56 protein-coding genes and 3 tRNA genes (2 of these 59 only partly in view) are annotated in these 55,328 nt (G+C 65.7%); 29 read left to right on the plus strand and 30 right to left on the minus strand.

Annotation, left to right across the window (positions count from 1 at the left end; translation table 11 throughout):
• Window positions 1-11, minus strand: the beginning of a protein-coding gene (locus WBG56_RS15050; protein ID WP_424269768.1) for an ABC transporter substrate-binding protein. Its footprint begins 1,039 nt before the window's first position; the window shows 11 of its 1,050 coding nt (coding positions 1-11); the start codon lies at window positions 9-11; its stop codon lies off the left edge, out of view.
• 565 nt (window positions 12-576) lie between these two features.
• On the opposite strand from WBG56_RS15050, the gene folE reads away from it, so the two are divergent.
• A complete protein-coding gene (gene folE / locus WBG56_RS15055) occupies window positions 577-1,146 on the plus strand; it encodes a GTP cyclohydrolase I FolE (protein WP_424269770.1) in 570 nt (189 codons plus the stop codon).
• A 23-nt stretch (window positions 1,147-1,169) separates the two neighbouring features.
• Here the strand turns inward: folE and WBG56_RS15060 are convergent, their stop codons facing one another.
• From WBG56_RS15060 to WBG56_RS15070, 3 genes are read right to left on the minus strand one after another with little or no spacing between them, the layout of a single operon-like run.
• Window positions 1,170-1,613, minus strand: coding sequence for an RrF2 family transcriptional regulator (locus tag WBG56_RS15060; protein WP_424269772.1), 444 nt, complete (start codon window positions 1,611-1,613; stop codon window positions 1,170-1,172).
• A 19-nt stretch (window positions 1,614-1,632) separates the two neighbouring features.
• Window positions 1,633-2,955: an NnrS family protein gene (locus WBG56_RS15065; protein ID WP_424269774.1), complete on the minus strand. Its 1,323-nt coding sequence runs from the start codon at window positions 2,953-2,955 to the stop codon at window positions 1,633-1,635.
• Window positions 2,933-3,355 (minus strand): group III truncated hemoglobin, encoded by a 423-nt coding sequence (locus WBG56_RS15070; protein WP_424269776.1) that lies wholly within the window; start codon window positions 3,353-3,355, stop codon window positions 2,933-2,935. The genes WBG56_RS15065 and WBG56_RS15070 overlap by 23 nt, the downstream gene beginning before the upstream one ends.
• Window positions 3,356-3,551: 196 nt before the next feature.
• Here WBG56_RS15070 and WBG56_RS15075 point away from each other — a divergent pair, with 196 nt between their 5' ends.
• Together WBG56_RS15075 and WBG56_RS15080 are read left to right on the plus strand one after the other, a co-directional pair.
• Entirely contained in the window at window positions 3,552-4,613 is a 1,062-nt protein-coding gene (locus WBG56_RS15075) for a glycosyltransferase family 2 protein (RefSeq protein ID WP_424269778.1), read from the plus strand.
• Window positions 4,610-6,265, plus strand: coding sequence for an ArnT family glycosyltransferase (locus WBG56_RS15080; RefSeq protein WP_424269780.1), 1,656 nt, complete (start codon window positions 4,610-4,612; stop codon window positions 6,263-6,265). The genes WBG56_RS15075 and WBG56_RS15080 overlap by 4 nt, the downstream gene beginning before the upstream one ends.
• Here the strand turns inward: WBG56_RS15080 and WBG56_RS15085 are convergent.
• The gene (locus WBG56_RS15085) at window positions 6,225-6,617 is read right to left on the minus strand and encodes a GtrA family protein (protein WP_298018871.1); all 393 of its coding nucleotides are present in this window, start codon (window positions 6,615-6,617) and stop codon (window positions 6,225-6,227) included. The two genes, WBG56_RS15080 and WBG56_RS15085, sit on opposite strands and share 41 nt — an antisense overlap.
• Between WBG56_RS15085 and WBG56_RS15090 the strand changes: the two genes are divergently transcribed.
• From WBG56_RS15090 to mobA, 5 genes are all read left to right on the plus strand, one after another.
• Window positions 6,616-7,467, plus strand: a complete 852-nt coding sequence (locus WBG56_RS15090; protein ID WP_424269783.1) for a ChbG/HpnK family deacetylase — start codon at window positions 6,616-6,618, stop codon at window positions 7,465-7,467. The genes WBG56_RS15085 and WBG56_RS15090 overlap by 2 nt on opposite strands.
• Window positions 7,464-7,826, plus strand: coding sequence for a TIGR01244 family sulfur transferase (locus WBG56_RS15095; protein WP_424269785.1), 363 nt, complete (start codon window positions 7,464-7,466; stop codon window positions 7,824-7,826). The genes WBG56_RS15090 and WBG56_RS15095 overlap by 4 nt, the downstream gene beginning before the upstream one ends.
• Window positions 7,827-7,896: 70 nt before the next feature.
• Complete coding sequence (locus WBG56_RS15100) at window positions 7,897-8,358, plus strand: universal stress protein (RefSeq protein WP_424269787.1); 462 nt, start codon at window positions 7,897-7,899, stop codon at window positions 8,356-8,358.
• A 13-nt stretch (window positions 8,359-8,371) separates the two neighbouring features.
• Window positions 8,372-9,454, plus strand: a complete 1,083-nt coding sequence (gene moaA, locus WBG56_RS15105; RefSeq protein WP_424269789.1) for a GTP 3',8-cyclase MoaA — start codon at window positions 8,372-8,374, stop codon at window positions 9,452-9,454.
• A 2-nt stretch (window positions 9,455-9,456) separates the two neighbouring features.
• Complete coding sequence (gene mobA / locus WBG56_RS15110; protein WP_424269791.1) at window positions 9,457-10,179, plus strand: molybdenum cofactor guanylyltransferase; 723 nt, start codon at window positions 9,457-9,459, stop codon at window positions 10,177-10,179.
• On the opposite strand, the gene glp is transcribed toward mobA, so the two are convergent.
• The 5 genes from glp to moaC are packed head-to-tail and all read right to left on the minus strand — an operon-like array spanning window position 10,145 to window position 13,108.
• Window positions 10,145-11,353, minus strand: a complete 1,209-nt coding sequence (gene glp, locus WBG56_RS15115) for a gephyrin-like molybdotransferase Glp (RefSeq protein ID WP_424269793.1) — start codon at window positions 11,351-11,353, stop codon at window positions 10,145-10,147. The genes mobA and glp overlap by 35 nt on opposite strands.
• A 2-nt stretch (window positions 11,354-11,355) precedes the next feature.
• Complete coding sequence (gene moaB, locus WBG56_RS15120; protein ID WP_424269795.1) at window positions 11,356-11,904, minus strand: molybdenum cofactor biosynthesis protein B; 549 nt, start codon at window positions 11,902-11,904, stop codon at window positions 11,356-11,358.
• Window positions 11,880-12,356: a molybdenum cofactor biosynthesis protein MoaE gene (locus WBG56_RS15125; protein WP_424269797.1), complete on the minus strand. Its 477-nt coding sequence runs from the start codon at window positions 12,354-12,356 to the stop codon at window positions 11,880-11,882. The genes moaB and WBG56_RS15125 overlap by 25 nt, the downstream gene beginning before the upstream one ends.
• Before the next feature lie 25 nt (window positions 12,357-12,381).
• Window positions 12,382-12,633, minus strand: coding sequence for a MoaD/ThiS family protein (locus WBG56_RS15130; protein ID WP_424269799.1), 252 nt, complete (start codon window positions 12,631-12,633; stop codon window positions 12,382-12,384).
• A complete protein-coding gene (gene moaC, locus WBG56_RS15135; protein ID WP_424269801.1) occupies window positions 12,614-13,108 on the minus strand; it encodes a cyclic pyranopterin monophosphate synthase MoaC in 495 nt (164 codons plus the stop codon). The genes WBG56_RS15130 and moaC overlap by 20 nt, the downstream gene beginning before the upstream one ends.
• Before the next feature lie 70 nt (window positions 13,109-13,178).
• Between moaC and WBG56_RS15140 the strand changes: the two genes are divergently transcribed.
• Window positions 13,179-14,570: an MFS transporter gene (locus tag WBG56_RS15140; RefSeq protein ID WP_424269803.1), complete on the plus strand. Its 1,392-nt coding sequence runs from the start codon at window positions 13,179-13,181 to the stop codon at window positions 14,568-14,570.
• Here WBG56_RS15140 and WBG56_RS15145 read toward each other — a convergent pair.
• The 5 genes from WBG56_RS15145 to bioF all read right to left on the minus strand — a co-directional run bounded on the left by WBG56_RS15145 (window position 14,502) and on the right by bioF (window position 19,351).
• Window positions 14,502-15,425: an EamA/RhaT family transporter gene (locus tag WBG56_RS15145; protein WP_424269805.1), complete on the minus strand. Its 924-nt coding sequence runs from the start codon at window positions 15,423-15,425 to the stop codon at window positions 14,502-14,504. The two genes, WBG56_RS15140 and WBG56_RS15145, sit on opposite strands and share 69 nt — an antisense overlap.
• A gap of 6 nt (window positions 15,426-15,431) precedes the next feature.
• Window positions 15,432-16,421, minus strand: a complete 990-nt coding sequence (gene bioB / locus WBG56_RS15150) for a biotin synthase BioB (protein WP_424269807.1) — start codon at window positions 16,419-16,421, stop codon at window positions 15,432-15,434.
• A gap of 214 nt (window positions 16,422-16,635) precedes the next feature.
• Window positions 16,636-17,262: a dethiobiotin synthase gene (bioD, locus tag WBG56_RS15155; protein ID WP_424269808.1), complete on the minus strand. Its 627-nt coding sequence runs from the start codon at window positions 17,260-17,262 to the stop codon at window positions 16,636-16,638.
• 41 nt (window positions 17,263-17,303) lie between these two features.
• The gene (locus WBG56_RS15160; RefSeq protein WP_424269810.1) at window positions 17,304-18,143 is read right to left on the minus strand and encodes a methyltransferase domain-containing protein; all 840 of its coding nucleotides are present in this window, start codon (window positions 18,141-18,143) and stop codon (window positions 17,304-17,306) included.
• Between the two features lie 2 nt (window positions 18,144-18,145).
• On the minus strand, window positions 18,146-19,351 hold the full coding sequence (gene bioF / locus WBG56_RS15165) for an 8-amino-7-oxononanoate synthase (RefSeq protein ID WP_424269812.1): 1,206 nt from the start codon (window positions 19,349-19,351) through the stop codon (window positions 18,146-18,148).
• A 166-nt stretch (window positions 19,352-19,517) separates the two neighbouring features.
• On the opposite strand from bioF, the gene WBG56_RS15170 reads away from it, so the two are divergent.
• From WBG56_RS15170 to WBG56_RS15185, 4 genes are all read left to right on the plus strand, one after another.
• Window positions 19,518-20,789, plus strand: coding sequence for an adenosylmethionine--8-amino-7-oxononanoate transaminase (locus WBG56_RS15170; protein ID WP_424269814.1), 1,272 nt, complete (start codon window positions 19,518-19,520; stop codon window positions 20,787-20,789).
• Window positions 20,790-20,891: 102 nt separating this feature from the next.
• Window positions 20,892-20,967 (plus strand) — tRNA-Ala (locus WBG56_RS15175).
• A 21-nt stretch (window positions 20,968-20,988) separates the two neighbouring features.
• Window positions 20,989-21,064, plus strand: a tRNA-Glu gene (locus tag WBG56_RS15180).
• Window positions 21,065-21,083: 19 nt separating this feature from the next.
• A tRNA-Asp gene (locus WBG56_RS15185) sits at window positions 21,084-21,160 on the plus strand.
• Window positions 21,161-21,334: 174 nt separating this feature from the next.
• Here WBG56_RS15185 and WBG56_RS15190 read toward each other — a convergent pair.
• Complete coding sequence (locus tag WBG56_RS15190) at window positions 21,335-21,955, minus strand: NADPH-dependent F420 reductase (protein WP_424269816.1); 621 nt, start codon at window positions 21,953-21,955, stop codon at window positions 21,335-21,337.
• Between the two features lie 154 nt (window positions 21,956-22,109).
• Here WBG56_RS15190 and WBG56_RS15195 point away from each other — a divergent pair, with 154 nt between their 5' ends.
• Complete coding sequence (locus WBG56_RS15195) at window positions 22,110-22,562, plus strand: winged helix-turn-helix transcriptional regulator (RefSeq protein WP_424269818.1); 453 nt, start codon at window positions 22,110-22,112, stop codon at window positions 22,560-22,562.
• A gap of 244 nt (window positions 22,563-22,806) precedes the next feature.
• Window positions 22,807-25,710 (plus strand): EAL domain-containing protein, encoded by a 2,904-nt coding sequence (locus WBG56_RS15200; RefSeq protein ID WP_424269820.1) that lies wholly within the window; start codon window positions 22,807-22,809, stop codon window positions 25,708-25,710.
• A gap of 41 nt (window positions 25,711-25,751) precedes the next feature.
• Here WBG56_RS15200 and lnt read toward each other — a convergent pair whose 3' ends face one another.
• The 7 genes from lnt to WBG56_RS15235 all read right to left on the minus strand — a co-directional run bounded on the left by lnt (window position 25,752) and on the right by WBG56_RS15235 (window position 33,162).
• Window positions 25,752-27,410 (minus strand): apolipoprotein N-acyltransferase, encoded by a 1,659-nt coding sequence (gene lnt, locus WBG56_RS15205; protein WP_424269822.1) that lies wholly within the window; start codon window positions 27,408-27,410, stop codon window positions 25,752-25,754.
• Window positions 27,411-27,432: 22 nt separating this feature from the next.
• Window positions 27,433-28,320, minus strand: coding sequence for an HlyC/CorC family transporter (locus tag WBG56_RS15210; RefSeq protein WP_424269824.1), 888 nt, complete (start codon window positions 28,318-28,320; stop codon window positions 27,433-27,435).
• A gap of 53 nt (window positions 28,321-28,373) precedes the next feature.
• Window positions 28,374-28,859, minus strand: coding sequence for an rRNA maturation RNase YbeY (gene ybeY, locus WBG56_RS15215; protein WP_424269826.1), 486 nt, complete (start codon window positions 28,857-28,859; stop codon window positions 28,374-28,376).
• Window positions 28,849-29,883 carry a PhoH family protein gene (locus WBG56_RS15220; RefSeq protein WP_424269828.1) on the minus strand — a complete coding sequence of 345 codons (1,035 nt, stop codon included), beginning with the start codon at window positions 29,881-29,883 and terminating at the stop codon, window positions 28,849-28,851. Before WBG56_RS15220 ends, ybeY begins: the two co-directional genes overlap by 11 nt.
• Complete coding sequence (gene miaB / locus WBG56_RS15225) at window positions 29,880-31,244, minus strand: tRNA (N6-isopentenyl adenosine(37)-C2)-methylthiotransferase MiaB (RefSeq protein ID WP_424269903.1); 1,365 nt, start codon at window positions 31,242-31,244, stop codon at window positions 29,880-29,882. The genes WBG56_RS15220 and miaB overlap by 4 nt, the downstream gene beginning before the upstream one ends.
• A 327-nt stretch (window positions 31,245-31,571) precedes the next feature.
• Window positions 31,572-31,925 carry a c-type cytochrome gene (locus WBG56_RS15230; RefSeq protein ID WP_424269830.1) on the minus strand — a complete coding sequence of 118 codons (354 nt, stop codon included), beginning with the start codon at window positions 31,923-31,925 and terminating at the stop codon, window positions 31,572-31,574.
• A 1-nt stretch (window position 31,926) separates the two neighbouring features.
• On the minus strand, window positions 31,927-33,162 hold the full coding sequence (locus WBG56_RS15235) for a sulfite oxidase (RefSeq protein WP_424269832.1): 1,236 nt from the start codon (window positions 33,160-33,162) through the stop codon (window positions 31,927-31,929).
• A 201-nt stretch (window positions 33,163-33,363) separates the two neighbouring features.
• Here WBG56_RS15235 and WBG56_RS15240 point away from each other — a divergent pair, with 201 nt between their 5' ends.
• Entirely contained in the window at window positions 33,364-34,002 is a 639-nt protein-coding gene (locus tag WBG56_RS15240; protein WP_424269834.1) for a copper resistance CopC family protein, read from the plus strand.
• A 288-nt stretch (window positions 34,003-34,290) separates the two neighbouring features.
• Here WBG56_RS15240 and secF read toward each other — a convergent pair whose 3' ends face one another.
• From secF to queA, 5 genes are all read right to left on the minus strand, one after another.
• Window positions 34,291-35,226, minus strand: coding sequence for a protein translocase subunit SecF (gene secF / locus WBG56_RS15245; protein ID WP_424269836.1), 936 nt, complete (start codon window positions 35,224-35,226; stop codon window positions 34,291-34,293).
• Window positions 35,227-35,238: 12 nt separating this feature from the next.
• Entirely contained in the window at window positions 35,239-37,110 is a 1,872-nt protein-coding gene (secD, locus tag WBG56_RS15250) for a protein translocase subunit SecD (RefSeq protein ID WP_424269838.1), read from the minus strand.
• A gap of 64 nt (window positions 37,111-37,174) precedes the next feature.
• A complete protein-coding gene (yajC, locus tag WBG56_RS15255; protein WP_424269840.1) occupies window positions 37,175-37,519 on the minus strand; it encodes a preprotein translocase subunit YajC in 345 nt (114 codons plus the stop codon).
• 92 nt (window positions 37,520-37,611) lie between these two features.
• Complete coding sequence (gene tgt, locus WBG56_RS15260) at window positions 37,612-38,748, minus strand: tRNA guanosine(34) transglycosylase Tgt (protein WP_424269842.1); 1,137 nt, start codon at window positions 38,746-38,748, stop codon at window positions 37,612-37,614.
• Window positions 38,745-39,803 carry a tRNA preQ1(34) S-adenosylmethionine ribosyltransferase-isomerase QueA gene (queA, locus tag WBG56_RS15265; protein WP_424269844.1) on the minus strand — a complete coding sequence of 353 codons (1,059 nt, stop codon included), beginning with the start codon at window positions 39,801-39,803 and terminating at the stop codon, window positions 38,745-38,747. Before queA ends, tgt begins: the two co-directional genes overlap by 4 nt.
• 99 nt (window positions 39,804-39,902) lie before the next feature.
• Here queA and dacB point away from each other — a divergent pair, with 99 nt between their 5' ends.
• The 12 genes from dacB (at window position 39,903) to WBG56_RS15325 (ending at window position 51,509) form a co-directional block, all read left to right on the plus strand.
• Window positions 39,903-41,390, plus strand: coding sequence for a D-alanyl-D-alanine carboxypeptidase/D-alanyl-D-alanine endopeptidase (gene dacB / locus WBG56_RS15270; RefSeq protein ID WP_424269846.1), 1,488 nt, complete (start codon window positions 39,903-39,905; stop codon window positions 41,388-41,390).
• 283 nt (window positions 41,391-41,673) lie between these two features.
• A complete protein-coding gene (locus WBG56_RS15275; RefSeq protein WP_424269848.1) occupies window positions 41,674-44,031 on the plus strand; it encodes a bifunctional salicylyl-CoA 5-hydroxylase/oxidoreductase in 2,358 nt (785 codons plus the stop codon).
• Window positions 44,028-44,789 carry an SDR family NAD(P)-dependent oxidoreductase gene (locus WBG56_RS15280; protein WP_424269850.1) on the plus strand — a complete coding sequence of 254 codons (762 nt, stop codon included), beginning with the start codon at window positions 44,028-44,030 and terminating at the stop codon, window positions 44,787-44,789. The genes WBG56_RS15275 and WBG56_RS15280 overlap by 4 nt, the downstream gene beginning before the upstream one ends.
• Before the next feature lie 13 nt (window positions 44,790-44,802).
• A complete protein-coding gene (locus WBG56_RS15285; RefSeq protein ID WP_424269852.1) occupies window positions 44,803-45,393 on the plus strand; it encodes a MarR family winged helix-turn-helix transcriptional regulator in 591 nt (196 codons plus the stop codon).
• Window positions 45,386-46,240, plus strand: coding sequence for an enoyl-CoA hydratase family protein (locus WBG56_RS15290; RefSeq protein ID WP_424269854.1), 855 nt, complete (start codon window positions 45,386-45,388; stop codon window positions 46,238-46,240). The genes WBG56_RS15285 and WBG56_RS15290 overlap by 8 nt, the downstream gene beginning before the upstream one ends.
• Window positions 46,241-46,242: 2 nt before the next feature.
• Entirely contained in the window at window positions 46,243-47,418 is a 1,176-nt protein-coding gene (locus tag WBG56_RS15295) for an acyl-CoA dehydrogenase family protein (protein ID WP_424269856.1), read from the plus strand.
• A gap of 81 nt (window positions 47,419-47,499) precedes the next feature.
• Window positions 47,500-49,110, plus strand: a complete 1,611-nt coding sequence (locus tag WBG56_RS15300; RefSeq protein ID WP_424269858.1) for a benzoate-CoA ligase family protein — start codon at window positions 47,500-47,502, stop codon at window positions 49,108-49,110.
• 66 nt (window positions 49,111-49,176) lie between these two features.
• Window positions 49,177-49,569: a RidA family protein gene (locus tag WBG56_RS15305; protein ID WP_424269860.1), complete on the plus strand. Its 393-nt coding sequence runs from the start codon at window positions 49,177-49,179 to the stop codon at window positions 49,567-49,569.
• Window positions 49,570-49,642: 73 nt separating this feature from the next.
• The gene (gene upp, locus WBG56_RS15310; RefSeq protein ID WP_424269862.1) at window positions 49,643-50,281 is read left to right on the plus strand and encodes a uracil phosphoribosyltransferase; all 639 of its coding nucleotides are present in this window, start codon (window positions 49,643-49,645) and stop codon (window positions 50,279-50,281) included.
• 117 nt (window positions 50,282-50,398) lie between these two features.
• Entirely contained in the window at window positions 50,399-50,722 is a 324-nt protein-coding gene (locus tag WBG56_RS15315) for a DUF883 family protein (RefSeq protein WP_424269864.1), read from the plus strand.
• Window positions 50,723-50,727: 5 nt separating this feature from the next.
• On the plus strand, window positions 50,728-51,159 hold the full coding sequence (locus WBG56_RS15320; RefSeq protein WP_424269866.1) for a phage holin family protein: 432 nt from the start codon (window positions 50,728-50,730) through the stop codon (window positions 51,157-51,159).
• Window positions 51,156-51,509 (plus strand): hypothetical protein, encoded by a 354-nt coding sequence (locus WBG56_RS15325; RefSeq protein ID WP_424269868.1) that lies wholly within the window; start codon window positions 51,156-51,158, stop codon window positions 51,507-51,509. The genes WBG56_RS15320 and WBG56_RS15325 overlap by 4 nt, the downstream gene beginning before the upstream one ends.
• Before the next feature lie 100 nt (window positions 51,510-51,609).
• Here WBG56_RS15325 and WBG56_RS15330 read toward each other — a convergent pair whose 3' ends face one another.
• A complete protein-coding gene (locus tag WBG56_RS15330) occupies window positions 51,610-53,157 on the minus strand; it encodes a UbiD family decarboxylase (protein ID WP_424269870.1) in 1,548 nt (515 codons plus the stop codon).
• A gap of 80 nt (window positions 53,158-53,237) precedes the next feature.
• Here WBG56_RS15330 and WBG56_RS15335 point away from each other — a divergent pair, with 80 nt between their 5' ends.
• A complete protein-coding gene (locus WBG56_RS15335) occupies window positions 53,238-54,125 on the plus strand; it encodes a lytic transglycosylase domain-containing protein (protein WP_424269872.1) in 888 nt (295 codons plus the stop codon).
• 46 nt (window positions 54,126-54,171) lie between these two features.
• Here WBG56_RS15335 and WBG56_RS15340 read toward each other — a convergent pair whose 3' ends face one another.
• Window positions 54,172-55,328 carry the 3' portion of a pyridoxal phosphate-dependent aminotransferase gene (locus WBG56_RS15340; RefSeq protein ID WP_424269874.1) on the minus strand. Its footprint extends 43 nt past the window's final position, so the window shows 1,157 of its 1,200 coding nt (coding positions 44-1,200); the start codon falls outside the window, past its right edge; the stop codon is at window positions 54,172-54,174.

Consider the following 55,328-nt stretch of genomic DNA (forward strand, 5'->3'; position numbering starts at 1 on the left):
TCAATTCTCACGATGTCTCCTTGATGTTTTAATAATCAATTGACCTGCACGGCAGGTCGATATCGTCTGAGGGGCGCCGCTGCTCGCATGTGCCTTGCCGGATGCCCTGGCGGCCGGGGAGACTCCGTCGTGCGGAGCCCCGCCCTGCGCGTGTTACGGCCCAGGCGGACTCGATGCGATGATATCCAAGGCGCGCGATCATAGGCTATCGTGTCGATTGAAATCCTTCAATTGCATAATTTTCAACAAAATAATGCATAAGATGCATGATTGCATGGTGTTCAGGCATGCTTCCGGCCCCTGGTTTCGATCTGTCTGACCCCCTGTTTTCTTAATGTTCATGCGGTTGTGCGCGATTTTTCGCCGCTTGGCCCGGCGACGGATTGCGGTTCGAGGCAGGCCGGAATGATGCGAACGCTCCATGAATGGCCTGTGTTGCAAGCAGTCCTCCAGGGGCATAATGATGCCCGTGCGCCGAGGCGGAGTTTCGTTCTTCCTGACGGAACCCCTCAAGGTGGATATTGGACTGGCCGCCGGCGTTTCCAGCGGCGGTTCGCGATCTGGGAAGGTCTCTCAATGGATGAACAGCAGTTTGGCGTGGAAGATTGGCGTCGTTTTCTCGGTAGCCTTGGCGAGGACCCCGAACGCAGTGGCCTGCTCGAGACGCCTCAGCGCCTGGTGGGGGCATGGCAGTACTGGACTTCGGGCTATTCCCAGGATCCGGCCGAAGTGCTCAAGGTCTTCGAGGATGGGGCTGAACAGTACAGCGAACTGATCGTCGTGCGGGGCATTCCCGTTTACAGCCATTGCGAGCACCATCTGACGCCGTTCTTCGGGACGGCGACGATTGGCTACGTTCCCAATGGCCGTATCGTCGGCTTGTCCAAATTGACAAGGCTGGTCGACTGCTTTTCCAAACGTTTGCAGGTTCAGGAACGTTTGACGATTCAGGTGGCCAATGCGCTGATGACCCACATGCAGCCCCTGTCGGTCGGAGTGGTGGTTCATTGCCGCCACCTCTGCATGGAAAGCCGCGGCATCCGCACTCCGGGCGAAGAGACGGTGACTTCCGCCATGCTGGGTGGCATGCAGAACAGTCTGGCGCTGCGTACCGAGTTTTTGGCTCTTGCGCGCGGGCCGGGCTGAATCCGGCTTGTCCTTTCCCGGCGTCAGGCCCGTTTGCGCTGCGGCGCGATGCGGGCCGCTTCGGGCGGGAATGGCGGCAGCACGTCGGCCAGGGTGCGGGCGTCCAGGTAGTCCATGAACGCCTGCAGCGCCCCGGCGATCACGGGTTTCAGGCCGCAATGGCCGGTCAGGATGCAGTGGTTGCCGGGCCCCATGCATTCGACCAGGGCCAGGTCGTTTTCCATATCGCGGATCAGGGCGCCCAGGGAAATGTCGCAGGGCTCGTGGGCCAGCTCCATGCCGCCGTTCTTGCCGCGCACCGTGCGGATCCAGCCATGCTGGGCCAGCCGGTGCGTGATCTTCATCAGGTGCGGTTCGGAGATCCCGTAGAACCGGGCGATTTCGGCGATCGTGCACAGCCGGTCGCGGTGGTTGCTGAGATACATCAGCAGCCGTACCGCATAGTCGCTCATGTTGGTCAGTCGCATGGTGTCGGGCGTCCGGTGTCTAGCGGGCTTGGGCGGGCTGGATCGCCGCCGTCTTTTTGGATGCGGCGATCGGGCTGGGCTTGTCCGGACGCGGACGGATCAGCATGGGTACGAAACGCCACAGGTAAAGCCCCAGGGACAGGATCCAGGCCAGCGCGGCCAGGTGCAGCAGATGGAGGCTGGCGGCCGAAGGCCACAGCGCGGCCAGGCGCAGGAGGGCGGCCAGCACCATCAGCCAATGGCCTGCCAGCATGCTGCGGTCCAGCGCCAGGGGGCGCCCCAGATGGCCCAGGGCGGTGCGCGTCAGCATGCCGATGATCAGGATGCAGAAGCCCGCCAGGCCGATCAGGTGCACGTGGGTGGCGCTGCGGATCAGCACGCCGTTGAGGATGGCCGGGTCGAACAGGTTGCTGAATTGCCAGGCGGCGGCCAGCAGGCCGATGCCGATGAAGGCGTAGCCCAGGTACAGGATCCACAGCATGGGCTTGCGCAGCACCGCCTGCGGCTTCCAGCAGGCCAGTTGCCCCAGGCTGATCAGTCCGGTGACGGCCAGGCTCGCAGCCATGACCAGGGGCAGGGCGTGGGGGCCGCTGCCCGGCGTCATGGGGGTGCCCGTGATCTGCACCAGCACCCCCGCCGCCAGGGCCAGGACGCTGAAGGCCATCTGCGCGTGCCCGGATCGGACCAGCATGGGGATCTGCAGGCCCTGCACCATGCGCATGGCGAAAAACGGGATGACGCGGCGGGCGATCAGCAGGGCGACGACCGCCATGCCGATCAGGCCCAGGTCGAAGCGTTCCATGAGCACCGGATAGTTGCCTTGCAGGGCGGCCAGCAGGTACAGCAGATCCGCCGCGCCCAAGGTCAGGACCAGGACGGGCAGGCCGTAGTTGCGCCGGCTGCGGCCCTTGAACATGACGCGGCCCAGGGCGATGGCCGCCCCCAGGAAGAACAGCAGTTCGGCCGCGGTGGCGATCCAGAAGCCGGTCAGGCCGCCCACCAGGAAGCCGATGCGGGCGATGCACCACAGGACGCACAGGGCCGCCAGGGGCCGGCCGTGCAGCGGGTTGAATCCGGTCCAGGTGGCGCTGGCCGTCAACAGAAACCCGATGGCGATGGTGATGATGAAGCCCCAGAGCATTTCGTGCGCGTGCCAGGCCACCAGGGTCAGGGGCGCGCCCAGCAGCTGCGGCGTGAAAATCCACAAGGCGATGGAAATCACCGCCCAGCCGGCGCCGGCGATGTACAGGGGGCGGAAGCCCAGCGCCAGGAAGGCCGCCATGGAGGGGCTGGCCGGCGCGGTCCGGGCGGAGGCTTCTTCAATGTTCAGCAGACGGGACATGATCGTCGAACTCTGTCATGGGTTGGTCGGGATGATGGCTGATCTGATAGCCGTACCACAGGCTGCGGGCGATGCGATGGGCGAAATCCTGCGCCTGGGCGACAAAGGCCGGATTATCGAATTCGCTCAGGGTTTCGCGAAACAGGTCCAGCCAGCGGATGAACATGGGGCCTTCCAGGCCGGGCAGCGCCACGTGGCGCGGCATGGGCGTGCCGCTGTAGGTGCCGGTGCGGCGCAACAGCGACGACCAGAACCGCACCATGCGTTCCAGGTGTTCGTCCCAGTCGTCGATGTGCGCGTCGAAAATCGGCCCCAGCACCTCGTCCTGGCGCACGCGCCGGTAGAAATGGTGGACGAGGGTGACGATGTCGTCTTCCGTGCAGACAAAGGGGTCGTCCATGCAGGTCTCGCAGTCTTGATGGATTTTAAAGATGCTTATTATATGAATCTTTATGATCGCGCGTAAAGGGCGAAAGACAGGGGGCGGGCGCCGGGAAATCCGCTTGCCGATGACCGGCCGGTCCGACCTTCAGTTATCATCGAGATCTCGTCGGGATGTCTCCCGGAATCCGCCTTTGCCCGCTCTTCTGGAATCCATGTCCAAGCCTGTGTTTCTGTCGTGTGTCGTCCCGTGCCTGAACGAACAGGCCAACCTGGGCATTTTGCTGCCGGAACTGCTGGCGACCCTGGAATCCCGGGTGGATGCTCTGGAAATCATCGTCGTCGATGACGGCAGCACGGACGGCACGCCCGATCTGCTGCGGCACTGGTGCAGCCTGCATCCCCAGGTCGTCTATCTGCGCCTGTCGCGCAATTTCGGCAAAGAAGCCGCCCTGACGGCGGGCCTGGAGGCCGCCCGGGGCACGGTCGTGGTCTGCCTGGACGCCGACATGCAACATCCGCCGCAGATGATCCCGGCCATGCTGGAGCGCTGGCGCGACGGCGTGCAGATGGTCTATGCCGTGCGCGCCACGCGCCAGGACGAAAGCCCTTTCAAGCGCGTGGGCTCGCGCTTGTTCTATGCCCTGATGCGCACGTCCGATGGCCGCACCGTGCCGCCCAATGCCGGGGATTTCCGCCTGATGGACCGCATCGTGGTCGATGCGCTGCTCAGCCTGCCGGAACGCGATCGCTTCATGAAGGGGCTGTTCGCGTGGGTGGGGTTCGACGCCGAAGCCATGCCCTATACGCCGCCGCAGCGCCGGCATGGGGTCAGCCGCTTCCATCCGCTCAAGCTCCTGCGCTTCGCCGTGGATGGCCTGACCGCCTTCACCACCTGGCCGCTGCGCCTGCTCAGCCTGCTGGGCGCCTGCCTGTCGCTGGTGGCCTTCGTCTATGGCCTGCTGATCATCGTCACCCATTTGTTGTTCGGTGATCCGGTGCGCGGCTGGGCCACGCTCATCACGACGGTCCTGTTCTTTTCCGGCGTCAACCTGATGTCATTGGGGGTTGTGGGCGAATACATTGCGCGCATCTTCACCGAGGTCAAGGGGCGTCCGGTCTACCTGTTGCGTGAACGGGCGGGAGGCGCGCAGCCGCCTTGGCCCGCCGCTGCCCAGGACGGGTCGTCGCCTTCCGGGCCGGTCAGCCCGGTGGTCGCCGATGCGGCAGCCTCCGCTCGGGATGACGCGAATCGTCCCGGAGGCGTCCAGGCATGAACCTGCCCCGTTTCTGCCGCGCCGGCCGCCGCCTGGTCGATGTCGCCGAGTCCGCCTGGCAACGCCTGCAGGCGCGGGCCGCCTGGGGGGGGGTAGCGGCGTTCACCTTCGTCTGGCTGGCGGCCACGACCTGGGCGTATCCCTTGCTGCTGCCCGACGAGGGCCGCTATGTCGGGGTGGCCTGGCACATGCTGATGTCGGGCGACTACCTGACTCCACGCCTGGATGGCATGCCTTTCTTTCACAAGCCGCCACTGTTCTATTGGCTGACGGCCGGTTCCCTGGCAGTGTTCGGGGACAATGCCTGGGCGGGTCGACTGGTGTCGGTGCTGGCCGCCACGGTGATGGTCACTGTGTTCTACCTGTTCCTGCGCCGCTACGCGCGGGTCTCCGCAGCCGGCCGCGCGGTCCTGATCCTGGCCGTGCAGCCTTTTCTGTTCGGGGCCGCGCATTACGCCAATCTGGACATGCTGGTGGCGGCCCTGATCAGCCTGACGGTCATGGCCGGGGCGGATGCGGTGTTTCGCCGCGAGCAGCAGCGCCCGGATCGCGCGGCGATTCTGGGGATGTACGTGCTGGCGGCGGCCGGCTTCCTGGCCAAGGGCCTGATCGGCGTCGTCCTGCCGGGCGGCGTGCTGTTTTTCTGGCTGCTTGGCCGGCGTCAGTACCGGGCGATGGGCCGCCTGCTGTGGTGGCCCGGCATCCTGCTGTTTCTGGCGCTCATCCTGCCCTGGATGGTGGTCATGCAGGCCCGCTACCCCGGGTTTTTCGACTATTACATCGTTTACCAGCATTTCCAGCGCTTTCTGGAAACGGGCTTCAATAACCCGCATCCCTTCTGGTTCTACGTGCCCGTCATCCTGGGCCTGACCCTGCCCTGGTCGATCCAGTTGTGGCGCTGGCTGTATCTGCATGGGCCTTTGCAGGCGGATTTCGTGCCGCCCGCCCACCGGCCCGAACAGGTGGACCGCCGGGTCCTGCGCGGCCTGATGCTGTCGTGGCTGGCCGTCGTGCTGGTGTTCTTTTCCATTCCCAGCTCCAAACTGGTCGGCTACGTGATTGCCGTTCTGCCGCCGCTGGCCTGGTTCATCCAGGAAACCTTCGAACAGCGCAAGGAAGAAACGGCCCCGAACGTGCGGCGCAGCCTGGTGCGCCATGCGCTGGTCGCTCTGGGCATCTGCCTGCTGGCGGTGGTGGTCCTGCTGGCTTTTCCTCAGCGCAGCTCCAAGCCCCTGGCCCAGGTGCTGGCGCAGTCCGCGGCGCCGGGCGACCGACTGGTGATGTTCAACCAGTTCGCCTATGACGTGCCGATGTATGCCGACTGGCGCACCCCCGTCGTGGTGGTGACGAATTGGGATGATCCCGGCGTCCTGCGGGGGGACGACTGGCGCCGCGAATTGGCCGATGCCGCCGCGTTCATGCCGGACCATGGGGCGGAGGTCCTGTGGCTGCCGTCGCGCCTGCACGATGCCCTGTGCCGGCCCGATCATCCGACCACGTGGTTGATGGCCTGGCTGGATGAGGCCGAGCGCCTGCCTGCGCTGGCCGGGCGGGCGCCGGTGGCGCAGTCGCGCAAGATGGGTCTGTGGCGGATCGGTGCCGGGGATGCCGTCAGCGGCTGTGGCGAAACGCCCAGTAACGCCCCAGAATGAAGGTCATGCCGGCGATCCCGATCAGGACCAGCGCCAGCAGGATGTCGTAGCGGATCGGGGTGATGCGCAGCAGCGTGGCGTAGGCGGCCTCGTTCACGGCAAACCCCAGGGCGGACACCAGGAAGAACCTGAGGGCGGCCTGCAACAGGGGGGCCTGCTGGTGGCGGAACGTCAAGCGGTAGTGGCCGGTGAAGGACACGCCGAAGGCCACCAGCCACCCCGCCACGTTGGCCAGCAGCGGCGCCAGCCCCGCCCAGGCCACGCAGGCGACGGCGACCGCCCAATGGGTGGCGGCCGCCGCGCAGCCTACAATGACGAACCAGCCGATCTGGGTGTAGAGTTTTTTGAACATGAATCCTGACCGCCCGCGTGCCAGCTCCGCTTCCGAATACCGCCGCATTGTAGTGTGCGCCGATGATTTCGGGATGAACGCCGCCGTCGATGCCGGCATCCTGCGCCTGGCGGATCTGGGCCGACTGTCGGCGACCAGCCTGCTGGTCGACGGGCCCGCCGCGCAGCGGGATCTGCCGACCTTGCTCGACACCCGCCTGCAGATCGGCCTGCATCTGAATCTGACGGAATCCTTTGGTCAGCCCGGCCTGTGCCTGCCCTTGAAATCGCTGATCCAGGCCGCGTATCTGCGCCGCCTCTCCCTGGATCAGGTGCGTGACAGCATTGGTCGTCAACTGGACCGTTTTCAGGCGCTGACCGGCCGCCGGCCGGATTATGTGGACGGTCACCAGCACGTGCATCAACTGCCGGGAGTGCGCGACCTGCTGCTGGCCGCCTTGGGCGGCGATGACGCCGTCAAGCCCTGGATTCGCGATACGGGCCGCCCCCGCCTGGCGGGCCTGCCCTGGCGCCTGCGCCTGAAGGCGCGCGTGATCGCCGGTTTGGGGGCTGCCGGGCTGCGCCGTCGGGCGCGGGCGGTGGGGTTTTCGCAGAATTCCGGGTTTCTGGGCGTGTATGATTTCAAAGGGGGCATTCCGGCCTATGAGGCCTGGATGTCCTGCTGGCTGTCCCGGGCCCGGGACGGCGATGTGCTGATGTGCCACCCCGCGTGGGGTGTCGATCCGCAGGATGCCCTGACGTCTCAGCGTCAGGCTGAATATGCCGTGCTGGCCGGCGCGTCGATGGCGCGGTGGCTGGCCGATCATCATTTGACGATCGCGGGGGCGGACCCCCGCAAGGAGTCCTCATGACAGTGTCCTACCAATCCCTGGCCCCCGATTTCGCCGTCACGGGGCAATTGCAGCCCGCCGACATGCAGGCCCTGGCCGATGCCGGCTTCAAGTCCGTCATCATCAATCGCCCGGATGGCGAAGGCGGTCCCGATCAGCCCCTGTCGGCCGATGTGCTGAGCGCCGCGCAGGCGGCAGGCCTGCAGGCGCGGTACCAGCCCGTAGTCAGCGGCGCCATGACGGCGGCCGATGTCGCCGACTTTTCCCATCTGCTGCAGGAACTTCCGGGGCCGGTGCTGGCGTTTTGCCGTTCGGGCGGACGTTGCACCAAATTGTTTCAAGCCGCCCAGGAATCTGCTTCACATCAATCCCAGGGCTGATCCCGACTGTTATTTCGCGTGCCCAGCAGGTATGCTGAAGTCTCCGCTTAGCTTTTTGGATGATCCGCGCATGTTCAAGAAAATCCTGATCCCTACAGACGGTTCCAAGCTTTCGGCCCAGGCCGCCAACAAGGGTGTCTGCTTTGCCCGTACGATCGGGGCCGAAGTCGTCGCGCTGCACGTCACGCAGCCTTTTGCCGCCACGGTCGGGTTCGATGGCATGGCAGCCGCCTATGCCATCACGGATGAAGACTACGACCGCACGGCGGCCGAACAGGCGCAAAAGTACCTGCAGCAGGTGCTCGACCGCGCTGCGACCGCCGGGGTCAAGGCCACCGGCCACGCCGTGTCCAATTTCAATGTGGCCGATGGCATCGTCCATGCCGCAAAGGAACAGGACTGCGACCTGATCTTCATCGGCAGCCATGGCCGCAGCGGTCTGTCCCGGCTGTTGCTGGGCAGCGTCACGGTCAAGGTCCTGGGGCTGGCGAAGGTCGCCACCCTGGTCTATCGCGTCAAGGAAAACGATTGATCGCGGTCGACCCATGAGCCGCGTCATTTTCCATCGACCCGAAGACCCGCATCACCCGGCGCCTGTCCTGGCGCCGGGCGATGCCGTGCGCGACACATATGGGCGGCCCCTGCGCGATCTGCGCATCTCCGTCACGGATCGCTGCAACTTCCGCTGCACCTATTGCATGCCGCGGGAAGTCTTCGGCGCCGATCATGCGTTCCTGCCGCACAGCGCCTTGCTCTCATTCGAGGAAATCACCCGGGTGGCAGCCGTCGCCGTCTCGCAGGGGGTGCGTAAAATCCGCCTGACGGGCGGCGAGCCGCTGTTGCGCAAACAGATCGAGGTCCTGATCGCCATGCTGGCGCGGTTGCGCACGCCCGATGGACACCCGCCCGAGCTGACGCTGACGACCAATGGCACGCTGCTGGCGAAAAAGGCCGAGGCCCTGGCCCAGGCCGGGCTGAGCCGTGTCACGGTCAGCCTGGACGCCCTGGACGATGCCTTGTTTGAACGCATGAGCGACAGCGGTGTGGCCGTCGCCACCGTGCTGGCCGGCATCGAAGCCGCCGCCCGCGCGGGGCTGGCGCCCGTGAAGGTCAACATGGTCGTGCGCCGGGGGATGAATGACGACCAGATCCTGCCCATGGCCCGCCATTTCCGGGGATCGGGCCATGTGTTGCGTTTCATTGAATACATGGACGTCGGCAACACCAATGGCTGGCGGATGGATGAAGTCGTCACCGGCGCCGAAATCGTGCAGCGGATTCGCGATGAATTTCCCCTGCAACCGGCCCAGGCGCAGTATCGCGGCGAAGTCGCCAGCCGTTGGGCTTATGCGGACGGGGCGGGGGAAATCGGCCTGATCACCAGCGTGTCCCAGCCATTCTGCGGCGACTGCACGCGCCTGCGCCTGTCGCCCGAAGGCCGCCTGTTCACCTGTCTGTTCGCCGAACAGGGCCACGATCTGCGGGCGGTGCTGCGTTCCGGCGCCAGCGACCAGGCCCTGCGCGACCGGCTGGCCGGTGTCTGGCTTGCCCGGGGGGACCGTTATTCCGAACGGCGCGGCCAGGCCCACCGCGATCACAAGATCGAAATGAGCTACATCGGAGGGTGATCGTGCCCGCTTCCGCTTCGGTCGATGCATCGATGCCCGACGGTTGCGCGGCCGCCATGCCGGATGATCCGGCCGGCGGCCGGTTCGACGGCCTGATTCTGGCGGGCGGCTTGTCGCGGCGCATGCGCACCCCGGACACACCCGATATCGACAAGGGTCTGCGAGACTGGCAAGGGCAGCCGCTGGTGGCCCATGTGTGCCGCTTCATGCGGGGGCAAGGCGTCGACCGGATCCATATCAGCGCCAACCGCAACACGCAGGCCTATGCGGCGCATGGTCGGGTCGTGCCCGATGCGCCCGATCAGCAGGATTGCGGGCCCTTGGCCGGGGTGCTGGCGGGGCTGCGGCAGGCGCAGTCCCCTTGGCTGTTCGTTCTGCCCGTGGACGTGGTGCGTTGGCCGGCTGACTTGCTGGCGCGGCTGGCCGCCGCCGCGCGCCCCGATCATCCCGCCTATGCCCGCACCCTCGACGGCCCTCATCCTTTATGCGTGCTGGTGCATCGCCGGCAGCAAGCGAGCCTGCAGGCCTTCGTGCAGTCGGGGGGGCGTCAGGTGCAGGCCTGGCTGCGGGGTCGCCAGGCCCGGCCGGTGGACTTCGCCGGGCAGGATTGCCTGGTCAATCTGAACACGCCGCAGGATTGGGGGCGATGGGCCGGCCTGACGCCGGAGCCGTCGGATGCCCCTCAGGGCGTCAACGCAGCCAGTCCGACAGCGCGTACCAACTGACGTCGGCGCCGGAGGACAGCTGGCTGCCCGCCGGGATTCGGGCCAGCCCGTCCGCCCAGGCCAGGCTGCTCAGGGCACCGGAGCTCTGCTGCGCATGGGGTGTCAGCATCGTAGCGCCGGAGGGTGCCAGGCTGGCCTGGATGCGGACGAAATCGTCGCGGTCCCCGCCCAGGGGGCGGTCTGTTTGCAGGATGCCGCGCCGGGTGGGCGGCAGGATCCGGTTGCGGCCCTGCAGGCCCCGGATCAGGGGACTGACCAGCACGGTGAAGACGGCGAAGGCCGAGACGGGATTGCCGGGCAGGCACACGATGGGACGGCCCTTCAGGTCCGCCAGGGCGACCGGTTTTCCGGGCTTCATACGCACCCGCCAGAGATCGAGCGTGCCGCCCAGGGATTCGATGGCCGGCTTGACCAGATCCTTTTCCCCGACGGAGGCCCCGCCGACGCTGAGCACCAGGTCGCAGGTCTGCGCCAGGTCTTCCAGGGCGGCTTCGATGGCCTGTGCGTCGTCGCGGGCATGGCGCAGCAGCGCGGGCGCAGTGCGCAGGCCCTGGCACAGACTGGCCAGCATGGCGGCGTTGGAGTTGTAGATTGCGGCGGGCGGCAGTGGATCGCCGGGCGCGACCAGTTCGTCTCCGGTGGTCAGGATGCCGACCTTCAGGGGCGCGTAGACGGATGCCTGCGCGAACCCCTGGGCGGCCAGGACGGCGATCTGTCCGGCCTCCAGCAGGGCGCCTTGCGCCAGGATGCGGCTGCCTTGGCGCATGTCCTCGCCCCGGTGGCGGATGTGCTGGCCTGCCAGCGCGGGTGTTTGGAACGTGACGCCGGACTCGTCTTCCTGGCAGTCTTCCTGCATGACGACGGTATCGGCGCCGGCCGGGATGACGCTGCCGGTGAACAGACGGATCGCCTGCCCGGGGAGCAGGGCCTGGGGCGCCTGTCCGGCAAAGCAGCGCTGCTGGACCGGCAGGGCGGTCGGGGCTGCGGCAGTGTCCGCCGCCCGCACGGCATAGCCGTCCATGGCGCTGTTGTCCGCAGGGGGAAGATCCAGCGCGGCCACGATGTCAGTGGCCAGCACGCGGCCGTGCAGAGCCGCCAGCGGCAGGGTTTCCTGTTCGACGGGGGGGCGGGCGCGGGCCGCCAGGCGGGCTTGCGCGGTATCGAAATCCAGCATGATCAGTCGGGGGTCCGGGCGCGGTAGGCGCTGGCGAAATTGCAGGGGGGCTGGCGGCTGTCCAGTTGCGGCTGCAGGATTTTTTCCCAGGCCAGGCGGCAGGCGCCGGTGGATCCCGGCAGACAGAACACCAGGGTGTCGTTCGCCGTGCCGCCTAGCGCATCGGATTGCAGGGACGAGGCCCCGATGTCCAGCCAGGACAGATGGCGGAACAGTTCGCCGAACCCCGGCACGACCTGGTCCAGCAAGGGCGTGACGGCGGCAATGGTGGACTTGCGGTGGGTGAAACCGGTGCCGCCATTGCACAGGATCACCTGGACGGCGGGGTCGGCGATCCAGTCGCTCAGGGTCTTGCGGATCTGGTAGCGGTCATCCGGGCACAGGCCGCGGGCCTGCACGGTGTGCCCGGCATCGCGCAAGGCCTGGTCCAGGTAGTCGCCGCTGGTGTCGTCATGCGCCTGGCGGCGGCTGGAGATGGTCAGTACGGCGCACCGCAGGTTGACGGGAGCTTGGGTCGGGTCGGCTTTCATGGTGTGGAAGGGGAATTCCATTGTTCGGTTTTCAGGGCATCGGCGTCCTGTTGCTGCACCCAGAAGGCTTGTCCGTCCGCCAGTGTTTCTCGTTTCCAGAAGGGCGCCCGGGTTTTCAGGGTGTCGATGATGTATTCGCAAGCGCGGAAGGCATCGCCCCGATGCGTGCTGGCCACCCCCACGAACACGATGGGCTCGCCCAGCGGCAGTTCGCCCACGCGGTGCACCACCAGCGTATCCAGAATGTCCCAGCGCTGCCTTGCGCGATCGCAAAGCGCCTGGATTTCGCGTTCGCACATGCCGGGGTAGTGTTCCAGGAACAGGCTGCGGGATCCCGCGTCCGGGCTGTAGTCGCGCACGGTGCCCAGGAAATGCACCAAGGCGCCCGCCTGGCCCGCCGTGCGGGCCTGCAGCCGGGCGATCAGCGCCGCCACGTCGAAGCGCTCTGTCTGGATCATGACCCTATCGTTCATCGTATGCATGGAAGGCCGCGCGGGCCTAGCCCCCGGTCACGGGTTCGAAGACGGCGACCTCGTCGCCCGGATGGATGGTGTCCTGGCGCCCGGCGTGTTCCTGGTTGATGGCCAGTTTCAGGCGGCTGACCGATCCCAGCGCCGGGCAGCGTTCGGCCAGGGCGTCCAGCCAGGCGCCGGCCGAAATCGGGGCGTCCAGGGCCTGGGTTTCCTGGCGGATGCCCAGGTGTTCGGCGACCTGGGCGAAATACAGGACCTTAATCATTGCGCCATTCACCGCTTTTACCTCCGGATTTGTAGACCAGCCGGACCTGATCGATCACGATGCCCTTGTCGGCGGCCTTGCACATGTCATAGACGGTCAGGGCCGCCACGGTGCAGGCGGTCATGGCTTCCATTTCGACGCCGGTCTGGTGGCTGGTGCGGCAGGTGCTGCGGATCGTCAGGGTGTGGCGGGCGTCGTCGGCGCTGAAATCCACCCCCACGAAGCTGAGCGGCAGGCTGTGGCACAAGGGGATCAGCTCGGCGCAGCGCTTGGCGGCCAGAATCCCGGCGACGCGGGCGGTGTTCAAGACTTCGCCCTTGGCGTTGGCCTGGGCGGAGAGGAGTTTCCAGGCATGCGGACTGAGCCGTACCTGGCCTTCGGCGATGGCGGTGCGGGCCGTGGCGGCCTTGGCGCCGACGTCGACCATGCGGACCTGGCCGTTTTCATCCAGATGCGTCAGACTGGGGGACACTTCGGTTTCGTTCATCGTTCTATCATATCGGATATTTCATCCAGGCTGCCGCCGGGGCATGGCGCGGCTTTGACCGGATTTTTCCATGGCCAAGACGATCGGCGCCTTCTTTTCCCTGTACCTGGCAACTCTGATTCTGCTGCTCAGTTCGGGTTTGTTCAATACCTATCTGGGCTTGCGCCTGACGGAGCAGTCGGTGTCCGAGGTCTGGGTGGGGGCGATGATCGCGTCCTACTACCTGGGCCTGGTCCTGGGGGCGCGGTTCGGCTACCGCCTGATCATCCAGGTCGGCCACATCCGCACCTATGCGGCTTGCGCGGCGCTGACCACGATCACTGTCCTGATCATGATCCTGGTCCACGATCTGTGGTTCTGGCTGGCCTTGCGTTTTGTCGCGGGGGTGTCCATGGTGTGCCTGTTCGTGGCCATCGAGAGCTGGCTCAACGAACAGACGGACAATGCCGCCCGGGGCACGGTGTTCGCCTTTTACATGGTGGCGACCTGCATGGGCACGGTGCTGGGTCAGCTGGCCCTGGGCCTGTTCCCGGATCTGAACTATCAACCTTTGGTCTTCGTGGCGATCTGCAGCGTGCTCAGCCTGATTCCGATCACGCTGACGCGGCGCCTGCACCCGGCCCTGCAGGTCCCTGCGCCGCTGGCCCTGCGCTATTACCTGGCCCGCGTGCCCATGTCCATGACGGTGCTGTTCGTCGCCGGCATGCTCAACGGTGCCTTCTACGGCCTGGCGCCGGTGTACGGCCTGCAGCACGGCATGGACAACCACCAGGTGGGGGTGTTCCTGGCCGCTTCCCTGGCCGCCGGGCTGATCTTCCAGTGGCCGCTGGGTTGGCTGGCGGATCGCACCAGCCGGGTGAAACTGATCCGGACCGGCGCCTTGGTCCTGGTATGCCTCGGGGTGCCGCTGTGGGGCTGGCTGCGGTTCCCCTATCCGGCGCTGGTGGCTTTTTCGGTGGTTCTGGGCATCGTGCAGTTCACGCTCTATCCCATGGGCACGTCCTTTGCCAATGACAACGTCGATCCTGAACGGCGCGTGGGCCTGAGCGCCCTGCTGTACATGGTCTACGGGGTGGGGGCCTGCCTGGGGCCGCTGCTGGCCGGACTGCTGATGCGCACCTGGGGCAGCGATGTCTATTTCGTCTTCGTGTCCGCCTGTTCCGCCGTGCTGGTGCTGTTCATCCGGGAGCAGCGCGTCAAGGGCACCCACGTCAGCCCCGACGCGCCCACGCAGTTCGTGCCCATGGCCGATACGCTGCAAAATGCCCACGTCATGGCGGTGCTCGATCCCCGGGTCGATATCGAGCTCGACATTTCCCATGACCCCGTCGTGGATGACACATTGCCGGCGGCGGACCCTCTGTCGTCGGCCGCCGATGGCGCTCCGGCGGGATCAGCGGGGGAAGAGCAGCACGATGGCGGCCAGCGCAAGGCCGATGCCGGCCAGGTTGGTCCGGCTTAGCCGTTCGCGGAACAGGCCGGCGCCGACCAGCGTGCCGATCGAAATGACGCCGATGTTCATGGCGGCGAAGACCAGCGTCGGATTGGCCGGGTAGGTCTGGTGGGCGCGGATATAGAAATAGATGTTGCTGAAATTCAGCGCCCCGAGCAGGATGCCCGCGGCCAGGCTGCGGGCGTGCCAGTGTGTGCGGCGGATCAGCAGCCACAGGCCCATCAGGACGGCGGCCAGGGCGAAGCTCAGCAGCAGCGTGCTGGTAAAGCCGGCTCCGGCGCGGGCCATCTGCTTGAACAGGATGTCGATCGTGCCGTAGCCCGCCCAGACGCCCAGCAGCGTCAGCCATGCCAGGCGGCCCTTGTGGGCCGTGGCGCCGTGGGGGCCGTCGTCGGACGGCGCCGGGCCGTCGGACAGCATGTCCGTTCGCGCGTCGGCCCGGGCCGGTGCGCTGGCCGGGCGGCGCAGCAGGCACGCCAGCGCGCCCAGGGCCAGCAGGATGCCCAGGCCCTTCAGACCGGACAGCGCTTCGTGGAACACCAGGAAGGCCGCCAGGATCGGAATGACCAGGGACAGGCGCTGGGCGGTGTCGCTCAGCACGATTCCGGCCTGGCGCACGGCGGCCGCCATGATCAGGAACACGGTGGGCAGCAGCACGCCCAGCAGCCCCAGCAGGACCCAGGCGGCCGGCGTTTGTCGCCCCAGCGATTCCAGGGGCGGGCGCAGCAGCCACAGGCACAGCACGCAGGCGGTGACGTAGTTCATGGCGATGGCCTGCTCGATGCGCACCTGGCAGCGCCGGGCAAGCTTCAGGAACACGGACACCATCACGCTGAAGGTGATGCTCAGGATCAAAGTATGCATGGCGGCTCAGGAAAGGGAAGCGTGGGCGGCCGTCGGCATGGGCACCAGGCCCAGGCGCTGGAACAGACGGGCGTCGGCCTCTGCGCGCGGGTTGGGTGTGGTCAGCAGCTGTTCGCCGTGAAAGATCGAATTGGCGCCGGCCATGAAGCACAGAGCCTGGGTGCTGTCGTGCATCGATTCCCTGCCGGCCGACAGGCGCACTACGGTCTTGGGCATGACGATGCGGGTGACGGCGATGGTGCGCACGAATTCCAGAGGATCCAGATCGGGCGCGTCCGCCAGCGGGGTGCCGGGCACTTTGACCAGCTGGTTGATGGGCACGGATTCGGGGTAGGGATCCAGATTGGCCAGGGCGGCGATCAGGCCGGCGCGGATTTCGCGCGATTCCCCCAGGCCGACGATGCCGCCGCAGCAGACCTTCAGGCCTGCGTCGCGCACGCGTTGCAGTGTTTGCAGGCGATCGTCGTAGGTCCGGGTGTGGATGATCTCGCCGTAATATTCCGGCGCCGTGTCCAGATTGTGGTTGTAGTAGTCCAGGCCGGCGGCCTTCAGGCGCTCGGCCTGGCCGGGCTTCAGCATGCCCAGCGTGACACAGGTTTCCATGCCCAGGTCCTTGACCGCCCGCACGTGCTCGATCACGTCATCCAGCTGGCGTTCCGTGGGGGATCGCCAGGCTGCACCCATGCAGAACCGTTGCGCGCCCGCTGCCTGGGCCCGCCGCGCGGCTTCCAGCACCTGCGGCAGCGGCATCAAGGGGGCCTGTTCCACCGCCGTCGCGTAGCGGGCCGATTGCGGGCAATAGGCGCAGTCTTCCGGGCAGGCGCCGGTCTTGATCGACAGCAGGCTGGATTGCTGCACGGCATTGGCCGGGTGGTGCTGGCGGTGGACGGTCTGCGCTTGCAGCAGCAGGTCATTGAAAGGCAGGGCAAACAGCTCCAGGATCGCTGGACTGGACCAGGCCGGGGCAAGTGTCTCGTGACGCAGGCAGGATGACATAGGGGCTCGGGGCGAAGAGTGAATAGCGGGCATGGTAGGGGGCCGTCTCGCAAATGACAAACTAGAAATTTGCGATCAAAACCACACAATTTTTGTTAATTTCTTTTAATTTCATCTTTAATGTCGAGCAATCCGATTGGCGGACGTGAAATCCGGCATCCGTCCTTTGATCCGTGTAAATGTGAATATTTGTAATGTCGTAAGAACGGATCCGTCATGATGATGCGATCCGCAGGACCTGTTCCAAAGGGGGGATGCCGGCTGCGACTCGGGCGATGGCGGCCGCGTCTACCCGAGGCAGCGGGGGGATCTCGGCCAGGATGCGTGTCTTGCCGAAATGTTCCAGCGCTTCGCGGTTGCCGGGCGATGGCGGGCCGTTCATGACGATTCCCATCACGGTCAGGCCGCGTGCGGCCAGAGCCCGCAGGCTGAGCAGAGTATGGTTGATCGTCCCCAGCGTGCTGCGCGTCACCAGGACGATCGGCAAGCCGAAATGGGCGGCCAGGTCCAGCATCATGTGCTGTTCGTCGATGGGTACGTAGAGTCCGCCTGCGCCCTCGACGACCAGTGGGGTTTTGGTGCGGGGCAGGCTCAGGCTGATGGGGTCCAGGGTGGCGCCTTCTTCACGCGCTGCCGCCCAGGGGGCCAGTGGCGCCTGCAGGATGCTCGCCGGGGGATGCAGCCTGTGCCGGCCGGGTTCCAGCAAGGCGGCGACGGTCTCAGTGTCGCCGCAGGCGCTGGCTGCGCCAGTCTGGTAAGGCTTCCAGTAATCGGCATGCCAGGCCTGGGCCAGGATGGCGGCTGTCAGCGTCTTGCCGACGTCGGTATCCGTGCCGGTCACGAACACCCCGCGTGCGGCGGGCGGGAGCGCGGGGGCGCCCATCACAGGCCCCGGTCGGCGGAGGATCCATCCCGCCGACGCCATAGGCTGAAAGCGATCCGATACGAGCATCGAGCGCCGGATTGTTCGAATACCGCGCAGACCTGCTTCAACTGCGCCACGGACAAGGGGCGGCAGTCGGCGTTTGGGGTGGTGGCGCCGATGCCGCGCAGGTGTCGCAGGAAATTCAGGGCGCTGCCGCATTCATCGATATAGTGCTTCGTGTGCAGCTGGCTCCGGAATGTTTCGGCAGGCGCTTGCAACTGGTGGACGGACGGGAAGGGGATCGTGGCGGCCTGCAGGCCCAGCGTTTCGTGGGCGGCACGCCATTCCGCCCAGGTGCCCCGGGTCGGGACTGCGATGGCCAGGCAGCCGCCGGGCGCCAGCAGATCGGCCAGCCGGATCATGCCTTGTCCGGGGTCGCGGAACCATTGCACGGCCATGCTGGAACAGATCAGGTCGAACCGCGCGTCGGGCGCCGGATCCTGAGGATGTTCCCCGTCCATGATCTGGAATCGCGCCGTGCCGCCCAGGCGCACGGATCGTCTGGCTTGCTGGAGCATGGCGGGCGCCAGGTCCGTGATGGTCCAGTCGGCAAGCGGGATGCGGGCGGCCAGCTTGCGGGTCAGGATGCCGGTGCCGCAACCGATTTCCAGAATGCGGGGTGCTGGCGGCAGCGCCTGTCGGGCGATGTGGTCGAGCAGGCCGTCCGCCACGCTGTGTTGCACACTCGCGTGCTGGTCGTACCGGGCTGCGGCAGCATCGAATGCTGTTGCGGCATGCCGGGTTTGTCGAGTGGTGGCAGCGACGTGGCTGGCAGGGGATGGCTGTTTGGGGCTCATGTTCAGGATGCCTGGGCTTGGGAAAGCGCCTGGATGAAGGTGTCGATGTCGGCTGCGGTGTGGCCGGCGCTGAGGGCGATGCGCAGGCGGCTGGTGCCCTTAGGCACGGTGGGCGGTCGGATGGCAGTCACCTGGATGCCCTGCTGGCGCAGGTGGCGGCTCAGCGCCAGGGCGCGCCGTTCGTCGCCGATGATGACTGGCACGATGTGCGTGCTGGATGTCCCGGTTTCCAGGCCAAGCGCCTGCAGGCGTGCGCGCAGCTGTCGGCCGTGGTCGGCCAGCCTGTCGCGTTCGACCTGCATCCCGGGCACGAGGTCCAGGGCGGCGTCGATGGCGCCCAGGACGGCCGGCGGCAGGGCGGTGGTGTGGATGAAGCCCGAGCAGGTGTTGATCAGGTAATCGCACAGTGCGCGCGAACCGGCGACGTAGGCGCCGAAGCTGCCCATGGCTTTGCTGAACGTTCCCATGGCCAGGTGGACGCCATCCGGGTTCAGGCCGGACAGCCCCATGCCGCCGGGGCCCAGGACGCCGGTGGCATGCGCCTCGTCCAGATACAGGAAGGCCCCATGTCTTTCCGCCAGCGCGCTCAGATTCATGAGATCGCATCGATCGCCGTCCATGCTGAAGACGCTTTCAGTCACGATCATCCGGCGCGCTGGCTTGGCGGCATGCGCCTGGATCAGGTGCTCCAGGTGGTCCAGGTCGTTGTGGCGGAAGCGGATTTCCCGGACGCCTGCGGCTCGGCACCCTTGGTGCAGGCTGGCGTGCGCCAGGCGATCGACATAGACCTGGGTGTCGCGGCCCAGCAACTGCAGCAGCGCCGGCAGTACGGCCGCATTGGCCTGCCATCCCGACGAAAACAGCAGGGCGGCTTCGGCGCTCTTGGCGCGCGCCAGCCTGGTTTCTATGGCAAGTGTGCAGGCTCGTGTGCCGCAGACCAGACGCGAAGCCGTTGACCCGGCTCCGTAGCGTTGGACGTAGTCGCTGGCCCGATCGATGAGGGTCGGGTGCGATGCCAGACCGAGGTAATCATTGCTGCAGAAGTTCAGTTGCGCTGGCCCGGCATGGTCGGGCGCGGCTGTGTCGACCGCGATCAGGGCGCGTCGTCGGGACTGTTGCTCGAGCCGGCCCAGGGCGTGCCGGTAGAGCGGCTCGAAAGGGCTGGAAGGCGGCCTGCCGGCAGCGTGGGAATGAGGCGTCGGGTGCATGGGAATAATATAGATCGATGCGATTAAATAAAGGAATTAACAGAAGATAAAAGCAAGATAGATGAACATGAAAGTTAAAAGCAACATCAAGCAATGGTCTTCATCGCCGCGTCTTCGGCAGGCATTCTGCCTGCCTCGACAAGGCATTGAATAAGCGAAACAAAATATGACATCGACATCCCCTGCCTGGTTCGACCAGGGATACCCGTACATCTGGCTGCCCTACACCCAGATGAAAACCGCCATGGCACCGACCCTCGTCCGGGAAACGCGAGACTGCAGGCTCTACTTGAGCGATGGCCGCGTCTTGCTCGATGGACTGGCCTCGTGGTGGACTGCGTGCCACGGCTATAACCATCCCCATATCGCCGAATCGGTGCGAAGGCAGCTGGAACGCATGCCGCATGTCATGTTCGGCGGCCTGGTGCATGAGCCGGCGCTCACGCTGGCGCGGCGTCTGTGCACACTGCTGGGAGCGGGGCTGGATCGGGTGTTTTTTACAGAATCCGGCTCGGTCAGCGTCGAAGTGGCGATGAAGATGGCGATCCAGTATTGGCTCAATCAGGGCGAGGACCGGCGGCGCATCGTGTCGTTTCAAGGGGGCTACCATGGCGACACGTTTGGCACCATGGCCGTGTGCGATCCGCAGATCGGGATGCATGCCGCGTTTCGTGCAACCTTGCCGGGCCAGGATGTCTTGCCGCTGCCTCGGGATGACGAAAGCGAGGCTTCATTGGATGCCGTACTGCGTCGCCAAGAAGGGCAGGTGGCCGCCTTGCTGGTCGAGCCGCTGGTGCAGGGGGCTGCGGGCATGCGCATGCACGGCCCCGATGTGCTGCGGCGTTTACGCCGCCTGGCGGACCGTCATGGGGCACTGCTGATTTTCGATGAGATCTTCACCGGTTTCGGGCGGACGGGCACTCTGTTCGCCTTTCAACAGGCGGGGGTTGTTCCGGACATTCTGACCTTATCCAAGGCCTTGAGTGGCGGCACGCTGCCCCTAGCGGCCACAGTAGCCAGCCAGCGTGTATTCCAGGCCTTCTGGTCCGACGATCCCGCGCACGCCTTGATGCATGGTCCGACTTATATGGGCAATGCACTGGCTTGCGCCGCCGCCCATGCGTCTTTGGATCTTTTCGAGCGCGAGCCCAGGCTGGAGCAGGTGCGAGCGATCGAAACATTGCTGGAAGAAGGGCTGGGGGGGTGTCGTGAACTGCCGTGTGTGCGCTCCGTGCGCGTGAAAGGGGCGATTGGCGCGGTCGAGTTGCATCGCGCGCCTGATCGCGCTGCCTTGTGTCAGGCCTTTCTGCGGGCTGGCGTGTGGGTGCGCCCCTTGGAGCGCACCGTGTACCTGACGCCTGCCTTTGTGATGCCGCCGGAAGATGTGCGGCATCTGACGGCGGCGGTCCGCTCGGTCCTGGCCGGCGTGGCTCCATGACATTGGGCGATTCCAGGCGATTAATGAAAATATTCCTGTGCGCTTGCACACAAGAAAATTTTCGTGCATAATCTCGCTTCTTCGTTGATGAAGACCTTGTTTGGGGGTATAGCTCAGCTGGGAGAGCGCTTGCATGGCATGCAAGAGGTCAGCGGTTCGATCCCGCTTACCTCCACCAAACTTCTTCGATGAATGTCCTGTCCCCTTCGTCTAGAGGCCTAGGACATCACCCTTTCACGGTGAGTACAGGGGTTCGAATCCCCTAGGGGACGCCAGTTTACCTGGCACCGCTGCGGAGCGGTAGTTCAGTTGGTTAGAATACCGGCCTGTCACGCCGGGGGTCGCGGGTTCGAGTCCCGTCCGCTCCGCCAAAAAATTCAGTGAAAAAAAGCACTTACGCTAAGTAGGTGCTTTTTTTTCGCCTCGATTCAAATGCCAAACGGATGCGGATGCGCGTACTCGGGTTTGCCAGATGGCCCGGGTGTGTATCGATCCCGAGGTGGTCCTAGCCCTGCGGCATGGGGCAGCGCGCGCCATGCCGCCGATCAGTCGATCGTAGGGAGGACGAACCGTTCATTGAACGTCAGGTTGACTCCTACCAGCGGCCCGCCGGTTTGCTGGAGTCGGCCGCCCTCTGCGAGGGAACCTAGATCGAGACTGCAGAACCCGATCTCCTCGATAAAGTCGCTCACCGTCTTTTTGGCGCCGGCGTCGTCCCCGGACACGAAGAACACGGTCTTGCGCTTTGACGACGAGAAATCGGAGATCCAGTGCATTGGAACGGTGTTGAACGCCTTGACGACCTTCGCCCCCGGCGCGAGATCGGCGATGATCTCGCTCGACGTCCGCCCGGTGATGTCGCCGAGCATCAACGGCTGAGCGCTGGCTACGCGGTTGCTTGTGTCCACGAGGATCCGGCCCGCCCAGTCGCCGACCGAGAACAACGCCGCCTGCACGTTCCACCATTTGACGGCGAGCACGACGAGGTCCTGCTTCGCGGCCTCTTGCACTGTCCCGGCGGCGGCGCCGGAACCCAACTCCGCCACAAGGGCGGTGAGCGACTCAGGTCCACGCGAGTTGCTGAGTACAACCTGGTGACCTGCCAATAGAGCGTGTTTGGCGAGGGTTTGGGCGACAGGGCCGGCACCGATAAAGCCGATATTCATTTCGAAGTTCCTTGCTGATGTGAGGTTGATCGTTCATGGAGCGCCGGCGCGATCCGGCGCCCGATGTACGGATCATGCTATGAGCTTTACTTGCAAAAAGCAAGTGAATAACAGAATTTTACTTGCAGCATGCAAGCGATGTTAATATCTGGCCATGAAGACAGCGTCTAGAGAAGACATTCGGTCCCATTGCGCGGTGAACTACGGCGTGGAGATCTTCGGTGATCGGTGGTCGCTCCTGATCATCCGCGACATCGTGTTCGTGGGCAAGAAGACGTATGGCGAGTTCCTGAAATCGGAAGAGGGAATCGCGACCAATGTCCTTGCTTCCCGCCTTGCCTTTCTCGAGGAGCAAGGCATTCTCACGAGGGCGCCCAGTCCCGACGACAGACGCAAGGACTTCTACACTCTGACCCAGAAGGGCCTGGACCTCATTCCCATCGTGCTTGAAATCGTCCTTTGGAGCGCGAAGCACGATGCGAAGTCGTATGCGCGGCGCAGCAAGGAGTTCATGGCTCGATTGAGCCGCAGCCCGGCGGAAGTGAGCGAAGAGGTAAAGGCGCTGGTCCGGAAGGGCGGATGCATCTTTCCCGAGAGCAAGGAATGAGCAAGGCGGCAAGCGCGCCGTGCGACGCCGCACGAACGATAGGCGCGCCCCCCGGCTACAAAGCGCGGCGAATCGCGGGACAGCGGAAATGCGCGGGTCTGTGTCCCAAAAGCCTGATCTCCCGCCAGGATTCGGCCTTTTGCGGGATTGTCTTTGCGGGCATATCCGGTAACATGCTCTGTGGCAGCACGAGAACGCCCTGACAGTGGGATGAGGCTGCCGGCACCTTGACCACCAGGATCGCATGCGCCCACGATTTTCGAAACCAGCAGGGCTTGCTGCCCGCGCATTGCTCGGGCTTCGGGCTGTGTCGGCCGTGTTCTATGGGTTGATGCTGGCGTTTGCGTTGGGAAATGTCATCCTGGTGTATTCGCTGATGTCGCGCTACGACGCGGCCCTGGATCAATCCGCCACGCTGGGCAGCATGCGCACGTTCAGCCAGCAGCTGGCGGTGCGGGCGATGCGGCTGGCGGATGGCGGCCTGGTGCAGACCGGGCAGATCAGCAAGGAAATCGACGCCATGGATCTGGCGCTGCAGGCGCTGGACCAGGGCGGGGTCGTGGGGGACCGCGAGATCACGGCCCTGAGCCAGCCGTCCGTGCGCGTGTTCCTGCCCAAGATCCGCTACGAATGGGTTGCGTTGCGCGGGCGCCTTCAGGCGGTGATGCTGGATTCGTATTCGCGCGGAGACGCGTCGGCTGCCGAAGGACGTGATCTACCGCATGTGGTGCAGCGGCAGTGGGTCGCCGATGACGCGGCCGCCCTGCTCGGCACGCTGAATACGGCGCTGGACGCCCTGATGCCCCTGTTGCATCGAGCCAAGGATCAGGCCTTCAATTGGCTGGTGATCCTGGTGCTGCTGGATCTGGGCGTGCTGGTGGGGGCCTTTCTCCTGGTGCGCCGGGGCGTCGTGCTGCCCTTGTTGGCCGTGCGTCACGCCGTTCGCGCCATGATGCAGGGCAACTACACCACGAGGCTGGCGCCGGCGGGGGCCGCGGAAATCGTCGAGATCGCGCAGGCCTACAACACCGGGTGCCAGCAGATCCATGAATTGCTGACCCAGATGCGGGCGGATCAGGCCGGGCTGCAGCGGTCTGAAATCATCTTTCAGGGCCTGGCGTCCAATGCCCTGGTGGGCATTTTCCTGATCGCGCACGACCGCTTCAGCTTTGTCAGCCAGAAAATGGCGGATATCTTCGGCTATCAGCCCGATGAGATGATCGGGCACCTGTCGCTGTTGTCCATCATCGCGCCGCGCGAGCGCTATCTGGTCGATGAGGCCCTGAAATCCGGCCGCAATCAAAAGGCCGCCACGCTGCGATTCGAGCGTCATGGCCGCCGCAAGGACGGTACCCTGTTCGACATCGAAACCTTCATCACGCTGGTGGGCTCGGGAGACGACGCCGCCATCATCGGCCTGGTCCAGGACATCACCGAAAGCAAGCAGGCGGAATCCTCCGCCCAGCTGGCGGCCATCGCCTATGAGAACAGCAGCGAGGCCATCGCCATCACCGATGCCACGGGCGTCATCATCGACGTCAATCCGGCGTATTCCCGCATGACGGGCTATTGGCCCGACGAAGTGGCCGGGGAATTGTTGATCCTGCTGCGGCCGGGCCGTCACAATCGGGACTTCTACGACCAGATGTGGCATGCCATCAATACCAAGGGGCGCTGGGAAGGCGAATACTGGCTGCAGCGCAAATCCGGCGAGGAATATGCCCAGCGCGTCGTGCTGGATACCGCCTGGAATCATGACGGCTCGGTCAATTGCCGGGTCGTGATGCTCAGCGACATCACGCAGAAAAAGCAGGTTGAAACCACCATCTGGAATCAGGCGCACCATGACCCGCTGACCGGCCTGCCCAATCGCCAGTATTTCAACGAGCACCTGAAGGCCTCGGTCGATGAGGCCGATCGGCAGGCTCGGCCCATGGCGCTGCTGTTCCTGGATCTGGACCTCTTCAAGGAAGTCAACGATTCCATGGGGCACGAGATGGGGGACCGCCTGCTGGTCGAGGTCGCCAACCGCCTGCGCCGTTGCGGCGATGGTCAGGGGAGCCACTTCATTGCCCGCCTGGGCGGCGATGAGTTCGTGATTCTGGCGACGGACGTATCCGAGAGGCCGCAGCTCGATGCCTTGTGCCGACGATTGCTGGACTGCATCACGGAACCCTATCTGCTGATGGGCAACGAGATCCAGATTTCCGCCAGTCTGGGGGTCGCCTTGTATCCGGGGGACGCGGACAACGCCGAGATGCTGATGCGCCACGTGGATATGGCGATGTATCAGGCCAAGGCGGCGGGGCGCAATGGCTATCAGTATTTCGATCAGTCCATGCGGGAGCGCGCCCGCATGCAGCATGACCTGCTGGTGACTTTGTCCGAAGCCATCGATGCAGGCCAGTTTTTTCTGCTGTACCAACCCATTTATTCCTTCGAGACGGGGCGCATCATCAAGGCCGAGGCCTTGCTGCGCTGGCGGCATCCTGAATTCGGGGTCATCGCACCCATGGATTTCATCCCGTTCGCCGAAGAGCGCCAACTGATCAAGCCCTTGGGCGACTGGGTGTTTCGCGAGGCCATTCGCCAACTGAGCCGTTGGCGCAAGACCCCGGCCCCGGATCTGCGCCTGACGGTGAACGTGTCGCCCGGCCAGCTCGGTCTGGCCCAGTCGGGGCTGGATACGGTCTTCGGCCTGCTCGACGACCTGGATCTGCCCGCCGACAGCCTGTCGCTGGAATTCAATGAGCAACTGTTGCTGCATCTCAGCCCGCTGGTGCGGGAACGCCTGCGTCAATTGCATCAGTCCGGCATGCGATTCAGCGTGGGGGCGGTATCCGTCGGCATGCCCGCTTTGCTGGCATCCCGGGAACTGTCTTTCGAAACGCTGAAACTCGAGCGCGAGATGACGGCGCAACTGCCCGATAGCGAAGCCGCCCGCATGGTCTGTGAATCCGTCGTCGCCCTGGCCCATCGCCTGGGCATGCGGGTGATTGCCGAGGGCATTACCAGCCAGGCGCAATACGACGTGCTGCGGGCCATGGGATGCGACGCGGGGCAGGGGTTCTGGCTGGGCGAACCCCTGGATCAGCTCAGCTTCGAGCGGCGGCTGCTGGATTCACGGGACGAACCCCTGAAGCGCTAGCGCGCTGGCCGGGTGAACCGAACGGCGCACCAGGGGCGTCGTCAGGGGCGGCGATATCGCCAGGCCAGCAACAGGCCCAGCAGCACCCAGATCAGAATGGGCCAATTGCCCCAGCGTACGTAGGGGGTCAGGCCCTGGGCGCCCTGGACTTCCACATCCAGCACGCCGGGGATGGCCGGGTCCAACTGGCCGCGGACCCGGCCGTCGGGGTCGATGGCGGCCGTCATGCCGGTGTTGGTGGCGCGGATGACGGGCCGCGCGGTTTCCAGCGCCCGCATGCGTGAGATCCACAGATGCTGGCGCAGGGCCCAGGTATTGCCGAACCAGGCCAGGTTGCTCAGGTTCACCAGGATGCTGGCGCCGGGGGCGCCGTCGCTGCCCGGCGCGACGGCGGCGGCGATTTCCTCGCCGAAGGCATCTTCGTAGCAGATGTTCACTGCCAGGGACTGCCCGGCGAGCATCAGGGGCGGCTGGCGCAATGGTCCCCGGTCGAAATCGCCCAGGGGGATCCGCAGCGCGCGGACGAACCAGTGGAATCCCGGGGGAATGAATTCCCCGAAGGGGACCAGATGATGTTTGTCGTAGCGCCATTGCCCGGCGAAGAGCGGGGGCTGGCGGTCATCCGGCCGGATGACGGTGGCGCTGTTGGTGTAGCGGTCGCCGGCCGGCATGCGCTCGTGCAGCGGCAGGCCCAGCAGCAGGCTGGCGTCCATGCGCCGGGCCAGATCCAGCCAGGGCTGCCAGAGGGCCGGCGGTACCTGATCCTGAAAAATCGGCATGACGGTTTCAGGCAGGATGACCAGCCTGGGTTGATCCTGCGGGGTCTTGGCCGTCAGGCCTGCCAGTTGTCGGGCGCGGTCCTGGGTGGCGGGGAAGCGGGCGGGGTCGAATTTTTCCGATTGCGGTGTGGCCGGCTGCACCAGGCGGACCAGCAGAGGCTGGCCATGGGGCTGCGCCCAGTTGATGTGCGCCCAGGCGATGCCCAGCAGGCCGGTCGCCAGAGTCAGTGCGATGGCGGCCGCAGCGCTGCGATCATGGGCGGTATCCTTGGCCCGGGCCATCAGTGCGATGGATGCGGCGGCAAAGGCCGACAGCCAGGCCAGGCCGTAGACCCCGACGAACGGCGCCCAGGCGGCAAACATGCCTTCGGCGTGGGCATAGCCCGCGTTCAGCCAGGTGAAGCCGGTGAACAGGGTGCCCCGCAGCCATTCGAACAAGGTCCAGGCGCAGGCCCAGGCCGTGGCGTTCAGAATCTGCCTCAGGGCGGGCTGTTCCGGGTTCTTGTGGAAGGCGCACAGCCAGGCGCTCAGGGCGCAGGCTCCCGCCGCGTACACCGCCATGGCGGCGGCGAACAACAGCAAGGCCCCGATGGCCAGGGGCAGGGCCAGGCCGCCGAACTGGTGCATGCTGATGGTCAGCCAATACACCCCGATGGCGAATTGGGCCAACCCGAACAGCCAGCCGTAGGCGGCCGCCTGACGCGGCCCGGTCGCACCCCAGGTGTAGGCCGCCAGGACCGCCAGGCTGGCGATTTGCACGAAGGGCAGGCTCCAGGCGGGCAGCGGTCCGGGGGCGAAACACAGGGCCTGCACGGCGCCCGCCAGCAGCGCCCAGCACCGTTTGCGCCAGAGCGATCCCGCCAGGGCGGGGGCGCGCCGGACGGGCGCGGGGGTGTCGTTCGGCACGGAGTGGGACGTCATGGGGGTGTGGGCAGGAAAGCGGTCAGGCGTTCGTCGTGTCGGCTGCGGTCGAGGGCTCGGTCAGGCGTTGCACGTGCAGCCAGCGGGCGCGCTTGCCGTCGGCGCCCACGACGGTAAAGGCCAGGCCCTGACCTTCGAAGCGTTCGCCGCGTCGGGGGATGTGGCCCAGTTCCGCCGCCAGCCAGCCGTTCAGTGTGTCGTAGTCCTCGTCGGGCAGATGCACGTGAAAGGTTTCGTTGAAGTCTTCGATTTCGGTGGTGCCCATGGCCCGCCAGCTGTTGTCCCCGGTGCGGAAGATCGTCTTGTCGTCTTCGTCGTCGAATTCGTCTTCAATGTCTCCGACGATCTGTTCCAGCACGTCTTCCATGGTGACCAGGCCGCCAATGCCGCCATGTTCGTCGATGACGATGGCCAGGTGGTTGCGGCTCATGCGGAATTCGTGCAGCAGTTCGTTCAGCCGCTTGGATTCCGGGATGAAGACAGGGGGGCGGATCAGGGCGCGGATATCCAGCGCGTGATCCGAGAGCGTCAGGAGCAGGTCTTTGGCCAGCAGCACGCCGATGATGTTGTCGCGATCGCCTTCGTAGACGGGAAAGCGGGAATGGCCGGTTTCGGTGATGAAGGGCATCAGTTCGGCCAGCGGCCTGGAAACGTCCAGCAGGTCCATGCGGGAACGCGACACCATGATGTCCGCCACGGTCTTGTCGGCGACTTCCAGCGCCCCCGAAATCATGGCGTAGGATTCGCCGTCCAGAATGGAGTGATCGTGGGCGGCTTCCAGCACTGCCCGGATGCCTTCACGGTCTGCGGGCGGAGACGGCCGCAGCAAGGCCTTGAGGCGGGAGAACAGGGAAGGGGAGGACGACGACGCCGGTCGGGGTTCCGAGTCTGATGAGTGTGGGTCTGGCATTGTCCGTAGGACGAGTCTGTGGATTGTGTAGCATAACCGATAACGCGGCGTGCTTAGCCTGCGTCTGCCGGACGGTAGGGGTCGGGGATGCCCTGGGCGGCCAGGATGGCGGTTTCCAGGGCTTCCATGCGCTCGGCCTCGTCGGTTTCGATGTGGTCGTAGCCCAGGGCGTGCAGCACCCCATGGGTGATCAAGTGGGCGGCGTGATGCAGCAGGGGCTTGCCTTGCTCGGCGGCCTCGCGTTCCAGCACCGGCAGGCACAGCACGATGTCGCCGCTGATCAGGCCGGATGGGTCGGCGCCGTATTCGAAGGTCAATACATTGGTGGCGTAGTCGCGCTGCCGCCAGGCGGCGTTCAGATCGCGGCCTTCATCGGCGTCGACCAGGCGCAGCGTCAGGGCGACGGGCTGGCCGGCGCGCGGGTCGGGGGCGGACAGCGCCTGCGCCAGGGCGCGGCCCACCCAGCGCCGCAGGCGCCAGCGCGGCAACAGCGGCGCGGCTACGGCGTATTGGATGCTGAGGGAAAAATCAGGATACATGGTCGCCCGCCTGTTCGTAGGCATCGACGATGCGGGCCACGAGCGGGTGGCGCACGACGTCGCGGCTGGTGAAGCGGGTCTGGGCGATGCCCGGCACCCCGTCCAGCACGTCCAGGGCGTGCAGCAGGCCGCTTTGGTGACCCTTGGGCAGGTCCACCTGGGACGGGTCGCCGTTGATGACCGCCTTGCTGCCGAAGCCGATGCGCGTCAGGAACATCTTCATCTGTTCGGGCGTGGTGTTCTGCGCCTCGTCCAGGATGATGAAGGCGTGGTTCAGGGTGCGTCCGCGCATGTAGGCCAGGGGTGCGATTTCGATGGTCTGCTTTTCAAACAGGCGCTGGGTCTTTTCAAAGCCCAGCAGGTCGTACAGCGCGTCGTACAGGGGTCGCAGATAGGGATCGACTTTCTGCACCAGATCGCCGGGCAGGAAACCCAGGCGTTCGCCGGCTTCCACGGCCGGGCGGGTCAGCACCAGCCGGGTGACGGATTCGCGTTCCAGGGCGTCGATGGCGCAGGCCACGGCCAGCCAGGTCTTGCCGGTGCCGGCCGGGCCGACGCCGAAGCTGACGTCGTGCTTGAGGATGGCGTTCAAGTAGTCGCGCTGGCGCGGCGTGCGCGCGCGCAGGTCGGATTTGCGGGTGCGTAGCGCAGGGCCTTCGTCGTCCACCGGAGGCAGCTCGGGCAGGTCCCGGGGGGTGTGAGGGCCGCGGTCTGCCGCGGCGCCGGTGCCGCGATTGCTCAGTTCCACCAGCCCCAGCTGCAGCGTATCCAGCGACAAGGGGGCCTGGGACGAGCGTTCGTGGAACCAGCGCAGGGCCTGGCCGGCCTCATGCGCGCGCGCGCCGCGCACGCTGAAGCGGTTGCCGCGCCGGCCGATGGTGACATCGTAGGCCTGGGCGATCTGGCGCAGATTTTCATCCAGCGGGCCGCACAGGTTGGACAACTGCGTGTTGTTGCCGGTCAGTTGCAGGGACACGGGCCGTGCGCCGGCCGTTTTGGCCCTGGGGGCTTTGGGGGCCGTCATGCGCCCGCCCGATCGGTTTCCGTGGTGACGATCTCGCCGCGCAGGGTATTGGTCAGGGCCTGTGTGATGCGCACGTCCACCATCCGGCCGATCAGTCGAGGCTGGCCGGCGAAATTGACGATGCGGTTGTTCTCGGTGCGACCTTTCATGTCATTCGGATCCTTTTTGGACGGTCCTTCGACCAGCAGACGCTGGATGCCGCCCACCATGGCCTGGCTGTAGGCGGCGGCCTGCTCATTGATGAGCGTCTGCAGGCGGTGCAGTCGATCCAGTTTTTCCGCCTGCGGGGTGGGATCCGCCAGGTCGGCCGCCGGGGTGCCGGGGCGCTTGGAATAGACGAAGGAGAAAGATTGGTCGAAGCCCACGTGGCGAGCCAGATCCAGGGTTTTCTGGAAATCGTCCTCCGTTTCTCCGGGAAATCCGATGATGAAGTCCGACGACAGGGTGATGTCGGGGCGGGCGGCTTTCAGGCGGCGGATGATGGATTTGTATTCCAGCGCCGTGTAGCCGCGTTTCATGGCGGCCAGCACCCGGTCGCTGCCTGCCTGCACCGGCAGATGCAGGAAAGGCGCCAGCTTGGGCAGGCGGCCGTGCGCTTCGATCAGGCGGGCCGTCATTTCCTTGGGGTGCGAGGTGGTGTAGCGGATGCGCTCGATCCCGGGGATGTCGTGCACGTAGTCCAGCAGCATGGCGAAATCGGCGATTTCGCCGGAGTCCCCGGTGGGGCCGCGATAGGCGTTGACGTTCTGGCCCAGCAGTGTGACTTCGCGCACTCCCTGGTCGGCCAGGTCGGCGATTTCAGTGAGCACGTCGTCGAAGGGGCGGGAGACCTCGGCGCCGCGCGTGTAGGGCACGACGCAGAAACTGCAGTATTTGCTGCAGCCTTCCATGATGGAGACGAAAGCCGACGGCCCTTCCTTCCGGGCGGGCGGCAGCGCGTCGAATTTCTCGATCAGCGGAAAGGAAATGTCCACCTGGGACTGCCCGGTGGCGCGGCGCCGGTCGATCAGTTCGGGCAGGCGGTGCAGGGTCTGCGGGCCGAACACCACATCGACATAGGGAGCGCGGCGCACGATGGCCTCGCCTTCCTGGCTGGCGACGCAGCCGCCCACGCCGATGACCAGGCCGGGTTTGGCCTGTTTCAGGTGCTGGACGCGGCCCAGGTCCGAAAAGACCTTTTCCTGCGCTTTTTCGCGCACCGAACAGGTGTTGAACAGGATGATGTCGGCGTCGTCGGGCGTATCGGTCAGCTCGACGCCTTTGGCGGCCCGCAGGATGTCGACCATTTTTTCGGAGTCGTATTCATTCATCTGGCAGCCGAAGGTGCGGATGAACAGTTTCTTGTGCTGCCCCGGTTCCATCGGTTGCAGCAGGCCTGCCAGGGTTTCGTCCTGGGTCTGGCGCCAGGCCTGGTCCTTCAGGTGCTCTGCGGATTCACGGGATGCGGGGATGACGCCGGGACGGCGCACAGGAGTTTCTTGCATGGCAAAGCGCCGGGGCGGGTTTATATCCCGGGGGCGGTCAGAGATGGGTAATCGGCTATTTTACTTCACGCGCCGCCCGGGTTGCACGGCGGCGGCGCGGGCCGGCGCCCCCGCCGTGGCGAAAGGCGCAGGCCCGCGGGTGGAAAAGCGACCGGCCGGACCCCGGAATCGGAGACCCGGCCGGGGGGCGGCTGGCTGGCCCGATCAGTGCGGCTGGGTTGCCCAGACGACGTAGTCGGCGACGGCCTGGCGCTGTTCGTCCGTCAGGCTCTCGGCAAACGAGGGCATGGGGCCGGAACCATCGCGCAGCACCGCCAGGATCTGTTCCTGGTTGGGCCGCAGTTCGTCCAGGTCGGGGCCGATCGCCCCGCTGGCCCCGGCATCCTGCAGTGTGTGGCAGACCGCGCAGGCGGGGACTGCGCCCGTCTGGAACAGGGTTTTGCCTTCAGCCAGCGTTGCTTCGTCAGCACTGGCGGGTGTTGCCGCAGCGATCGCCATGACCCCGCAGGCCAGGGCGATCGCTGCGCCGTTCATCGACTTCAACATGAAACGGTTCACTTCAGACGACCTCCAGTTCGATGCTGTGATCCAGCCAGCTGTTGTTGTTGTAGCCACGGTTGTTTTCCTGGCGTTCCTTGGGTTGGGTATCCCCGTTCGTGTTGGTGGCCCGTGTGGCAATCTGGTATTTGCCCGGTTTCAGGTCCAGGCCCAGAACGAAAGTGCGCCAGGCATAGCGACCCATGTCGGGGCCGAAGTCCTGGGCTGCCTGCCAGGTCTTGCCGCCGTCGATGGAGACTTCCACGCCCTTGAGCGCATGGAAGCCGCCCAGGCCGACGCCGGTGATCTGGACGCGGCCTGCGGAGATGGGCTTGGCCGGCTCGAAGGGCGAAGTGATCCAGGAATTGACCGGCATTTCCCAGATGGAGGGGTGATCGGGCGTGCCCTTTTCGCCGACTGCGGAAAACCGGTAGCTGCTTTGCTGGATCTTGGCGGGGGATTGTTCGGCCGTCAGCGCCAGATGCTTGATGTATTTGACGTTGTTCACGCCCATGTAGCCCGGCACGATCATGCGCAGCGGTCCGCCGTGGGCCAGGGACAGGGGTTCGCCGTTCATTTCCCAGGCCAGGATCGCGTCTTCCATGGCCGCCAGCGGCACGGAGCGTTCGACCATCAGGGTCTTGGGATCCAGGCCTTCGGGCAGGACTTCACCGCCCGTGCTGGTCATGTATTTCATGTCGCCGGCCTTGCCGCCACAGGCCTTGATGACGTCCTTGACCGGGACGCCGGCGAACACCACGCAGCCGGCTGCGCCGACCGTCCACTGGGTGCCGCTGGGCTTGTGGGGAAACCAGGCCCGGCCATTGCCGGAGCATTGCAGCACCATGGTGACGGCGGTCAGGCCCAGGCGCTTGAGATCCGCCACGGTCAGCTTGGCGGGCTTGGCCACGCCGGAAATCTCCAGCGTCCAGGCATCCGGATCCTTGACGATGTCGGTCGAGGGCGGATTGAGGTTGTTGCGCACGTACAGGCGATCGCTGGGCGTGATCGTGCTGTGGCCGAAGTCCTGGCGGCGCAGTTCGATGGTGTTGGCGCTGTGGACGATCATCGCGTCCGCGTTCTTCCAGGCCGCGTATTCCGGCAGGGCTTTGCCGCCGGCGGCCGTGGTCTTGGCCGGCGGGTCCGTGCGTACGCCGTCCGCCCAGGATGCCCCGGGGACGGCCGCCAGGGCGGCCAGTCCGCCGCCCGTCAGCAAGGCTCGGCGCCGGGTGGGGTCTTTGAGTTCGTGTGTCTGCATGACTTCTCCTCTTGTGTGCAGCAATGACATTACTTTTAATGATGTCTTTATAGCTGTTTAAACTGTTGAAGTCCAAAATGCCTACTTGAGTAGCGATTAGCGATACTTGAACCGGGCGGGTCCCGGCAAAGCCCCGCCCTGCGCAGCCGGTCTTCGGAAAGGACCTATACTGGCGCACGTCCCTCAGTTGAAACCGATGTCGTGAAGTCATTTCTTGCCGCCTGCCTGCTGCTGTGGTCGCAGATTTCCTGGGGAAACGTCGCGCTGGTTGCGACTTCCTTGTCGTCGGGCCGCATGCTGACCCAGCCGCCGGCGGAGATTTCCCTGGTGTTCAGCGAACCCGTCAGGGTGACGCAGGTCGATCTGGTCGATCCTCAGGGGCAGGCGCTGCCCTTGTATGCGATTCGCGATGCAGGCGCTGAAGTCCGCATCCCCATCCCCCCGGAAACGGCATACGGTCGCTATGCGCTGAATTGGCACGTGCAATCCGCCACCGGCGACAGGGTGTCGGGCGTCCTGGGCTACGAGGTGGGCGAGCCCAGTCTCCTGGATCGGCTATGGCCCGCTTCTCCGGTGCGGCTGAGCGATGCCTCGCTGTGGCTGGCGATGATCGTCCTGTTGGCCGCCACCGTGTCTCTGATTCTGTTCCAGCCGCAATTCGTATCGGCGACGCTGGGGCTGACCGGCGTGGGGCTGGTGGTCACCGGCTTTCAGTTCGAGCGCGTCGCCGCCTTGTGGCGCTATGGCGACGGATGGGTGCCGCCCGCGTTGTGCGCCGGCGCTCTGGCGATGCTGCTGGTGGCGGCGCTGGGGCGGTGGTTGTTTCGCCGGGCGAGGTAGGCTGCCGGCAAGGCTGTGCGGGGGCCTACACGGTTTTTTGCTGCGTTGGCTTTGCCCCGTGTCGCAGCTTGCAGGCCGCTTCGATTCGATAGGCATGTAAAGGGCCGCAGGGATTTCTCGTATTGCGGCATCTCCCCCACGTCGCGGCCTGCAGGCCGCTCCGATGAAACCGGCGCGCATAGGTCCGCAGGGGCCTATGCGTGTCCGGCCCGCCCCACCTCGCAGCTTGCAAGCTGCTCCGATTCGATAGGCATGCAAAGGCCCGCAGGGGCCTTTGCATGTCCGATCTCATCCCAATTCCACGTCTGCGCCTTCTTTCTTGACGTGCTTGACCAGGTCTTCGCGCTTGATCCCCATCCACATGGCCAGGGCGGCGGCCACGAACACGGACGAGTAGATCCCGAACCAGATCCCGATGGTCAGCGCCAGGGAGAAATTATGCAGCGTCGGGCCGCCGAAGAAGAACATCGACAGCACCATCATCTGCGTCGAGCCGTGCGTGATCACCGTCCGGGAAATGTTCTGCGTGATCGACGCGTTGATGATTTCCCGGACCGATGCCTTGCGCTGCTTGCGGAAATTTTCCCGGATCCGGTCCATCACCACGACGGATTCGTTGACCGAATAGCCCAGCACGGCCAGGACCCCCGCCAGCACCGACAGTGAGAATTCCCATTGGAAGAAGGCAAAGAAGCCCAGGATGATCACCACGTCGTGCAGGTTGGCGATGGCGCATGATGCGGCCAGCTTCCATTCGAATCGTATGGCCAGGTACGCCATGATGCCCACCACCACGAACAGCAGCGCCATCAGGCCGTTATGCAGCAGTTCCTGGCCTACCTGCGGGCCGACGAATTCCACCCGGCGCAGCTGCACGTCGGCATGCTGGGCCTGCAGGGCCGACAGCACCGTGCGGCTCTGGGCGGCCGTGTCTTCGTCGGGGCGGATCGGCAGGCGGATCATGACGTCTTGCGAAGTGCCGAAATTCTGCACCTGGAAGTCTTTGTAGCCCAGCGTATCGATGGCCGTGCGGATGTCGCCGACCGGCGCGGTCTGGGAATAGTGGACTTCCATCACCGTGCCGCCGGTGAATTCGATCGACAGGTGAAAGCCGCGCGAGGCGATGAAAAAGACGGCGGCCAGGAATGTCAGCAGGCTGATGATGTTCAGGATCAGCGCATGCCGCATGAACGGGATGGTGCGATGGATGCGGAAAAATTCCATGATGAGTCCTGATTAGTCCTGCTTCGGTTTCCAGATCTGGCCGATCGAAACGGTTTTCAGCTTGCGTTTGCGGCCATAGTACAGATTGGCCAGGGCGCGCACCCCCACCACCGACGAGAACATCGAGGTCAGGATGCCGATGCAGTGCACCACGGCAAAGCCGCGCACCGGGCCGGTTCCGAAGGTCAGCAGCGCCACCCCGACGATCAGGCTGGTCAGGTTGGAGTCGAAAATCGTCGCCCAGGCGCGATCGAACCCCAGGTGGATGGCCTGCTGGGGCGGCAGCCCCAAGCGTAGTTCTTCCCGGATCCGTTCATTGATCAGCACGTTGGCGTCGATGGCCATGCCCAGGGTCAGGGCGATGGCGGCGATCCCGGGCAGCGTCAGCGTGGCCTGCAGCATGGACAGCACGGCCAGCAGCAGCAGCACGTTGAAGGACAGCCCCAGGGTCGAGAACAGGCCGAACAGGTGGTAGTACAGAATGATGAAGATCGCGATGGCGGTGAAGCCGTACAGCGTCGAATCGAAGCCCTGCTTGATGTTGGCGGCGCCCAGGCTGGGGCCGATGGTGCGTTCTTCGATGATGTGCATCGGCGCGGCCAGCGAACCGGCGCGCAGCAGCAGGGAGACGTCGGCGGCTTCCTGGGCGGACATGCTGCCTGAAATCTGCACCTGGCCGCCCGGGATCTCGGAGCGGATCACCGGGGCGGTGACGACCTCGCCCTTGCCGTTTTCAAACAGCACGATGGCCATGCGCTTGCCGATGTTGTCGCGGGTGACGTCGCGGAAGATCCGGGCGCCCTTGGAATCCAGGGTCAGGTTGACGGTGGGTTCCTGAGTCTGTTGATCGCGGCCGGGCTGGGCGTCCTGCAGATTTTCACCGGTCAGGATGACCTGGCGGCGCAGCAGCAGCGGGCGGCCGTCCCGGTCGGTGTAGCGAACCAGCCCGAAGGGCACGCGGCCGGATTGCAAGGCTGCCGTGGCGGCCGGGGAATCATCCACCATGTGGATTTCCAGGGTGGCGGTGCGGCCCAGGATTTCCTTGGCCTTGGCCACGTCCTGCACGCCGGGCAACTGGACCACGATACGGTCGCCGCCCTGTTGCTGGATGACCGGTTCCGCCACGCCCAGTTCGTTGATCCGGTTGTGCAGGGTCTGGATATTCTGTTTCAGGGCGTTGTTCTGCACCTGAGTGATCGAGGCGGGACTGAGGGTGCCGTCCAGCAGCCAGCTGCTGCCCGATTGGCTGGTCGTGAAGACCATTTCGGGGATGGCGCGGCGCAGCGCATCGGCGGCGGCATCGCGTTCGTCCTGGGTGGCGAAGCTGGCCCGCACGGACTGCTGGTTGCGTTCCACGTCTTCGAACTTGAGCTTGGCGTCGCGCAGGGTGGTGCGGGCCTCGCCGGCCATGGAATCATAGCGGCTGGTCAGGGCGCCCTGCAGATCCACCTGCAGCAGGAAGTGCACGCCGCCGCGCAGGTCCAGGCCCAGGTACATGGGGTGCGCCCCCAGTGTCGTCAGCCAGTTGGGCGAGGCCGACATCAGATTCAGCGCCACCGTGTAGTCCGGGTTCTGCGGATCGGTGTTGAGCGCTTTTTCCAGCGTGTCCTTGGCCTTGAGCTGCGTGTCGGTGGAATCGAAGCGCAGCCGCACCGACCCTACGGGGCCGTTCATTTCGAACGAACTGGCCGTAGGCTGGATGTCGGCCTGCTTCAGGATCTGGTCGGCTTTTTCCAGCGTGTTCTGATCGACCTTGACCGACGTTTTCGCCCCTGCGATCTGGACGGCAGGCGATTCGCCATAGAGATTGGGCAACGTGTAGAGCACGCCGATCAGGACGGCGGCCAGCACGATGAGGTACTTCCAGATGGGGTAGCGGTTCATGGTCGGTCGGAAGGGAGGGCTGAAAAGACCGGGCGCCGCGTGTCAGCGGCGCCGGATGGGGCGATCAGAGGGACTTGATCGTGCCCTTGGGCAGCACGGACGTCACGGCGCTGCGTTGCACGATGGTCTCGACCGCCTTGTCGCCCGCCTGAGCGATTTCGACTGTCAGGTAGTTGTCGCTGACCTTGCTGAGCTTGCCCAGCATGCCGCCCGACAGGATGACTTCGTCGCCCTTGGTCAGGGCCGAAACCATTTTCTTGTGATCTTTCTGGCGCTTCATCTGAGGGCGGATCATCAGGAAATACAGGATGACGAACATCAGGATGATGGGCAGCATGCTCATCAGCGCGTTGGGTTCGCCGCCGGCCGCCTGGGCCGGGATCAGGGTCAGAGTGTCAACGAGGGACATGAAGGCTCCTGGGAAATCAGGGTTGAATGAGGGGTCTGGATATGAGATTAACTCTTGATTGTAGCGATAAAGAGGCCGATCGTGCGGTGCGGCTATTCAATGCCTCGGGACCGATCTTGCAGAAAGGCCTGGCGCCACGCCTCGAAGCGGCCCTGTTCGATAGCGGCGCGCATCTCGGCCATCAGGTTCAGGTAGAAATGCAAATTGTGCAGCGTGTTGAGCCGCGCGCCGGTGATTTCGCCGACCCGTTGCAGGTGGTGCAGGTAGGACCGGGAAAAATGCTGGCAGGTATGGCAGTGGCAGCCGGGGTCCAGCGGCCGCAGATCGTCGCGGTAGCGGGCGTTGCGGATCTTCAGGTCGCCATAGCGGGTGAACAGCCAGCCGTTGCGGGCATTGCGGGTGGGCATCACGCAGTCGAACATGTCCACGCCCTGGCGCACGCCTTCGACCAGGTCTTCGGGAGTGCCGACGCCCATCAGGTAGCGGGGCGCTTGCGCGGGCATGCGTGGCGCCACGTGGGCCAGCACCCGCATCATGTCTTCCTTGGGCTCGCCCACCGACAGGCCGCCGATGGCATAGCCTTCGAAGCCGATGTCGGTCAGGCCGGCCAGGGATTCGTCGCGCAGATCCTCGTACATGCCGCCCTGGATGATGCCGAAGAGCGCATTGGGGTTCCCCAGGTCGTGAAACGCCTGGCGCGAGCGCCGCGCCCAGCGCAGCGACATGCGCATGGAAGCGGCGGCTTCCGCGTGCGTGGCGGGCCGGTCGTCGATGCGGTAGGGCGTGCACTCGTCCAGCACCATGACGATGTCGGAATTCAGGCTGCGCTGGATGCGCATGGATTCCTCCGGCGACAGGAATTGCCGCGAACCGTCGATGGGGGATGCGAAACGCACGCCTTCTTCGGTGATCTTGCGCATGCCGTCCAGGCTGAAGACCTGGAAGCCGCCCGAATCCGTCAGGATCGGCTTGTCCCATTGCATGAATCCGTGCAGGCCGCCGTGCCGGTCCATGACGTCGGTGCCGGGGCGCAGCCACAGGTGGAAGGTGTTGCCCAGCACGATCTGGGCGCCGATGTCCGTCAGTTCGTGCGGCAGCATGGCCTTGACGCTGCCGTAGGTGCCCACGGGCATGAAGATCGGTGTCTGGACGACACCGTGGTTCAGGGTGACGCGGCCGCGCCGGGCGGCGCCGTCGGTGTGCAGCAGTTCGAATTGCAATCCGGTCATGGGGTCTGGGCAGAGGAAGTCTGGGCGGCCTCGATGAACATGGCGTCGCCGTAGCTGAAGAAGCGGTAGCGCGATTGTACGGCGTGCGCGTAGGCCCGCCGGATGGGTTCCATGCCGGCCAGCGCCGACACCAGCATCATCAGGGTGGATTGCGGCAGGTGGAAATTGGTGATCAGGGCATCCACGTTGGCGAACGTGTAGCCGGGCGTGATGAAGATCCGGGTGTCGCCTTCGGTGGCGTGCTCGCCGTCGCCTTCGCGGGCGGCGGCTTCCAGCGACCGGACGCTGGTGGTGCCCACGGCGATCACGCGTCCGCCCCGGGCGCGGGTTTCGCGGATCTTGCGCAGGGTTTCCTCGGGCACGACATAGCGCTCCGAGTGCATCACGTGGTCGCGGATGTGGGTGACGCGCACCGGCTGGAAGGTGCCCGCGCCCACGTGCAGGGTCACGAAGGCCTGGTCTATGCCCTGGGCGCTGAGGCGGTCCAGCATGGCCTGGTCGAAGTGCAGCCCGGCCGTGGGGGCGGCGACAGCGCCGGGCTGTTGCGCGTACACCGTCTGATAGCGGGATTCGTCATCGTCATCCGCCGTGTGGGTGATGTACGGCGGCAGGGGCACGCTGCCGTGCCGGTCCAGCAGGTCCAGGATGGGGGAGGGGAAGGCCAGCTCGAACAGTTCGTCCCTGCGGCCCAGCACTTCGGCTTCGAACGCGCCGTCGGCCAGCAGCAGGCGGGTGCCGGGGCGCGGGGACTTGCTGGCCCGCACATGCGCCAGCGCATGCCGGGGGTCCAGGATGCGTTCCACCAGGATTTCCACCTGCCCGCCGCTGTCCTTGCGGCCTCGCAGCCGCGCCTTGATGACACGGGTGTCGTTGAAGACCAGCAGGTCCCCGGCCCGCAGCAGGCTGGGCAGGTCCGTGAAGTGCCGGTCATGCAGCGCGCCGCCGGCGTCCAGGTGCAGCAGCCGGCTGGCGTCGCGCCGGGCGGCGGGGTGCTGGGCAATCAGTTCGGGGGGCAGTTCGTAGTCGAAGTCGGCAAGATCCAGATCAGCAGTCACAGGGATGGCGGGCACGCGGTGCCGGGAAGATAAAAGTCGGCCCGTATTTTAGTCCCATCGCTCTTTGGATTATGCTGACGGTTTTTGTCGGGTGGCAGCATGGGTCGCACAGGACAGCAGAGGAATGGGCAGACGGCTTTCCGGTCGTCGGGGCTGGGCGCCGGCGGCTGGCCGCGCCTGGGCCGGATGCTGGCCGGGGCCGTGCTGCTGGGGATGGCGGTCGGCGCCGCCGCCCAGGGGCTGCCCCCCGAACTGCAGAAGGCCTGGAAGGCCACCAAATTGCCGGAATCCGCCCTGTCTCTGGAAATCCGCGAGGCGGGCGGCCCCGTGATCAGCAGCATTCAGGCCGACGTGCCGCGCAATCCGGCCTCGGTCATGAAGACCGTGACCACCTGGACGGCGCTGTCGACCCTGGGGCCGGACTACGTCTGGCGCACCCAGTTCCTGGCCGACCCCGGCGCGCGGGTCGACGGGCAGGGCACCTTGCAGGGGCCGCTGTACGTCAAGGCGGCGGGCGACCCCTGGTTCACGGTCGAGGATCTGTGGAACGTGCTGCGCGAATTGCGCTTGCGGGGCATCAAGAACCTCAGCAACGTGGTCGTGGACCGCAGCCTGTTCGGCCAGGTCGCGATCGATCCGGGGGATTTCGACGACTCGCCCGACCGGCCGTACAACGCCAGCCCCGACGCCATGATGGTGGGCTTTGGCGCCACCCGCATCTTGTTCCAGCCTGACGAGGCGCACCGCCAGTGGATTCCCATCGTCGACCCGCCCACCCCCACGGTGCGGGTCGAGGGGCGCCTGGACTGGCAGGACGGAAGTTGCCGGCCTGCCAGCAATTTCGTCGCGGATGCCAGGACGCAAGGGCCGGTGACGACCATCCGCCTGGCAGGCAAGGCCTGGGGCAGTTGCGGGGAATTCAGCCTGTACCGCCTGGCGGGTTCACAGGCGGATCACTTCGAGGCGCTGTTCCGGCTGCTGTGGCGGGAACTGGGCGGCACCCTGGGGCGCGGTTTCTCGCAGGGACCGGCGCCCGCCAAGGCCCAGGTCCTGACCTGGCACGATTCCCCCGTGCTGGCCGACGTCATCCGTCAGATCAACAAGCACAGCAACAACGTCATGGCGCGCATGACCTTGCTGACGTTGGGGGCCGACATGAACGGCCCCGGGGCCACGCCGGAATCCGCCGGCCAGGCCGTGCAGAAGATTCTGAAGAATCAGAAGGTCGATACGGCCGGCTGGGTGCTGGACAATGGTTCTGGCCTGTCGCGCCAGGGACGGATCACGGCGCGTGGTCTGGCGCAGATGCTGGATGTCGCCTGGCGGTCTCCGATGATGCCGGAATTCGTGTCTTCGCTGGCGATTTCCGGGATGGACGGCACGGTGCGCCGTCGTCTGCGATCCGACGATACCCGGGGCCAGGCGCATCTGAAGACCGGCACCTTGAAGAATTCCCGCGCGCTGGCCGGGTATGTGCGGGGCGCCAGCGGCAAGCGCTACATTCTGGTCAGCCTGGTCAATCACCCCGGCGCGGCCGCGGTGCGGCCTTTCGACGACGCCCTGGTGCGCTGGCTGGCCAGTCGCTGACGCAGGTTCCGCGGGCTGCCATCCGCGACTTTTCCGCATGTTCCAGATCGACGGCGCCCCGCTCCATGAGCGGGGCGCCGTCTTTGGTCGTCCTGCCGCGGACCCGCCCGCATTTCCGTCCCCCGCATATCCGTCCGGACCGGCGGGCCCCAACCTGGGATCGAGGCAGTTGACACTCAATTAGTTTACTTTTAAATTAAAAGAAACTAAATTAAATCGGCGATGCCGGGACGGCAGGTGTGTCCAGCGCGCCGGGCGCCTTTCGGGCATCAGGAGACGGATCATGAAAATCGTGTGTATCGGCGGCGGACCAGCGGGCCTGTACCTGGCCTTGTTGATGAAGAAGCTGGATCCGGCCCATGACATCACGGTGGTCGAACGCAATCGCGCCTACGACACCTTTGGCTGGGGCGTCGTGTTTTCCGACACCACCATGGACAATATGCGCCAGTGGGATGCCGAAACCGCCGATGAAATCCAGGCCGCCTTCAATCACTGGGACGACATCGAACTGCTCTTCAAAGGGCGCAGCATCCGTTCCGGCGGACATGGCTTCGTGGGCATCGGGCGCAAGAAGCTGCTGAACATCCTGCAACTGCGCTGCGAGGCGCTGGGCGTGCGGCTGGTGTTCGAAACCGATGCCCAGTCCGACGCCGACTATCCCGATGCCGATCTGATCATCGCGGCCGATGGCGTCAATTCCCGGATTCGCAAGCAGCACGAGGCCGTGTTCCAGCCGGATATCGTCACCCGGCCCAACCGCTACATCTGGTTGGGCACGCATCGTCTGTACGATGCCTTCACCTTCGATTTCCAGCGCACCGAGCATGGTTGGTTCCAGGCGCACATTTATAAGTTCGACGACAGCACCTCGACCTTCATCGTAGAAACCACGGAAGACACCTGGAAGGCGCACGGCCTGGATCGGGCGGACCAGAATCAATCGATCGAATTCTGCGAACGGCTGTTTGCCGGCAACCTGCAGGGCGAGCCGCTGATTTCCAATGCGCGGCATCTGCGGGGTTCCGCCTGGCTGAATTTCCAGCGGGTGGTGTGCGAGCATTGGTGGTTGCGCAATCAGCACGGCAGCCATGTCGTGCTGATGGGCGATGCCGTGCATACGGCGCACTTCGCCATCGGCTCGGGCACCAAGCTGGCCATCGAGGACGCTATCGAACTGACGCGCCAGTTCACGCTGCTGGGGGACACGCCCGATCGCATTCCCGCTGTGCTGGCCGCCTACCAGGAAGCCCGCCGGGTGGAAACCCTGCGTTTGCAGAATGCGGCCTGGAACGCCATGGAATGGTTCGAAGTCTGCGGGCGGCGTTACTGCGATCAGCTGGAGCCCGAGCAATTCATGTATTCCATGTTGACGCGCAGCCAGCGCATCAGCCACGAAAATCTGCGCCTGCGCGACCAGCGTTGGCTGGAAGGCTACGAGCGCTGGTTCGCCCGGCGCGATGGCGTGGCGGTGCCGGATGGGCGGACCCCTCCGCCGCCCATGTTCACCCCGTACACGGTGCGCGGGCTGCGATTGAAGAATCGGGTGGTGGTGTCGCCCATGGCGCAATATTCCGCCGAAGACGGCCTGGTGGGCGACTATCACCTGGTGCATCTGGGCGCGCGCGCCCTGGGCGGAGCCGGGCTGGTATTCGCCGAAATGGCGTGCGTCAGCGCCGAAGGCCGCATCACACCGGGCTGCCCGGGGCTGTACCGGCCGGAACACACGGCGGCCTTCAAGCGCATCGCCGACTGGATCCACGCGAACACGGACGCCTGCTTTGGCCTGCAGCTGGGACATGCGGGGCCGAAGGCCTCGACCCGCCGGGCCTGGGAAGGCACCGATCTGCCTTTGCCCGAAGGCAATTGGCCGATCATGTCGGCCTCGCCGCAGCAGTACCTGGAAGGCGTCAGCCAGCTTGCCCATGAGATGACGCGCCAGGACATGGACAGGGTCCGCGATCAGTTCCTGGCATCGACGCGCGCGGCGGTCGACATCGGCGCCGACTGGCTGGAACTGCACTGCGCCCACGGCTATCTGCTGTCCGCCTTCATTTCACCCCTGACCAATCATCGCGCCGATGAGTACGGCGGCGCGCTGGCTGGCCGCCTGCGCTATCCACTGGAGGTCTTCACCGCCATGCGGGCCATCTGGCCCCAGGACCGGCCCATGTCGGTGCGGATTTCGGCCACTGACTGGGTGGATGGCGGCACCACGCCGGAAGACGCGGTTGAAATCGCCCGCGCCTTCAAGGCGGCGGGCGCCGATCTGATCGATTGTTCTTCCGGACAGGTCAGCAAGCAGGAAAAACCGGTGTTCGGCCGCATGTATCAGACGCCGCTGGCCGACCGCATCCGCCAGGAGGCCGGCATTGCGACGATCGCGGTGGGGGCGATCAGCGAGGCCGATCACGTCAACAGCATTCTGGCGGCGGGCCGCGCCGATTTGTGCGCGGTGGCGCGTCCGCACCTGGCCAATCCCGCCTGGACGCTCACAGAGGCCGCCAAGATCGGCTACACCGATATTGCCTGGCCCCAGCCGTATTTCCAGGGGAAACGCCAGATGGAATCCTTGTTCCAGCGCGAACACGCCGCCCAGGAACAGGCCTTGCGCCACGCAGCCGCAAAGGCTTCGCTATGACGGCCGATTTGCACGCCCTGGTGACGGGCGGGGCCCGCGGCATCGGCGCCGCCATCACGCAGCGCCTGCGAGCGCAGGGGTGCCGGGTCACGGTTCTGGGACGCAGCGCCGCGCCGGGCCAGGCGCTGGCCGCGCAGGACCCCGATGGCATTTTTGCTGTGACCGCTGACGTGGCAGATGCCGCTCAACTGGCGCAGGCGACGGATCAGGCCCGGCGCCGCTTTGGTCCCATCCAGCTGCTGGTGAACAACGCCGGTCAGGCGGAAAGCGCCGCCTTTCTGAAAATGGACGCCGCCCTCTGGCAGCGCATGCTGGATGTGAATCTGACGGGCACCATGCTGTGCACCCAGGCTGTGCTGCCCGACATGCTGCAGTCGGGCTGGGGGCGTGTCGTCAATGTCGCCAGCACGGCGGGGCAGACGGGCTATGCCTATGTGTCGGCCTATTGCGCCGCCAAGCACGGCGTCATCGGCCTGACCCGGTCGCTGGCCCGCGAACTGGCCGCGACGGGCATCACGGTCAATGCCGTATGTCCCGGCTATACCGACACCGATCTGGTGCGCGAGAGCATTGCCCGCATCGTGTCGCGCACCGGCCGCAGCGAAGCCGCCGCCCGCGCCGAGCTCATCAAATCCAATCCTCAGGGGCGGCTGATCGACCCCGACGAAGTCGCGGATTCCGTCGTCTGGTTGTGCGGCCGGGCGGCGGGCGCCGTGACCGGGCAGACGATTTCGGTCAGCGGCGGCGAAGTGATGTGAAGGAGTCCGACCTGTGAATTCTTTAGCCAAACAACATCTGCAACTGGTGCAGTCCCTGGGCGATGAACACATCGGCCTGGAAGCCCGCGTGCAGGCCGACGACCATCTGGACACCCGGATCTGGTTGCGCCTGCTGGCGTGTTCCAACCAGATCGAGCAGCAGATCCGCAAGTTGCTGCGCACGCGCATCGCCACCAGCCTGAGGCGTTTCGATTACATGGCCCAGCTGGACCGCCATCCCGAAGGGCTGCGCATGAAGGTTTTGTCGGGCTACCTGATGGTGACCGGCGGCAATGTCACGGGCCTGACGGACGAGCTGGTCAAGGATGGCCTGGTGCGGCGCGCCGAAGACCCCGAGGACCGGCGTTCTTTTTTCGTCAGCCTGACCCCGCAGGGGCGAGAGGCGTTTGCCGCCATGGCCGTCGAGCACGAGAAGTGGCTGACGGAGATGTTCCGGGGGCTGCCGGTCGAGAACAAGGAATCCCTGTACCTGCTGCTGGGCCAGTTGCGCGTGCATCTGGCCCAGCGCCAACCCGAGCTGGAAGCGGCCGCCGCCACCGCCAAGAAAGCGGTTCGTCCGACGCGAAGGAAATCTCATGACTGAATCCTTGATCGACCCCGGCCTGCTGGCCGGCAACCGCCGGCCCATGGCGGCCTATCAGGCGCGTCACTTCCTGTGGGACGTGCAAGACGGCGTGGCCACCATCACCCTGAACCGTCCGGAACGCAAGAATCCGCTGACTTTCGAGAGCTACGCCGAATTGCGGGATTTGTTTCATCAGCTGAAGTGGGCCGACGACGTGCGGGCTGTGGTGCTGGTCGGGGCAGGGGACAATTTCTGCTCGGGCGGCGACGTCCATGAAATCATCGGTCCCCTGATCCGCCTGAAAGCGCCGGAACTGCTGATGTTCACCCGCATGACGGGGGAACTCGTCAAAACCATCCGGGCTTGCCCGCAGCCCATCATCACCGCCGTGGATGGGGTGTGCGCTGGCGCCGGCGCCATTCTCGCCATGGCATCGGACCTGCGCCTGGGCACGGCCCGCAGCAAGACCGCCTTTCTGTTCAACCGGGTCGGCCTGGCCGGCTGCGACATGGGGGCCTGCGCCCTGCTGCCGCGCATCGTGGGCCAGGGTCGGGCCAGCGAACTGCTGTACACCGGCCGCAGCCTGGGCGGCGAGGAAGGCGAACGCTGGGGGTTCTTCAATCGCCTGTGCGAACCCGATGCCCTGCTGGCCGAGGCTCAGGCCCTGGCGGCGCAATTGGCGCAGGGCCCCAGTTTTGCCAACGGCATCACCAAGACCATGCTGCACCAGGAATGGGCCATGACCATCGACCAGGCCATCGAGGCCGAGGCCCAGGCCCAGGCCATCTGCATGCTGACGCAGGACTTTTCCCGCGCCTACCATGCCTTCGTGGACAAGCAGAAGCCCCGGTTCCAGGGGGATTGACCATGTCCGACACCGCCTATCTGGACTGGCCCTTTTTCGAACCTCGCCACCGTGAATTGGCGCAGGCCCTGGATGCCTGGGCTGCAGAACACATCGCACCCACGCACGAACGTGACGTGGATCAGGCCTGCCGCGCGTTGGCGCAATCGCTGGGCGAGGCGGGCTGGCTGCGCCATGCCGTGGCCGGGACGGCGGATGGCGGGTCGGCCGAGGCCATCGATACCCGGGCCATCTGCCTGATCCGCGAAACCCTGGCGCGCCATTCCGGCCTGGCGGATTTTGCCTTTGCCATGCAGGGGCTGGGGTCGGGGGCGATTTCCCTGGAGGGCACGCCCGAGCAGCGTCGGCGCTACCTGCCGCGCGTGGCCCGGGGCGAGGCGATCGCCGCCTTCGCCCTGTCCGAGCCCGACGCCGGTTCGGATGTGGCGGCCCTGTCCTGCGCAGCGCGGGCCGAGGGCGACCAGTATGTGTTGAATGGCGAGAAGACCTGGATTTCCAACGGCGGCATCGCCGATTTCTACGTGTTGTTCGCTCGCACGGGCGAGGCGCCCGGCGCCCGGGGCATTTCCGCCTTCATCGTCGATGCCGGGACGCCGGGATTCGAGATCGCCGAACGCATCGAGGTCATCGCTCCCCATCCGCTGGCGCGGCTGCGTTTCACCGATTGCCGCATCCCCGCCAGCCAGCGCCTGGGCGCGCCCGGACAGGGCTTCAAGCTGGCCATGCGCACCCTGGACGTGTTTCGCACGTCCGTGGCGGCGGCGGCCCTGGGCTTTGCCCGCAGGGCATTGGATGAAGCACTGCACCGCGCCATGACGCGGCGCATGTTCCAGGGCGTGCTGGCTGATTTCCAGCTCAGCCAGGCAAAACTGGCGCAGATGGCCACTGCGATCGACAGCGCGGCGCTCCTGACCTATCGCGCCGCCTGGTTGCGGGACCAGGGGCGAGCCGTCACGCGGGAAGCGGCCATGGCCAAGATGACGGCTACCGAGAATGCCCAGCAGGTCATCGACGCGGCGGTGCAGTTGTTCGGCGGCCAGGGCGTGGTCAGCGAACAGCCCGTCGAGCGCCTGTACCGCGAAATCCGCGCCTTGCGCATCTACGAAGGCGCCACCGAGGTGCAGCAGCTGATCATTGCCCGCGAATTGCTGAAAACCGCGCAGGCGCCGCCTGGATGATGCGCGCGCCCGGAAGTGCCACGAGAGGGCCCCAAGGCCCCGGTAATCGCAAGAAATGATCCGTGATCAGGAGACAAGACCATGAGCAGTGCCCACCTGGATACGTTTGCGCGCGACCATCTGCCGCCCGCGGACCAGCAGCCCCGATTTCTGTTCGATCTGCCCGAACTGCAATTCCCCGAACAACTGAACTGCGCGGATGAATTGCTGGACCGGCACGTGCGTGAAGGCCGGGGTGCGCGGATGTGCATCCGGGCGCCCGGGATCGACTGGACGTACGCCGACCTGCAGGACAAAGCCAACCGCATCGCCAATGTGCTGGTGCGCGACATGGGCCTGGCGCCCGGCAATCGCGTGTTGCTGCGCGCGCCCAACAATCCCATGCTGGCGGCCTGCTGGTTCGCCGTCATGAAGGCGGGGGGAATCGCCGTGGCGACCATGCCTCTGCTGCGGGCCAAGGAACTGAAAGCCATCATCGAGATCGGCCAAGTGACGCACGCATTGTGCGATGCGGCCCTGGCCGAGGAAATGGCGCTGGCCGCCAGGGAACAGCCGGTGCTCAAACATATCCGGCACTTCGATCATGACGGCCCGGATGGCCTGGAGGCCCTGATGGAGCGGGCGTCTCCCGATTTCGACAATGTCGCGACGGCTGCCGACGACACCTGCATCCTGGGGTTCACATCCGGGACCACGGGCGTGCCCAAGGCGACCATGCACTATCACCGGGACGTCATGGCCATCTGCCTGTGCTGGCCCCGCCATATCCTGCATCCCACCGAGGACGACGTCTTCATGGGCAGCCCGCCGCTGGCGTTCACCTTCGGCCTGGGAGGGCTGCTGCTGTTTCCGCTGCACGTCGGCGCATCCACCGTCCTGCTGGAGAAGGCCAGTCCTCCGCAACTGCTGGAAGCCATCCAGACCTTCGGCGCCACGGTCCTGTTCACGGCCCCCACATCCTATCGGACCCTGGCGGTGCGCGGCACGGAGTTGCGCCGCACGGCCTTGCGCAAGTGCGTGTCGGCGGGCGAGACTCTGCCCGCTTCGACGCGGGCGGCGTGGAAAGAGGCGACGGGCATCGAGCTGATCGACGGCATCGGGTCCACGGAGATGCTGCATATTTTCATTTCCCATGACGAAGCCCATGCCCGGCCCGGGGCGACCGGCACGCCGGTGCCCGGCTATCGGGCCAAGGTCGTGGATGATCTGGGTCATGATGTGCCGCCCGGCACCATCGGGCGCCTGGCGGTCCAGGGCCCCACCGGGTGCCGCTACCTGAACGATGAGCGGCAAGGAAAGTATGTGCAGCATGGCTGGAACCTGACGGGCGACGCCTACCTGATGGATATCGACGGCTATTTCCACTACCAGGCGCGCACGGACGACATGATCATTTCGTCGGGCTACAACATTGCCGCGCCGGATGTCGAAGATGCCCTGATGCAGCACCCGGCGGTGGCCGAATGCGCGGTCATCGGCGTGCCGGACGCGGAGCGCGGCCAGCTGGTCAAGGCCTTCGTCGTGTTGCGGCCCGGCCAGACGGCGGGAGAGGCCATGAGGAAAACACTGCAGGATTTCGTCAAGGCCGGCATCGCCCCCTACAAATATCCGCGCGCCCTGGATTTCGTGGAATCCCTGCCGCGCACCCAGACCGGAAAGTTGCAGCGTTTCAAACTGCACGAGCCGGCCTGACGCGGGTCCGGCCTGGAAGGGGCGGGCCCGCGCCCTGAACGTTGTTGATCGATGGAGGAGTTCCTCATGCAAGTCTTGCTTCCCCCGGGTTGGCCCCGGCCCAAGGGATATGCCAATGGCGTGGCCGTGCGCGGCCGCCAGATCTTCGTGGCCGGCATGATCGGCTGGGATGCCCACGGGGTGTTTCACACCGACGACATGGCTGGCCAGGTGCGCCAGGCATTGCAGAATATCGTCGAGGTCCTGGAGACGGGCGGCGCCAAGCCCGAACATATCGTGCGCATGACCTGGTACGTGACGGACAAACATGAATACGTGGCGGCCTACCCGGAAATCGGCAAGGCCTTTCGCGAATTGATCGGCAGCTTCAATGCCGCGATGACGGCGGTGCAGGTCGCCGCCCTGATCGAGGACCGGGCCAAAGTCGAGATCGAAGTCACGGCGGTGATTCCGGATTGATCCGCCGGGGGTGCGTGGCTGTTTGCGGAGGCAGTACACTGCAGGCCACCACCTCTTTGCCGTTCGAGCCGCCATGCCTATCCACGAAATCCGCCACCCCCTGATCCGCCACAAGCTGGGCCTGATGCGCAGGGCCGACCTCAGCACCAAGAATTTCCGCGAGATGGCCCAGGAAATCGGAGCGCTGCTGACCTACGAGGCCACCAAGGATCTGCCGCTGGAACCCGTGCGCATCGCCGGCTGGGCGGGCGAACTGGATGTGGAAAAGCTGGCGGGGAAGAAAATCACGGTCGTCCCTATCCTGCGGGCGGGCATCGGCATGCTCGACGGTGTGCTCAGCCTGGTCCCGGGGGCCAAGGTCAGCGCCGTGGGCATTGCCCGCAATGAAGAGACCCTGCAGGCGCAGCCCTATCTGGAAAAGCTGGTCGGGCAGCTGGATCAGCGCCTGGCGCTGATCGTCGATCCCATGCTGGCCACGGGCGGCTCCATGGTGGCTGCCATCGACATGCTGAAGCAGGCCGGCAGCCGCAACGTTCGCGCCCTGGTGCTGGTGGCCGCGCCCGAAGGCATTGCCGCCGTCGAAAAGGCCCACCCGGACGTGCACATCTACACCGCGTCCATCGACGACCACCTGAACCAGGATGGCTACATCATCCCGGGCCTGGGGGATGCGGGCGATCGCATCTTCGGCACGCGGCAGAAGACCGAATAAAACGCCTGCGCGGCCGGCTGCGGCTTGATCTGCCGCAGGCGCACACAGTTTTTGACACTCGCTCGCCGGATGATCAGGTAGGATAGAGATTCCTCTGTCCGACCCAAGGAGTTTTGAATGGCTACACGCAAGCAAATTGCCACCCAGTCTGCCGGCGACGCCCTGATCGAGGACCTGAAATCCAGCCTGGACCAAGCTGAAAAGCTGCTGCGCGAAGCAGCCGACGCGACCGGCGACAAGGCCGCCGACCTGCGCGCCCGGGCCTTGCAGGCGCTGGACCAGGGCCGCGCGGTGCTGTCCGAAACCCAGGCCAATCTGCTCGAGCAAGGTCGCAAGGTCGTCCAGGATACCGACGAATACGTCCAGGCCAATCCCTGGAAAGCCGTGGGGTTCGCCGGCGTGGCGGGGCTCTTGCTGGGCGCCCTGCTGTCGCGGCGCTGATCCCCATGGGGGCGCTTGGCCGCGCAGTGGCGGACTTGGCTGCGCACAGTACCGCGCTGCTGGGCACCCGCCTGGAGCTCCTTGGCCTGGAAGCCCAGGACGCGCGTGATCGGCTGCTGGGCCGCCTGGCGCTGCTGCTGGCGGCCGCCGTGTTCCTGTTGCTGGCCCTGCTGGTGGCCACCCTGACCCTGGCCCTGTATTTCTGGCCGACCGATCACCGTTTTCTGGCGCTGTGGCTGCTGGCCCTGGGGTATGCCGTCGTGGGCGTCGTGCTGATCGTGGTGCTTTGCAGGCGCTTGCGGCAGGACCCCGCTCTCTTTGCCGTGACGGCGGACGTGCTGCGTCAGGATGCCCGGGCGTTCGGGATGGCGCCGACAGGCGCCGGGCCCGAAGGCGAGCCGGCCGATGCGACGGCGGTTCCCGGAGAGGTTCCATGACCCGTTCGATTCAGGAAAGATCCGCCTTCCAGGACCGCCGCCTGCGCATTGAATTGCTGCGCCTGCAGGCAGGCTATCAGCGCCTGGCCGTGCGTCAAAGCGCCTGCCGCCTGGCGGGCGCCGTGCGGCCCGATGTCCTGGCGGCGCAAGCCGGCGACCATCTGCGGGCCGCAGGCCTGGGATGGCTGGGCGTCGGCCTGAGGCTCCTGCGCCGCTATCCCTTGATGGGGTCTTTGCTGGGATCGGTGCTGGGCACCGGCAGCCGCCGTCGCGTCGCCCTGAAAACCGCCTTGATCACAGGGCTGGTCTGGCTGGCGCGGCGCGCCTCGGCGGATAGCCCGAAGCCCTAGTGCGCTGTTCGGTGAATACTCGTACTTGAGTTTGGCGTCCGAATTCAAATGTACGGATCAACCGAACAGCACACTGGATGCATGCGGCGCGAGGGCCGGCTCAGGAAATTCCCAGCTGGTCCCACATGGCGTCCACCCGCTGCTTGACGTCCGCGGACATGCTGATCGGCCGCCCCCATTCGCGCTGGGTCTCGCCCGCCCACTTATTGGTGGCATCCAGCCCCATCTTGCCGCCCAGTCCGGATACCGGCGAGGCGAAATCCAGATAGTCGATGGGGGTGTTTTCCACCAGCACGGTGTCGCGCACCGGATCCATGCGGGTCGTCATGGCCCAGATGACTTCCGGCCAGCTGCGCACGTCGATGTCCTCGTCGACCACCACGATGAACTTGGTGTACATGAACTGGCGCAGCACGCTCCAGAGTCCGAACAGGATGCGTTTGGCGTGGCCCGGGTACTGTTTGCGAATCGAGACCACGGCCAGCCGGTAGCTGCAGCCTTCGGGCGGCAGGTAGAAATCCGTGATTTCCGGGAACTGGCGCCGCAGCAGCGGGACGAAGACCTCATTCAGGGCGACGCCCAGCACGGCGGGTTCGTCGGGCGGCTTGCCGGTGTAGGTGCTGTGATAGATCGGCTGGCGCCGATGGGTGATGCGCTCTACCGTGAAGACCGGGAACCAGTCCTGTTCGTTGTAGTAGCCCGTGTGGTCCCCGTAGGGGCCTTCCAGCGCCATTTCGTAGCCGGTGTCCGGGGGCGGCGGCGCGCCGTCCGGTATCGTGGGGGTCGCCGCCCGTGGGTCCGAAGCGGGCAGGATATGGCCTTCCAGCACGATTTCCGCCTGGGCGGGCACTTGCAGGTCGCTGCCCAGAGCTTGCGCCAGCTCGGTGCGCGACCCGCGCAGCAGGCCGGCGAACTGATATTCCGACAGGCTGTCGGGAATCGGCGTGACGGCCGCCAGCAGCGTCGCCGGATCGGTGCCCAGCGCCACGGCGATCGGGAAGGGCTGCCCCGGGTGCGCCAGGCAATGATCGCGAAAATCCAGGGCTCCGCCGCGGTGCGACAGCCAGCGCATGATCAGCTTGTTGCGGCCGATCAGCTGCTGGCGGTAGATGCCCAGGTTCTGGCGCCGGGCGTTGGGGCCGCGTGTGATGACCAGCCCCCAGGTCAGCAGCGGCGCCACGTCCCCGGGCCAGCAGCTTTGCAGCGGAAGCGTGTTCAGGTCGACCTGATCGGCTTCGATCACGATGTCCTGGCAGGCGGCGCCGCGCACCTGGCGCGGGTTCATGTCCCAGAGCGCGGATTTCAGCAGGGCGACTTTCGACAGAGCGTCGCGCATGCCATGGGGCGGGGTGGGTTCGCGCAATGACGCCAGCAGCTCGCCCGTGTCGCGCAGGGCCGATACCTCGTCCGCGCCCATGCCCCAGGCCACCCGTTGCGGAGTGCCGAACAGATTGGTCAGCACCGGGATGGGGCTGGTCCGCCCGTCATGTTGCGCCTGTTCGAACAGCAGGGCGGGGCCGCCGGCGCGCAGCACGCGGTCGCTGATCTCGGTCATCTCCAGGGCGGTGGAGACCGGGTGGCGAACGCGTGTCAGTTGTCCTTGGCGTTCAAGCTGGGCGATGAAGTCCCGGAGGTCGCGGTATTTCACAGAAAATGGCCAATCAGGTTACAGTGTCGTCGTGCCAAAGATTACCATTCCCCCCGCCCGCACGGCTGCCGGAGGCATCCATGGTTGCAGGGTTGTTATCTGATCGCCTGCAGCACGGCATGCGCGCCGTGCTGCATCCCGTCGGTGAATTCATCCACGTCAGCGCCATCTATCTGGGGCTGGCCGTGTTGACGACACTGGGATTGAGCCTGGTGCTGCCGTCCATGCGCCAGCAGTCGCAGCAATTGCACGAAGTCGTCCTGGCCATGTTCCAGGCCGACGACGCGGGCTATAGCGGCGGCGATGCCGATTATGCCTGGGCGTCGCCCTCGGGCGGCCCGGCGCCGGACGCCGCCGCGCCCGCCTCGGCGCCGGCCCCCGATGTCTCCGTGGATCAGAAACCCGCCGCGGACGATCAGCCCGCGCCGTCCGACGTCGTGTCCTCGGGGCCCCTGGATTTCATGCAGGCTTTGTCCGCCAGCATGGGCGAACAGGCGATCCCCGGGGTGACGGCGGCCCAGGCTCAGGGCCTGCGCAGCTATCTGTCGCGCAAATACCGCATCGCCTCCAGCGTTGCCGGGGCGTTGGTGCGCATGGCGTTCAGCGTGGGCAAGGAACGCCATGTGGACCCGCAGCTGCTGTTGGCCGTGATCGCCATCGAGTCGCGCTACAACCCCTTTGTGGAAAGCTCTGTCGGGGCCCAGGGGCTGATGCAGATCATGGGCCGGGTGCATCGCGAGAAGCTGCGGGCGCACGGCGGGCCGGCGGCGATCTTCAATCCGGCGGTGAACATCCGCATCGGGGCGCAGATCCTGGCGGATTGCATCCGCCGACGCGGCTCGATCGAGGGCGGGCTTGCCTGTTACGTGGGGGCGTCGGGCCCCAGCGACGGGGGCTATGGCGCCAGCGTGCTGGCCGAGCGCCGGCGCATCGCGCTGGCATCCGGGATTCCGCCCGGCAAGAACTGAGGCCGTATCGGGTCGGAGCGGCCGACCCTGTGCGGGGCGGCCTTTTTCAGGCCAGCGGCTGGGCGGCTGCGGCTGCCGGCGCGCCCAGCTTTCCCAAAAACACTTCCATCCGGGCGATGGCCTCGCGCAGGCGGTCCAGGCCCGTGGCATAGGAAAACCGCACTGTGTGACCGGCGTGGGCGCGGCCGAAATCCAGGCCCGGCACGGCGGCCACGCCGGCATCGTGCAGCAGCCGGCGGCAGAATTCAGCGCCGTCCAGACCCTGGGCGCGGATGTCCGCGAAGATGTAGAAGGCGCCGTCGGGCGCGGCAGGCACGTTCAGCCCCAGTCGCGCGAATTCCGGCAGCAGGTAGTCGCGCCGTTCCTTGAAGGACAGGCGCCGGCGTTCGTAGATCTGCATGACCTCGGGCTCGAAACAACTGAGCGCCGCATGCTGGGCCAGCGCCGGGGCGCAGATGGCCAGGCTGGCGGCCAGCCGCTCGATGGCCGGCATCAGTGCGGCCGGCGCCATCAGCCAGCCCAGACGCCAGCCCGTCATGTGGAAGTACTTGGAAAAGCTGTTGATGACCACCAGATCGTCGTCCAGGGTGAGGGCGCTTTGCGGGGCTTCGTCGTAATACAGGCCCAGGTAGATTTCATCCATGATGACGAATCCCCCGCGCGCCCGCACGGCGGCGATCAGGGCCCGCAGGGCTTCGCGGGGCATGGAGGTGCCGGTGGGGTTGCTGGGGGAGGCGATCAACACCCCCCGCGTGGCCGGCCCCCAGTGGGCTTCGATGTCTTCCGGACGCAGTTGGAAACGGTGTTCGGCATCGGTGGGGATCAGCCGGGTGGTGCCGCCGGCGGCCGTGACGAAGTTCTGGTTGGCGGGGTAGGACGGGTCGGGCATCAGGACTTCGTCGCCCGGGTTGATCAGGGCCAGCGCGGCCAGCAGCAGGGCGCCGGAGGCGCCGCCGGTGATCAGGATGCGGGAGGGGTCCACCCGAGCGCCGAAGTGTGTGTCGTAGTAGTGGGAGATCGCCTCGCGCAGGGCGGGGATGCCGATCGGCGCGGTATAGCCGCTGAGGCCGGCGTCGGCGGCCCGGTTCAGGGTTTCCAGCACCCGGGCCGGCGCCGTGAAATCGGGTTCGCCGATGCCCAGGCTGATGATGTCGCGGCCCTGAGCGGCCAGCGCCTGCGCCTGTTTCAGGACTTCCACGGCGT

It is taken from the genome of Castellaniella sp. (assembly GCF_049671645.1).
Taxonomy (GTDB): Bacteria; Pseudomonadota; Gammaproteobacteria; order Burkholderiales; family Burkholderiaceae_B; genus Castellaniella.

Coding starts and splice junctions, on each gene's coding strand:
- WBG56_RS15295 (WP_424269856.1), top strand. CDS start 46,243: ATGTCCGACACCGCCTATCTGGACTGGCCCTTTTTCGAACCTCGCCAC.
- dacB (WP_424269846.1), top strand. CDS start 39,903: ATGGGTCGCACAGGACAGCAGAGGAATGGGCAGACGGCTTTCCGGTCG.
- moaB (WP_424269795.1), bottom strand. CDS start 11,904: ATGGAATTCCCCTTCCACACCATGAAAGCCGACCCGACCCAAGCTCCC.
- WBG56_RS15145 (WP_424269805.1), bottom strand. CDS start 15,425: ATGCATACTTTGATCCTGAGCATCACCTTCAGCGTGATGGTGTCCGTG.
- WBG56_RS15070 (WP_424269776.1), bottom strand. CDS start 3,355: ATGGACGACCCCTTTGTCTGCACGGAAGACGACATCGTCACCCTCGTC.
- bioF (WP_424269812.1), bottom strand. CDS start 19,351: ATGCACCCGACGCCTCATTCCCACGCTGCCGGCAGGCCGCCTTCCAGC.
- WBG56_RS15060 (WP_424269772.1), bottom strand. CDS start 1,613: ATGCGACTGACCAACATGAGCGACTATGCGGTACGGCTGCTGATGTAT.
- WBG56_RS15235 (WP_424269832.1), bottom strand. CDS start 33,162: ATGCAGACACACGAACTCAAAGACCCCACCCGGCGCCGAGCCTTGCTG.
- WBG56_RS15065 (WP_424269774.1), bottom strand. CDS start 2,955: ATGTCCCGTCTGCTGAACATTGAAGAAGCCTCCGCCCGGACCGCGCCG.
- WBG56_RS15075 (WP_424269778.1), top strand. CDS start 3,552: ATGTCCAAGCCTGTGTTTCTGTCGTGTGTCGTCCCGTGCCTGAACGAA.
- folE (WP_424269770.1), top strand. CDS start 577: ATGGATGAACAGCAGTTTGGCGTGGAAGATTGGCGTCGTTTTCTCGGT.
- lnt (WP_424269822.1), bottom strand. CDS start 27,410: ATGACGTCCCACTCCGTGCCGAACGACACCCCCGCGCCCGTCCGGCGC.
- WBG56_RS15325 (WP_424269868.1), top strand. CDS start 51,156: ATGACCCGTTCGATTCAGGAAAGATCCGCCTTCCAGGACCGCCGCCTG.
- WBG56_RS15100 (WP_424269787.1), top strand. CDS start 7,897: ATGTTCAAGAAAATCCTGATCCCTACAGACGGTTCCAAGCTTTCGGCC.
- moaA (WP_424269789.1), top strand. CDS start 8,372: ATGAGCCGCGTCATTTTCCATCGACCCGAAGACCCGCATCACCCGGCG.
- WBG56_RS15335 (WP_424269872.1), top strand. CDS start 53,238: ATGGTTGCAGGGTTGTTATCTGATCGCCTGCAGCACGGCATGCGCGCC.
- upp (WP_424269862.1), top strand. CDS start 49,643: ATGCCTATCCACGAAATCCGCCACCCCCTGATCCGCCACAAGCTGGGC.
- glp (WP_424269793.1), bottom strand. CDS start 11,353: ATGCTGGATTTCGATACCGCGCAAGCCCGCCTGGCGGCCCGCGCCCGC.
- miaB (WP_424269903.1), bottom strand. CDS start 31,244: ATGGAACCGGGGCAGCACAAGAAACTGTTCATCCGCACCTTCGGCTGC.
- bioB (WP_424269807.1), bottom strand. CDS start 16,421: ATGTCATCCTGCCTGCGTCACGAGACACTTGCCCCGGCCTGGTCCAGT.
- WBG56_RS15320 (WP_424269866.1), top strand. CDS start 50,728: ATGGGGGCGCTTGGCCGCGCAGTGGCGGACTTGGCTGCGCACAGTACC.
- WBG56_RS15080 (WP_424269780.1), top strand. CDS start 4,610: ATGAACCTGCCCCGTTTCTGCCGCGCCGGCCGCCGCCTGGTCGATGTC.
- WBG56_RS15125 (WP_424269797.1), bottom strand. CDS start 12,356: ATGAACGATAGGGTCATGATCCAGACAGAGCGCTTCGACGTGGCGGCG.
- WBG56_RS15160 (WP_424269810.1), bottom strand. CDS start 18,143: ATGAGCCCCAAACAGCCATCCCCTGCCAGCCACGTCGCTGCCACCACT.
- WBG56_RS15280 (WP_424269850.1), top strand. CDS start 44,028: ATGACGGCCGATTTGCACGCCCTGGTGACGGGCGGGGCCCGCGGCATC.
- WBG56_RS15170 (WP_424269814.1), top strand. CDS start 19,518: ATGACATCGACATCCCCTGCCTGGTTCGACCAGGGATACCCGTACATC.
- WBG56_RS15300 (WP_424269858.1), top strand. CDS start 47,500: ATGAGCAGTGCCCACCTGGATACGTTTGCGCGCGACCATCTGCCGCCC.
- WBG56_RS15090 (WP_424269783.1), top strand. CDS start 6,616: ATGAATCCTGACCGCCCGCGTGCCAGCTCCGCTTCCGAATACCGCCGC.
- yajC (WP_424269840.1), bottom strand. CDS start 37,519: ATGTCCCTCGTTGACACTCTGACCCTGATCCCGGCCCAGGCGGCCGGC.
- WBG56_RS15210 (WP_424269824.1), bottom strand. CDS start 28,320: ATGCCAGACCCACACTCATCAGACTCGGAACCCCGACCGGCGTCGTCG.
- secD (WP_424269838.1), bottom strand. CDS start 37,110: ATGAACCGCTACCCCATCTGGAAGTACCTCATCGTGCTGGCCGCCGTC.
- WBG56_RS15290 (WP_424269854.1), top strand. CDS start 45,386: ATGACTGAATCCTTGATCGACCCCGGCCTGCTGGCCGGCAACCGCCGG.
- WBG56_RS15190 (WP_424269816.1), bottom strand. CDS start 21,955: ATGAATATCGGCTTTATCGGTGCCGGCCCTGTCGCCCAAACCCTCGCC.
- WBG56_RS15085 (WP_298018871.1), bottom strand. CDS start 6,617: ATGTTCAAAAAACTCTACACCCAGATCGGCTGGTTCGTCATTGTAGGC.
- ybeY (WP_424269826.1), bottom strand. CDS start 28,859: ATGTATCCTGATTTTTCCCTCAGCATCCAATACGCCGTAGCCGCGCCG.
- moaC (WP_424269801.1), bottom strand. CDS start 13,108: ATGAACGAAACCGAAGTGTCCCCCAGTCTGACGCATCTGGATGAAAAC.
- WBG56_RS15305 (WP_424269860.1), top strand. CDS start 49,177: ATGCAAGTCTTGCTTCCCCCGGGTTGGCCCCGGCCCAAGGGATATGCC.
- WBG56_RS15200 (WP_424269820.1), top strand. CDS start 22,807: ATGCGCCCACGATTTTCGAAACCAGCAGGGCTTGCTGCCCGCGCATTG.
- WBG56_RS15275 (WP_424269848.1), top strand. CDS start 41,674: ATGAAAATCGTGTGTATCGGCGGCGGACCAGCGGGCCTGTACCTGGCC.
- WBG56_RS15195 (WP_424269818.1), top strand. CDS start 22,110: ATGAAGACAGCGTCTAGAGAAGACATTCGGTCCCATTGCGCGGTGAAC.
- WBG56_RS15095 (WP_424269785.1), top strand. CDS start 7,464: ATGACAGTGTCCTACCAATCCCTGGCCCCCGATTTCGCCGTCACGGGG.
- WBG56_RS15220 (WP_424269828.1), bottom strand. CDS start 29,883: ATGACGGCCCCCAAAGCCCCCAGGGCCAAAACGGCCGGCGCACGGCCC.
- WBG56_RS15140 (WP_424269803.1), top strand. CDS start 13,179: ATGGCCAAGACGATCGGCGCCTTCTTTTCCCTGTACCTGGCAACTCTG.
- WBG56_RS15315 (WP_424269864.1), top strand. CDS start 50,399: ATGGCTACACGCAAGCAAATTGCCACCCAGTCTGCCGGCGACGCCCTG.
- tgt (WP_424269842.1), bottom strand. CDS start 38,748: ATGACCGGATTGCAATTCGAACTGCTGCACACCGACGGCGCCGCCCGG.
- secF (WP_424269836.1), bottom strand. CDS start 35,226: ATGGAATTTTTCCGCATCCATCGCACCATCCCGTTCATGCGGCATGCG.